The organism is Paenibacillus sp. H1-7 (genome assembly GCF_022354825.1).
In the GTDB taxonomy this organism is placed as follows: Bacteria; Bacillota; Bacilli; order Paenibacillales; family NBRC-103111; genus Paenibacillus_S.
The window spans coordinates 4,551,867-4,609,537 of the sequence record NZ_CP031168.1; the positions used below are offsets into that span (position 1 = coordinate 4,551,867).

Sequence of the window (57,671 nt, forward strand, 5' to 3'; positions counted from 1 at the left end):
GCCAATTCAATGCTTCATTGATAACCTTTAAATCACCATCAAACGCGTCTTCTTTCACGCCGTAGCCGTCCGCCCTCTGTGCTGCATCCTTTCGGATCGCAAGTGGCCTGCGGCTAAAATTCTTATCGCCGGGTTTTTTATGCTCCTTCCGGTGATGGATTTCTGTAAATCCGAGCCGTTTGGCCGACTCGTACACATGGATTTTACCGAAATGCGCGGTGTATACACCCTGGTCATGCAGCACCTTGCCGTAGGACGGGAAATCAGTACGCAGCCCGACATTGCAGTTGCTGTACACCTGCAGCTCGTGCACCCGCCGGCCCGACATGAAAGCAGAACGGCTCGGTGTGCAGAGCGGCGAAGGGCAATACGCATTCTCATACACGGTACCCTCGGCGGCCAGACGCTCCATACTCGGTGTGCGAAGGAAGCTGTGGCCGTACACGGCGGAGTAGAACGGATTGTGCTCGTCAGATATTAAAACGATACTGTTACTCATTCGGTGTTCCTCCTTTGATCAAACGTCTAATTTCGGGCTTCCAGCTCCGATACGCGGCGCTGGCCGCTCATCTTCTCCTCAGTAGTGAGGATCACCGCAGGCGCCTCACCTGCTTCGGCCATGCGTCGCAACAGGCGCTCCCGCAATATTTCGGTGGTCTGCCGGTGCGACTGGAAACCGATCAGGTTCGTCAGTTCGTATGGATCGGCCTGCAGATCGTATAGGAACTCCTCTGCATAAGTATCGGATGAAGCTTTATTGCGGTCATGCTGCTGTGAAGATACCGAATATTTCCACCGCTGTGTACGGATCGCGCGTCCGGTTTGTGCTTCGCTGATTTGCACGAACACATCGTCCGGCCAGTCGGCCGTCTCCCGGCGCAGCAACGGCAGGATGGAGCGTCCCTGCATCGATTCCGGAACCGGAATACCCGCGGCATCGAGCAGCGTCGGCGGCAAATCGATCAGGCTGACCAGCTCCCGGATTTGTCCTCTGCTCGTAAAGCCCGGTCCGGTCAAAGCAGTTGGAACTCGGATGGAGCTTTCATGGCAGGAACGCTTGTACTCGCCGTTACGCGTCTTGAAATGGTTGCCATGGTCAGAGGTAAACAAGATGATCGTATCGTCCGTCAGCGAAAGGCTCTTTACGGCGTCAAACACGCGTCCGAGCGCTTCATCGAGACGCTTCACCATTCCATAGTAACCGTCCAGATGCTGCGCGCTCGTTCCTCTGAGCGCCGCCAAATCCGGCGGCGTCCATCTGCCGGTATAGGTGTTCGCATATACGTCCGGGGAGGGATAGTCGTCCCGGTGGTTTTGATGGTGCGGCTCTAGATACGATACAAACAGGAAAAAGGGTTCATCCTGACGCTTATTGATATAACGAATCGCCGCATCTGTCAGCGCGTCCACCCGGTAGCCGGGCAGCTTCACCAGCTCGTTATCGTTATTGTACACAATGGTATCATACGCATCCGATGTCCTTTCGAGCGCATTCGATGCCAGCCAATATTCATATCCGCCCCGCTTCGATTCGGTCACCGGATTTTCACCCGCCAAATGCCATTTCCCGATATATCCGGTCGTGTATCCGGCTTCGCGGAAATAATGGGCAAGCGTCTTGGAGCTCTCTGGCAGCGGAATCGAATTACGGAAGCACCCTGTTGTCGTAGGATACAGTCCGGTTTGCAGCACTGATCGTGCAGGACCACACACCGGCTGGCAGGTGAATGAATGATACAAATGAGTGCCGCCCGCCGCCATACGGTCGAAATTCGGAGTGAGCCCCAGCGGATTGCCGTGCACTCCTGTCGTATCCCAGCGCTGCTGATCGGTAAAAAAGACAATGACGTTCGGTTGTGAATTTCGTTTGGCCATGACCCTTTCACTCTCCTCTAGTCCGTTTATGAACGCTTCTAACCATTATTGTACGAACCGTTCGGTGTCGATCATTACACCGTTTCTATTGAAAATTATGCGTTATGCGTCTTTTGCACATCGAAAACCGAGATTGCCTGTCGAGCTGTCCGGCGTGTTGGAACTACGCGCAGCGACGCGGTAACGATTGCAGTACGATTTGTGGCACAAATACGATCCGCCCCGCATCACACGGTTCGTGCCGTTCCTAGGTCCCTGCGGATTTTTCGTAACGCCGATGGCTGCCGGATTTGGGCTAAACCAGTCGGCACACCACTCCCATACATTACCTACTATATTATAGAGACCGTAACCGTTTGGCGGAAAAGATAGCGCCGGCGCCGTAGCGATATAGCCGTCACTCGCATTATTCTTATCGGGGAATTTTCCCTGCCAAATATTGCAAAGGTGCTTACCGTCCGGCTTCAGTAAATCGCCCCACGGATACCGCTTTTGCACCAATCCGCCCCGGGCCGCATACTCCCATTCCGCTTCCGTCGGCAGCCGTTTGCCGGCCCATTTGCAGTATGCAGCCGCATCGTTCCAGGAAGCATGGATCACCGGATGATCCAGCCTGTCGCGGATCGAGGAGCCTTCTCCCTCCGGCTGACGCCAGTTCGCCCCTTGGACGGCGAGCCACCAGGGCACGCCGGGGACATTCTTCGTATCCGTCTTGCGAACGGGATCCTCAACAAATAAATGAAACACGAAGGACCACCCGAACCGTTCCGCTTCGGTAATATATCCGGTATCCCCAACAAAATCCGCGAATTCCGAGTTGGTCACGGTCGTTCGGTCGATATAAAAAGGGGAAAGCTCCACTTCTCGAACCGGTCCTTCCCCATCGGCAGGAAAGCCTTCCGCATCGTCGGTCCCCATAAGGAACGTGCCGCCCGGCAGGAAAACCATTCCGCTGGCGGTCTCTATCCCAACCTCATTGTCGGACTCGACTTCCTTGCATCCGATTGCTCCTGAACCCGGCGCCCCGTCAGTGTACGGAGCCGTGTTCCCCCCGCTTACGCTTTCGGCTGTCACAGGGGCGAACGCCACCTCTTCACGGCTTTGCTGGCTTATGGAGCAGCAGGACGGTTTATTAACAGGATTCATTGCTGTCCCTCCTTTGCACCCGCGATCTCCCTCTGCGTCTCGAATACGGGATCATTGCCGCCCGGATCTTCCGGGTTCCACACCTCATGCCAATCCGGTCCGACCTGCTTGCCCCACTTTGCGATAAATGCTTGATCCTCATGACGCCGTAAAGAAGAAGCGATCAGCGCATCCGGATCCCAGTCTTGCAACGCAAGGCCTTTTAGTTTCTGAACGAGCCCAAGGTATTCATCGCTTTCCGCCAGGTTGGTCGTTTCATGGGGATCGGTACGGAGATCGAACAGCTGCACCGGCAGATAGTTATGGTAATAAATAAGCTTATTGTCTCCCTGCCGGACCATCCGAATCGCGGAATCCTGCGGCGTCAGCAGCTCACTGTATACCGGAGGCATGTGCTCCCATACGGTGCCTTCAATCCCCCGGCCATACAACAGTGGGGACAAATCGTTCCCGGCCAGAAAAGATGGCAACGGCGATTGTGTCGCTTGAAGGAACGTCGGCGCCAGATCGATCAAACTGACCGGCGTATCCACCTTGGCGCCCCGGACGATGCCGCCCGGTCCGCCATGACGCAGCGGATGCCATATCATCGGTATACGCAGCGCGCCGTTGTAGAAGCTTCGCTTCCAGAACATGCCCTTGTCCCCGGCCATTTCCCCGTGATCGGACACATATACGATCCACGTATCTCCCGGCAGTGCCTCTGCCGCCTTGACGATTCGCCCGACCAGTTCGTCAAGCCGGTATACAAGGCCGATATAGTTCGCCCTTGCTTCTGTGAGCTGCTCCGGTGTAATTTGCTCCGCCTTTAACCGACTAAACCAATTCTCATGCCACGGATGGCGAGGCAAGCTGTCCAGAGTGATCGGCGCATCGCCGTCCGCCATTGCCCGAACTGCCTGTTCGTAATTCACCTGCGGGCTGATGAACGGATGATGCGGACCGTACAGCCCAACGGTGATGAACAGCGGCTGACCTGTGCCGGAACCATCGCGGGACGCGGCAAACCGCTCAAACGACTGGGTCACCTGCTCGTCATATTGCTGCACCGGGCTGCTTCCCGGACCTGCCGTCTCGATTGAGCGCAGCCCTTGACCGGACGTCCCTTTCAAGGCACCATACTTTGTGGAAGGCCCGCCCAGATACGTCGGAGTAATATCGCCGACAAGTCTGTGCTTATACCCATGCCGCTGGTCCGGCCCGACAAAGTGCATCCGGCCGCACAGCACCGTCTCGTAACCGCCCAGCGCAAGTCCATGCACAAAGGTCGGTATGTCCGACGCCAGATGATCGCTGTTGCCGAACACGCCGGTCTGGTGCGGATAACGTCCCGTTAGCATGGACATGCGGGAAGGCACGCATAACGGCGAATTGCAATAGGCTTGTGTGAACTGAACGCCGCCTTCAGCCAGCCGGTCCAAATTCGGCGTGAGAACCACTCGGTTGCCCGCGCAGCCCATAAAATCTCCCCGGTGCTGGTCCGATACGATAAATACGATATTCGGCTTACCATTAGAATTCATTGAACTCATCGAATGTGCTCCTCTCCGTCCCTTGCAGTTATTTCAACGCTTTATAGTCATCGCCAGTGTAATCCTTCTTCGGATCCCAGTTCGGAAACTTGAAATCATCCGGGCTAACATTTCCTCCGGACGCCTTCACCTTGTTTACAGCCTCCTCAAGTCCTTTGTTCAGCTTATCGTTATATGCTTTTAACAAGCCAGCCGCATCCTTTTGCGTCCCGGACAGCACGGACTGCAAAATATCGTTGAATCCCGGCTTCACCTTTGGCTGGTCGAGCGTTCCCAGTTCGACGACGACCTTGGCGGTTTGCGCATTTTTTACCGCATAATCTGGCCTTACCCTCAATAAATCTTTATGAAGCTGCATAAACGTATTGAACTCGGGATACGGATACAGCGATTTATTGTTATTAATGCTCTCGATTGGCGTTAGTGCGACTCCGCTTTTCAGGTAGCGCTCGTAGAATATCGGGGCGGTAAACCCGTTTTCAAGGAAAATGCCGACTTCCTTCGGATGCTTTGTCTTCGACGAAATCATATATCCCGACGGATTAACCGGAACGTAGTAGTAGGTCGGCTTGCTGCCGTCCGGCGTCGGCACCTGGGCGAGACCAAATTTTGCATCCGGGGTATCCCGTTTGACGATCCACATCCGGGCACGGCCGTCAATCAAGAACGCCGCCTTCCCCTGCCCGAACATGATGCCCGCTTCCGCTCCTTTCAGCGTAAAGGATGAAGGCAGGATGCTACCGTCCTGCTTCAGCTTGAGCAGAAGATTGAACGAATCCAACGTCGCCTTGGAATCATAGGCATACTTGCCTGTCTTATAGTTGAAGCCGCCGGCTGCTTCCGGAGAAGCTCCAGCCGCCAAGGCGTTCACGAAGTTGACGACACCCGAGTTGCCCCCGGATTCCCCGCCACCAAACACGACACCAAACACATCGCCTTTTCCTTTAGCCGTGACCGTCCGCGCCATTTCTATCAGCTCATCCCATGTCTTCGGCGGCTTCTCCGGATCAAGGCCGGTTTGTTTCAACACGTCCTTGTTATAATATAGAATCGAGCCGAGCTGCGGACCCGTAAGCGGCCAGCTGTACGTCTTGCCGTCGATCACGTTGACGCCTTCCACAAAGCTCCCCTCGAAAAACCGGCTTTTCCAGCTATCCGATACGAGACCATCAAATGGAAGCACATGTCCGTTGGCGACAAACGTACGTATATCCGAGCTCGATGGCGTCTGGTAAATATCCGGCAAATCGTTTGAGGCAATCGCGGCCTGAATCGCCGTATTGTATTCCGCTGCAGGCATATATCTTGCTTCCACGCGGATTTGCCCTTTGTACTTTTCATTAAATTCGTTGACCATTTGCTGTCCGGGACTCTCCTCACCTTTTAGGAAGTCGCTTAAGCCCCAAACGGTAAGGACCGCTTCTTTGCCGTCACCGGCAGTTTGGCTACCTAGATCCGAAGTATCCGAGCAGCCTGCCGTTACCAGCAGTGCTGCGCCAATAGTTCCGGCCACTGCTGATTTCCAGTAGTTCTTTTTCATATTGCTCACTCCTTGTTTGTCCTTCGCTTTGATGTTAAGATTTCACGGCGCCAACGACGCCCTCGATAAAATATTTTTGCAGCAGCAGAAATACGATCAGAATCGGAATGAGAGAAATACTGGCCGCAGCCGCCATTCCTGTCCAATCCAGCGTATTCTCTCCTACGAATTGAAACATACCGACCCCGAGCGTACGCAACTTCGGTTTGCCGAGCGTAAATACGAGTGGCATCAAAAATGCGTTCCAAGTAAACATAAACTGCATGATTGCTGTCGTTGCAATGATCGGTTTGGAAAGCGGCAGCATAATCTGCGCGAAGGTTCGAATAAATCCGCTCCCGTCCACCTCCGCCGATTCCCCCAGTTCTTTAGGTAAACCGCGGAAATAGGCCACGAACAACAATATAAATAAGACGTGCGCACCCCCGGCCTCCGCCAAAATAACACCCCACAGCGTATTGTTGAGCCCAAGCTGATTGACCAGTGTATAAATTGGAATGATCGTATAGCCCTTCGGCATGAACATCGTTGCGGTGATCGCCGAAATAAAGAGCAGCCTGCCTTTGAAGTGAAATCTTCCCACTGCATAGCCCGCCATGGAGCATACGACGATGACAATGGCGACAACGGCGACCGTAACGATCACGGTATTCCAGAAGTAAACGGAAAAATGCGCCGTCTCCCAGGCCCGTTTGTAATTTGCGAATTGGAATTGCTCCGGCCACAGCGAAATGCCCGAGCTGATATATTCTTTGTTCGTTTTAAAGGCAGCCATGATCATCCAAATAAAAGGATATATCCAGACGACCCCAAGTCCAGTCAGCAGCAAATGAACGAGCAGCACGAACGGCGAGCGTTTTTTGATTTTTTTGGTCGACATAGCTCTCCCCTCCCCTAAACTTTCCCGCCTTTACGTCCCCCGGTCATCTTCACTAGCAGCCCCAGCACGAGCGAAATCGCCATGACGACGATGCCGTACAAGACGCCTGCAGCGGATGCGAAGCCGACCCTCGCCTCCCCTTTGCCGGAAAATGCATAGCGGTATATATACACGTCGACCATGTCCGTCTTGAACGCCGGTCCTCCGTCCGTCATTGCCTTGACAAGATCAAATACATGTAGTGCATTGACAGCGGACATCAGCAAAATGACGCTTCCGACCGGCAATAGCAACGGGACAGTAATGTACCGGAGCATCTGAAGCGGACCCGCACCGTCGATTTTCGCCGCTTCAAATATCTCCTTCGGAAGAGACTGGATACCGGCCAGCCAATAGACCATCTTCATCCCGAAGCTTTTCCATATGCCAACGATCACGACGACCAAAAACGCCGTATCGATCGAGCCGAGCCAATCGACGGGTTCGCTTAGTATCCCGCCCCGGATAAGCACCTCGTTTACGAGCCCTTTATAGGCGCCGAAAACGAAACGCATGACCAGGCCCACAACGGCCGTCGTCGTCACGACAGGCAAGAAATAGAGCATTCGGTAAAATGCCTTTCCTTTCAGCCAATCGGCATTCAACAGCAATGCCATCAGCAGCGCGAGAGGCACCTGTATCAAAACGACGTACACCATAAATGTCAAGCTGTTGCGGAACGCGTTCCAAAAAATCGGATCATAAAGTGTCTCTTTGAAGTTTGCTAAGCCTGCATAGTCCTGCAGCGGCCCGAATCCGCTCCAATGGAAAAATGCGTACACATAACTCATGATGATCGGATACAACGTAAAGAGTAAAAATAAAGCAAGCTGCGGTGCAATGAACAGTAGGCACCATAACTGTTTTCGTGTACGATAATCCACACGCTCCCGCTTCCCGCGCATTCCCTTTTTTCCGCTGCGTAAACCATAAGATGTCTCCTTCCCTACGAGCAAGTCAAAAAAAAAAGACGCAGCTCCTCTATGGGAAGCGCGTCTCCGGAGGTCCGGTCAACTGCACTTTTTTTAAAGTCGTTAATTCCAGTATGTTTAGTTGGAAATTAGTATAAACGGATGTTAGCACCACTGGAGAATGTTTGTCAACCTCTTTTTTATAAAATTTACCCAAAAGCAATCCCATTACATCGGACATCACGTTATTTACTACTGGTATTTAACTCAATCGTTCTCCGGTATCGAAATGAAAAAACAACGCCTCGGATACATTTGGAGTAACATATACTAAATCATCTTCAACATACTGAATCTCAGGGCTAGCTCGGATGGTAAGTAACTGTTCCTGACCGATGTCCAAATGCAGGTAGCGGTCTGCCCCCATCAGCTCGTTGTACTTATGAAAACCTGGAATTCCTGCGATTTCAGCTGCTTTCCCCAATTCCATATTCTCCGGCCGTATTCCTAGTGTTACGATACGGTTCACCATTTTGTTTTTGATCAGCATATTCGATGCAATTTCAGGAATATTTAGAGAAAAACGTGGGGTGTGAAATTCGAGCTTTCCGGGTATATTCTCCAGAACGCGGCCCTTAATGAAGTTCATTGGTAGCGACCCGATAAAGCTGGCTACAAAAGTATTGTTCGGTTTGGAGTAGATACTTTCTGGCGTATCAGCTTGTTGAATTACCCCCTCCTTCATGACCACAATACGATCCCCCATCGTCATGGCTTCAACTTGATCATGGGTAACATAAACAATCGTCGTTTTAAGTGACTTATGAAGCTTAATGATCTCAGTACGCATTTGCATGCGAAGCTTCGCATCAAGATTGGATAGAGGTTCATCCATCAGGAAAACTTGCGGATTACGGACGATAGCGCGTCCCAAAGCCACACGTTGTCTTTGTCCCCCGGAAAGCTGTCTCGGTTTTCGGTCCAAAAAAGGCTCTATTTCCAAAATGCGCGCAGCCCTCTTCACTGCAAGATCAATCTCATGTTTCGGCAACTTACGTAATCGAAGACCGAAAGCGATATTCTCGTAAACGTTCAAATTGGGATATAGCGCATAATTTTGGAATACCATGGCGATATCCCGGTCCTTTGGCGGTAAATCGTTGACTAGCGTATCCCCGATATAAATCTCACCCTCGGTCACGTCCTCAAGGCCTGCAATCATCCGTAGCATTGTAGATTTGCCGCATCCAGATGGGCCTACAAGCACGAGAAATTCCTTGTCTTTTATTTCAAGATGGAAATCCTTCACGACCGTATGCTTGTTCTTGGCATATCTCTTATACAGATGATTAATCTCTATTGTGGCCATCCCGTACCACCTCCTAACGTTCTCTAAGCTGCTGTTTGTTAATAATCCAGAGAAACTTGCTGGTTTCTCACGAAACACCAGCGTTCAAACCATTTTTTCATCTTGAAGTGATCTTTATTTGTTGATTGCCGCTTCGATTTGTTTGTTAGCCAGCTCCTCTGCTTCCCGCAGCGCAGAGTTAATGTCTGCTTCTCCTTTAATCACTTTGTTCATAGCCGTTGCGATCTGGTTTTTAGCAATATCGGAATATTTATCGCTAAATCGAGGTTTTGCGGGAATGATCTGAAAAATAGCGGCAACATGCTTTCCTTGCAGCGTTTGGAGTCCAGAGCCAAAGCTTTCTTTGTATTTCGGGTCTTTCAAGCCCGACTGCCTTCCTCGCCGGGTCTTCTCCAATTGGGTCGCATCCTCCGATACAACTTCGATCACTTTGAATGCCGCCTCTTTATGTTTGCTGGTGGACGTAATTGATAATGTATGGACGTCCGTTTCGCTGCCCGTTTGGGGAGCTTCCGGGAAAGTGGGATAGGAAACCATGTCCCAGTTCAGCGGGACACCCTGTTTATGCAAATCTTCCAGCTCACCGAGCCTTGCTCCGAGCTGCGGCATCATCGCCAGGTTGCGGTCTTTCATAAACGCCGTAATGTTGTTGCCTGGCTGGTTGCCCTGAATATCCCAAACAGCTTTATTCGCCGCGAACACCCGGAGCCAGCCTTCGGAAGTCAGCGTAGCTTTTCTCGTATTCGGATCGTAAGCCCCAATCGATAACTGTCCCGCCATTCGATCCACATCGGCGGGGTGAAGACCGTAATAAGGCTGGCCGTTTTCCGATCGGGTCACTTTTCGGGCAAGACTAGTCACCTCGTCCCAGGTCATGCCGTCCACGGGATAAGCTTCGCCGAACTTATCGAAAATATCTTTATTGTAGTACAGCACGGAGAAGTTGACGGAGAATGGAATTCCGTACAACTTGTTCGGATCTCCGCCGTTCGTTCGGATGGCATCGATCGTGTACGATTCGAACCTACTCAGATCGAATCGCGTCGAACGAACCAGTTCCGTCAAGTCTTCGACGGCTTTCAATTCCTTGATCTCCCGTAGCGTTCCGGGATTGGCGAACAATAAATCCGGCAGACTGCCGCCGGACAGAAGACTTACCGGCGATGCATCCTGCGTCGAACGGACCAATTCTACCGTAATGTACGGATATTTTTTTTGAACCGGTTCTGCGATCAAAGCTCGAAACTCTTCATCGCTTATGTTCGCACCCCTCTGGTACAACGTTAATTTGACCGGTTCAGGTACCTCCTTAACCGTTTCAACTGAACTGGTAGACTTATCCGTTCTTTCGCTGCATCCTGAAACGATTAAAGTAGTCAAGACGGTCGTGACGATCAAACCTTTAGTAACCATAAACCGATGCCCCCATTTTATATTAAATAATCCAAAATGAACCTTAAATCATATTAATCATATTAAATTAGTTGGTTTAATTCAGGATAAAGAATTTGACGGTAGAAGTACATATCATATCGTCTTGTATTTTTTATCATTTCGTTTAGTACATTTTTCTCTGGGAATGGCACTGTCTGAAGAGGACAGCGGCTTTCCGATATGCTCCCTGAAGAGCGGACGTCATGGCCGCGTGTCCTGAACGACTTTTTCCTTTCATGGGTAAAATTCGTCTGCCGGTTAATGGAGCCGGTTATAAGGCGTTCGAAGGTTGTATCTTTGACAGTCACTTCAGTTAACTCTCCTTGAACAGGAAATAATCTGAATGGAGTTCGAGTTCCATCAAATCAGCGTTGTACCCGTTTGCTCTTTGAGCTTCACCTCGTAGACCGGCTTTCGCAATCCGCTAAGAAATTGTTCAATTGCAGTCAGGTGTTCCTGAACGACAGAACATAAATGTTCTTCATAGGCCACGTTCTGCGTTTCATCCGGGTCGTTTTTCATGTCGTACAGTACGTAGCGATACTCGGGCTCTTCATGTGTATACTGTATGAGCTTCCAGTTCTCGGAACGCGCCATCACCTGCTGAGGCACACTATCTACGCTCTTCAATCCCTGTATGCTGAAGGTGAACTTCTTCGCTCTACGGGCTTCCTTTCCGTCCTCTCTACTGACAATGGAGTCGGATAAGTCTTCACCGGATAGGTGATCAGGCAGGTGTTCTAGCGCTCCCGCCAAGCCGGCAAGGGTCGGAAACAAATCTACATGGTTGATCAGCATGTCGTTGACTTCACCTTCCGGAACGATACCCGGCATCCGGATAATAAGGGGAACACGAGAAGAGGAATCGTACATCTGGTTTTTAAGCCACAGACCTTTTTCACCGGCCATATCACCGTGATCGGAGAAGTAAACAACTACCGTGTTCTCTTTAAGACCAAGCTCGTCAAGCGTATCCAACAGACGGTTCACATTGCTGTCCATCCAGCTGATGCTCCCGTAATATCGCGCCCGTGCCAGTCTGTGCATTTTCTCCGTATTTTGAAACCACCCGGCCTTCTCCGCCATTTTATAAACCACCGCGTTGCTCTCGAGCTCACCGGGAACGGTTTCCGGCAGGTCAATCTGTTCAGGATCATACATATAGTAGTATTTTTCTGGCGTGTTCCAATACCAATGCGGCTGAACGAACGATACGTGCAGGAAAAACTTATCTGACCGATGCGTCTTCAAGTATTGAATCGCTTCTTCCAACATAATGACATCGTTTTCTAACGATTCATCGTTGACGACTTTGCCTTGTAACCGCGAGGGCTGTTTTCCACCGTTACGAATGTCCGTTATCGAATCGAAAATAAGTTTGTCGTCCGGATCGAATATGGGCGGATTCAATGCTTTTCGCGTCTTGATTTCCTGTGGAATGTGCTCCGTACTATAGCGATAATCGTAGCCGTATTCGTAGGACTCATGGTTGGTGTGCATTTTCCCGATACATGCCGTCGTATAGCCATGCTGCTTAAAATGATGCGCCCAAGTCCGGTTTCGTTTATCAAACACGTGCGAGTTACTGAGCTGCCCATGCTCCAACGGATACTGTCCGGTGATAAAGCTTTGCCGGGTCGGGGCGCAGATCGGATACGCGCAGTAAGCCTTCGTAAACAGCGTTCCCTCGCTGGCGAGCCGGTCTAATCCCGGCGTTCGGATGATGGGGTGGTTCGCGCAGCCCATGATTTTGGCATTATGCTCATCTGATGTAATAACCAAAATGTTCCACCCTTTTTGTTTCGCTGTACTGGCCATTTCTGTGACTCCTCCCTTAGTACCGCATATAATATATGTTTTCCGCAACCCGCTCAATAATCGGAGTATTTACAATGGTGTTTTCTATCCTGTAATCCTCGCAATATTCCTTTTCCTCCAAAATACCCATATCGATAATAACAATGTCTGTTTTCCTTCGTAAAAGCTGATTCGTTTCATTAATCATATTAATCCCTTCTTCTGGCCCCATGACCCGGTTCTGGTTGCAGGCGAGCATTTCCGAATTTTCGTAACGAGCCAACTGAACTAAGTGTGGAAGTGCCCGCCCATAAACAACGGGTGACGCCTCCATCACACGTACGTGGTTCCCAGTTCTTCCAATGCGGCCTATGGATAAGCAGGAACGCTTATGATCATGTTAAGCCATGGTCAGACTCCTCTCCTGTTGAAACAAATAAACTATATCTACTTGAAGAGCTCCCGAACCGCAAGTTCCTTATCCTTGGCAAAAGCTTCCCATGCCCGCAAAAACTTTTCCACATATTCTGGCTCGTTGCATATCTCATTAAGTTGTATACCGTTTTCACCTTGAAGCGCCCATCGGCATTCGCGGATGTACTGCTCCCCTCTTTCACTCGGTCCTCGTTCGTCCATAGTATGGAATTGGATATTGCCGTACTTCGCACCAGTCCTGATTCCTTGGCCATCCACAGCGAGGAAATTATTTTCCCGGATCGCGTTTTCCGGCCCCCATCTCTCTTCATAACGAATCGCCTCGTTTTTCAGTCGAGCTATGACCCACTCCGGTTCCTTCCCGGTGCCAATAAGGTTGTGAAGCTCCTGCGGGTCGTTCTCCAAATCGTATAGCTGTTCGGTTCCTTTATTATAAAAATAAACATACTTATACTGTCGGTCCCGTACCATCACCCAGCGGTTCTTCCCTTCACCGAAACTACTAGTTTGTAGTTCTCGATTGCGTCGAGGGTGGAGGGCAAAGAGCGATTCGCCGGGAAGCTCATAAGGTGAGTCAGGATACGCCAAGCCGCACGCATCCAAACACGTGGGCATTATATCCAACAAATCGACAAACGCCTCCGAACTGGTCCCGGCTTTTACTTTTTCCGGATAGCGGACAATGAACGGGATGCGCACGGAGCCGTCATAGGGGAGCGATTTTTGAAAAAAACCTTTATCATACAACATATCTCCGTGATCTGATGCAAAAATAACGAGCGTGTTATCAAGAATTTGTTTCGCTTCCAGGTAATCGAGCAGTCGTCCAATATGAAAATCCACGTGCGTGACGGAAGCATAATAGGCTTCTCGGATTGCCCGAATATTTTCAGGGTTCTCATCATCCCCATACCAGACACTCCCAGGCTCCTCAAACGGATAGCTGCGCGTTACTGGAGAAGGCTGAGGAATCTCTCGGTCCCGGTAAAGTTCGCGATACTCGTTAGGCACGGCCCACGGCGGATGAGGATGGATCCATGAACAGAACAGAAAGAATGGTTCCTCTCCGTTTTGTTCCAACCAATCCATCGCTCTGTCCGCTACCCATCGGTTCGGATGATGCGCTTCTTCCATCTGCGGTTGCTGGGGAATATGGTACAAATTTGCTCTGATCCCATGAATGTTCTGAATTGTCCCTAGACCTTGTTCTGCCAAGTAAGAAGCGTACTGATCGTCTTGACGACGTTTTGGGATTTCTTCCATTAGAATCAACTCATTGTACCCATGATGCATCCGGCTCGGACGAAAGTGCATTTTGCCGATGGCTGCGGTTCTGTAATCATTTTCAGAAAAAATACGGGCGACGGTCGGCATACTGTAGTCTTTAATAGGACGGCTTTTGTCGTTCGTGAAATAGCCGTGCGCCCTTCCCGGGAGTCCGGTCAGCAGATCGTGCCGGGCCGGCATGCACACGGGATTGGAGCTGTGTGCATGCGTATACAGGCATCCCTGAGCAACCAGACGATCCAGATTCGGCGTCTCCATATGGCGGTTCCCTGCTGCCTGAATCGTATCGAATCGCTGCTGATCGGTGAATAGAATGAGCACATTTGTACGCTTCTCAGCTTGCTTTTCTACCGGATTGCTCATACTCGCACCTCCTCCCGGTTAGGTTCCCGACCATCATCCGGTCTGCCTGATCTTATCGAGTGAGCATAATCGGACAGCTTTACGGTATGTCCAGTCACCCGAGAGTGCTCTGCGGCAAAAGCGATCATATGGCTTTGGGCTGATACTGCTGCACCAGATTTGCTTATCAAATTACCGGTACGAATTTGGATCAAGAAATCGCGCATGATCAGAAAATCACCGCCTCCGTGTCCTCCTTCAACCTTTTCCGGAAAGATCGTTTCCTGTTTGCCGTTATAGTAGTTTAAGGTGATTTCGTTTTTCTTTCGATAACCACGGATTTCACCCAAAGTCCCCATGAGCTTGAACGACCTGGTTCCCTCGCTGGCAAAACCGGTCATCGTGAACGAGACGGTAACATCATTCTCGAACAGCAAATTCACCACCTGGTGATCCACGACGTCATTGTCGCAGTGAAATACGCATCGTCCGTACGGACCTTCCTGAATCGCCTTCAACCGAGCCTCTAAGGACGGCTGTAGACTGACCGCATTGTACCAGCCCCCCTGCTTCGTATGGTAATAATTCCTAATAGCCGAATACGGGCAGGTCGTTTCAACTGCGCAGCCATCCGTACACCGTTCCGTCGAACCGACGGGTGCGTTTTCTTTGCGAAAGTATGTCAGTTTACCGAAGGAAGATACGGAGATACAGCTGGAACCGATTAGCCACTGCAGTAGATCCAAGTCATGGCAGCTTTTTTGTAAAATCATCGGGCTCGATTCCCCGGCGTTCCTCCAATTCCCCCGGACAAAGCTGGTAACATAATGCTCATAATAGACGTGTTCCGCCCACTGTATCGAGATTAGCTCGCCAATGACTTTGGAATCGAGCAGCCGTTTCAATTCATGATAATACGGATTGTAACGCATCGTGTGGCATACGCTCAAAATGCGGCCGCTCTGTTCCGCTTTGTCCGCAAGACTCAGCGTCTCCAACGGGTCGTGTGACATCGGCTTCTCAAGCAAAATGTGATAACCGATGTCCAAGGCGAGCATTGCCGGCGCATAATGCTCCCGGTCCATCGTGCATATGAGCAGTGCTTCACACAGTTTAGGCTGTGCCAGCAGTTCCTTCCATGAGGCGAACTGTCGTTCAGGCGGAATGCCGTGCTGCTTGGCGAACAGCTCGCGTTTTTCCGTATCAGGCTCCGCAACCGCTATAAACTCAATCTCGTGCGGTCGCTGCAAAGCGTAGGTGCCGTAGGCGTTCCTTCCCCTTTTGCCGGCTCCTACTAAGGCCGCTTGAATTTTCCGATTCATAGGTCTCCTCCTGACTCTGTAAGTAGATGACTGCTGAATATGTAAACCGAATATTCTATCGATCGCTGTAGTCCTCAGATTCATTTCATTTTACACGGGGTTTGCGGTTGAACTCCGGGGACAAAAGCTGAACTATGCTTATTCAGAACGATTCCGCCCACACTGCTACTAATTCATGGACTTTAAGATCCATATAATCGACGCCCTTGCTTCGGCGTAAAGCATCCGAACTCAAGGGCCGTCGATCTGATTCAATTCCGATTTTTAATTTCCCACCAAGATTCCCTGACCGTTCAGCGAGACATACACTTTGCCATTTTCGCCTACACTGATATCTATAGGAAATCCGGTATTGCTGTGATAAAAGCTGTCGGCGATATCCTGGCCTCCATTCATAGAAACGCCGAAGCCGCCAGACCGCCGGCTATCCCAAGAGCCGCATATACCTTATTGGCTGTCACCGGAGAAAAGACCAAACTTGCCACCTGCAGTAGTTGCTCGTTCGTAATGCCGCCGTTAGACATAAGCCAATTGTCTCCTGCATCCGTCGAGCGGTTAATGACCGCTACATCCGCACCGGATAATATAACTCCGTTCGCAAAAGGATCCTCTGCAACGACTGACTTAAAGCCACCGGCGTCCAAACCCGCTCCTTTGAACGTTAGAACAGCATAAGCGGAATGGGCACGTACCCAAGACTCCAAGTGAATACGATAACAAAGGAAAGCAGCGTCATTCTCCATTTTCCCATGGTTATGCCCTTCAAATTTTCGAAGCTTATTTAAGCACCTGATATACGCGGCATCCAAAGCGGCTCCTTGCCGAGCTCAGCCCAAATATACCGCATCATCAACTCTTGCTTGACTTCTAAATGTTCGGGATCGTCCCATAGGTTGTGCACCTCGCCGGGGTCCTTCCACAAATCAAATAGCTCTCCGTAGGTACGATTAAAATATACCGTCAGTTTGTAACGCTCATTCACGTAGGTTCGCAAGTTCATTACAGTCGGCTCCTGATGGTTCTCGCAAATGACATGGTCTCTCAAGGCTGCTTGCTTTCCATTCCAGACAGACGACTGATCTATTCCCGTCATCCTCTGGGGAACGGATAGTCCGGCGATCGACAGAAAGGTCGGAGCCAAGTCTACCAGCGATTGCAGCGAATCCGACGTGGCGCCAGCCGGTACCCTGCCAGGATACCGGACGATGAAAGGGACCCGAAGCAAATCTTCATAGTGGAACGGTCCCTTCGATGTCAATCCGTGGTGTCCATACACATGCCCATGATCGGAGGTGAAGACGACCACCGTATTTTCGGCTAGCCCCAGCTCCTCCAACCGATCGAGGATACGGCCTATGTATTTGTCCATCAGGCTGATCATCCCGTAATATACGGCGATGTCCTTTCGTAGCTTCTCCGGGTCATGCACATGAGTACGGTGTCCGGCACTGAAAAATCCTGATTCCCGATAAGCCCCGAAATCAGGCTGTTTCTGTTGGGTTAAGGCAAAATGCGGCGGATTACGGTCATGCTCTCCTGGATACAATCCCGGAACGTTAACTGCCTGCGGGTCATACATCCTATCCCACGGCTCCGGAGCCAAATATTTTGGATGCGGATCGAAAAAGCTGGCCCAGAGGAAAAACGTCTCCCCCTCCGACTTATACTGCTCAAGCAATGCGTTCGTCCGTTCTGCAATCCAGGCATTATAGTGATATCGTTCCGGAATTGGCCATTGATGCCGGGCTTCAGCATCCATCGTCCCGGTCGGCGCTACGAAATAATCCCGCCAGTTCGCGCAACCCTGCTCCTCCAACCAGAGGACGTAATGCTGCCCTACGGCTGCTTCATTCGTATGCCCGCGCGACAGCTCAACCTGCTGAAAGCCGTAATAAACTTCACTAAACGACCGCCAAAACTCATAATCGTGTACCTTGGCTCGCGATTCCAGGGAAGGAAATTCCTCCGTCTGTCCCAGCGGTTGAAAATGCGCCTTGCCGACGAGTGCAGTCCTGTAGCCGGCGTCCAGAAGCTCCCCGCCTACCGTTAGGCTATCCTCCGGCAGCTTCGTCCCTAGTGTCCAGGCTCCGTGCTGGCTTGGATATTGTCCGGTGATAATCGAGCTGCGTGTTGGCGTACACGTCGGGTTCGGGCAGTATGCGCGCGTGAAGGTCATTCCTTCCCGCACGAGCCGATCTAGGTTCGGTGTCCGCAGCTCCGGGTTGAAAGCGCCGATCGTACTGTAATGCTGTTGATCACTCGTAATCAGCAAAAAATTCGGTCTACTCAATTCGTGGTACTCCTTCCTTTGAACCTATTGTCAGCCCTTAACCGATCAAGCAGCACCTGTGATCGACCGACGTTAGTGTCGTCCTGAATCAGCATTTGACGTAAAAATACTTGCAGCGGCCAGAGACTGCTCGTTTAGAATCGTATTGAACTTTTGGTTCAAATACTGGATCGTAGGATGGTTGTTATTCGGCCATCCGCCGCCATTTGGAAAAAAGAAGCCTGGAACAAGGTTGAATGTTCCGAGGCCTCCAGACGGCTGGTCAGCTATACAAGATTCAATATTGCATTATTCCAATAAAATTTACCGGAATTAATATGCTTATCTTATATGACTTTCCATACCAATGTGAATATCATGTTGTCGGTTTCTTTTGTCATTTAGTCGACTCAACGCCGATCCGCTATATAGCGGGTTGGCGACTTACCGTAATACTTACAGAAAGCTCGGGAGAAGGCAAATAAATCGGGATACCCAAGCGATAATGAAATTTCCGTAACACTCAGCTTGTGATCGAAAAGAAGCTCCAGTGCCCGATTCATCCGCAGCTTGGTCAAGTAATGCTGCGGGCTAAGTCCAAGCAGACGGATGCATTCATTGTAAACATGCGAGCGATGCACCCCGGCTACTTCCACAACATCAGCGACTGTAATCCCTTCCATATAGTGTGTATCCATATACTGTACCGCTCGTTTAAGCCAGTCAACGCTCCCGAAAGTGCTCAAAGAGCTGGAAGGCTGTTCAGAAAGATGCGCAAATAATTGATAGAGCAGCGAGACCAGCTCCAATTCGCCGGCGTTTTTCTTCTTCTCGCGCAGCAAATTATGAATGCGCACGATCACCGGCTCGTGCTCGTAGGATTGGATAGATCTTAGGTAGGGCAGCTCCGGAGTAAGCCCTAGCCGCTTAAGGACAGACTGAGCCTGCCCTCCATCAAAAGCGAGCCAATACATGCGAAGATCGGAATCGGATGCTGAAGCATTCACATGATAACTGTATCGCTGGTGTGGAAATAAGCAGAACAAATCGCCTTTGGACAACGTTACTGTATCATTGCCATACAGGAAGGTGGCGGACCCGCTGATGATAAAGTGAAGTGAATAACACTCAATCATTCTGGGGCCAACCTGATAATCCGCCTTCGCTTTGTTTCGACCGGCGCGAATTATCCATAATCCGCCTGTTTTTTCGAAATCACTTGGCGTATGAAATAAATACTCGGCAAATTCATGACTGTATTCCTTCATCGGCTCTTCTCCCACTATGTCGATGAATGGTAATGTAGAAACAAGACGCCGTCCCCATCAATGACGGCTGACAACACCCTATCAGTCAGAAGAAGTCAGGCGTGTTCCAAATATTGTCGAGAGTGTAATCCCTCCCCTGCTTCAGGGACAGCTTATCTAGAGTAAACCGAACTGACTTTTTTTCCTGATGACGGTTAAAAATGCCGATCCAGCCATCGTCCGGGCTTATTCTATGAGATACCGCCCACACCTCGACTCCGTCTTCTGCGTAAACTCTGGCTCCCATAACGCCGTTTTGATTGCACGCTAGCATGCCACGGTTAGTAATCAACTCGTAAGAAAATTCATCGGAGCTTAACAGATCGCCGCCCATAAATAACGGAGACGCAGCAAGAGCACGGATCGTAATGAACGTATATTTCTGATGGATGCTCAGTCCGTCCATTCGTTCGAATCCTTTGCCGCTAAGTTCCTTCTCGGGTGAGGTCTCCGCTTGTTCTCCGGGTCTTCTCGGCTTCCAAAGTTGCAGATGACCGAACGGGATCATATCCAAGTCAAGCCAGAAGCCTTCCTTCCGATAATCGTTATAAGCATGCCAGGCGTTGAACGCTTTATCCAGGTCGGACCGGTTATCCCAAATGTCCTTTGTCGTTCGCAGCATATTCGCCTGCTGATACACGTTCATATGGACGGGGCTCGTTTGCCCTCCTGGCGACAGGCTGAGCACGATATCTCTGCCGGATGATGCAATCGCGTTAACTAATGCCTTAATCTCCTGCGGATGCCCTGTTATATCATCGGCTTTGATGAAATCAACACCCCAAGCGGCCAGCATATGAATGAGCGAATCATAGAACGATTGCGCTCCAGGTTTGCTCATATCGACACCGTAGTTATAATGGCACCACGAGCACGTATCGTCTATATTGGCAATATCCGCTGCATGTACGTTGGTTCCGTATATCGCTACATTCCGTTCAACCGCTTTTCTTGGAATGCCGCGCATAAGATGGATGCCGAACTTGAGACCAAGCTCATGCACTCGATCGATCAGCGGCTGCAAGCCGTTAGGGAAATACACCTTCGACGGCTGGTATCTGCCATATTCGTCGATATGAACATCGTCCGCATGGCGAACCTTAGGGTAATACGATCCCGTCTCCAGCTCGTATTCAGCAAACCAGCCGTTATCCACGACAAAATATTCATAGCCCGAAGGCTTCAGCCTTTTTGCCATCGCTTCGGCATTCGCCAGCAGTACCGTCTCCGATGCCGCACATCCGTAGCTATCGAAGCTGTTCCAGCCGAGGGGTGGCTTGAGAGTCAAACGAAGCGGCGATGTGATGTCATTTGCGGCTTGATCATCCGCTAGCATGAAAGAAGACATCCTTTCCAACCTCCTTACGCATTCGCTACACGGGGCATGAACAGCGGTTCTTTTCCGAGCTCAGCCCATACATATTTCAATAACAGCTTTGATTTCAAATCAGCATACTCCCGTTTGTCCCACAAATTATATCGCTCTTCTGGATCCTGATGGAGGTCGAACATTTCCCCGTATTCTTGGTTGAAATAAACCGTTAGCTTGTAACGTTCGTCTACATAAGTCTTCAGATGAATGGTAGTTGGTTCATGATGGTTCTCACATAAAATATGAGTGCGTAAGGCATCCTGCCGTCCATTCCAAACTTCGCTTTGATCCTTACCGGACATCGTGTATGGGATCGCCAGCCCCGCGTACCGGAGCAGGGTCGGCGCAAAGTCGACGAGCGATTGCATCGAAGCATTCATATGTCCCGCCGGAACGTGCCCAGGGTAGCGTACCAGCATAGGCACACGGATCAAATCCTCGTAATGGAACGGCCCTTTAGCAATTAAGCCATGATGACCGTAAAAATGACCGTGATCGGAAGTAAACACTACCAGCGTATTGTCTGTGAGGCCGAGCTCATCCAGCTTATCGAGAATACGGCCGATATATTTATCCATCAAGCTGGTCATACCATAGTACGTGGCGATGTTTCTGCGCAATCCGGCCTCACTGTGCTTATGCGAGTGCAATCCGTGGTTGGCGAAGCCCGATTCTTTATAAACGGAGAAATCAGGCTTTTCCTGCTGCGCTAGTTGAAAATGCGGTGGGTTGACGTCATGCTCCCCGACAAGAACTCTTGGAATGGTCAGCTTTTCCGGATCGTACATCGTGTCCCACGGTTCCGGCACCAGATACGGCGGATGCGGATCGAAGAAGCTCGCCCATAGCAGAAACGGAGTATCTTCCTGCTTATACCGTTCCAGCTGCACATTGGTCCGTTCGGCGATCCATGCGTCATAATGATACTCTTCCGGAATCGTCCATTTATGCCGCACGGATTTATCCATCGTCCCGGTTGGTGCCTGAAAGTAGTCCCGCCAATGGGTACACCCTTTTTCCTCCAGCCATATGGCATAATGTTGACCGATGTGCGCCTCGTTCGTATGATTGCGAGCCAATTCCACGTGCCGGAAGCCATAATAGGTCTGATCAAACTTCTTCCAGAAGTCGAGATCCTGCAGAACAGGATAAGCTTCTAGAGACGGATATTCAGGCGTGGAGACGAGCGGTTGGAAGTGCGCCTTCCCTATCAAGGCGGTTTCATAGCCCGCATCGAGAAATTCTTCTCCAACGGTTCGCGCTTTCTCCGAAAGCTTGGTTCCCAGCGTCCATGCTCCGTGTTGGCTCGGATACTGACCAGTAATGATTGAGCTGCGTGTCGGCGTGCAGGTCGGATTCGGGCAATAAGCCCTGTTAAAAGTAGTGCCTTCACGGACGAGGCGGTCCAGGTTTGGCGTGGATATTTCATTGTTAAATGCTCCTATTGTATTCCAATGCTGCTGATCGCTCGTGATCAGCAAAATATTTGGCCTATTGCTCATTCAAGCGGCACTTCCTTTCTGCTAAAAAGTTTATTTTAATTGAGTCTAGTGATGTGTCGAGCCAAACTGTGTTCCGGTCAAATTAGTGCTATGCCTTTTTCCCGATTGCTGATGCCGGTCCCCAATCTCCTGTTGCTACGGTCGGATATTGGTTGAAGATAATATCATCGGCACGCGCCGCCTCTTCCCACAATTTCAAATACAATGACCGCTTCACCTCAAGCTTATCCGCCTCCTCGGTTAAATTATGAAGCTCATAGGGGTCTTCAACCAAATCGTATAGTTCGTCAACATCAGTAGGATGATACACCAGCTTGTAACGGGACGTTCTAACCATTCGCTGTGTATAGTACACCTCCACTCCGTTGCACTGGCTGAATACCGCATCCCGCCATAATTCTGGTCGCACCGCTTTGAACCAAGGCGTCAAGCTCTGCCCCATTACGCCTTGAAGCTGGTCAGCACCGGCAAGCACCGCGAAAGTAGGGGCAAAATCCATGATGCTCACAAGATCACTGACCACTCTTCCCGGCTCACATATTCCCTTCGGCCAACGGACGACGCATGGCAGCCGGTATGTTTCCTCGTAAGGACTAATCCCCTTTAGATAAAGACCGTGTGCTCCGCCGCTTTCCCCGTGATCAGACAAAAAGACGACCAGTGTATTATCCGCTTGGCCGTTCGCTTCTAATGCGTCTAGCACCTCTCCAAGCATATGATCGACCATTGTGCAGTAACCCCAGTAGTGTGCAGTCGCTTCTTTGATTTCCCTTTCTGATAATTGATCCCATACTTTCCTCATCCTGCGATATACCCCTGGTTTATTAACCAAAGAATCATAGTAATTAGGCGGCAAAGGAATCTCTTTCGGATCATACAAAGTTGCGTATCGTTCCGGAATGATAAACGGATCATGGGGTCCTGTCACCCCCACATACATGCACCATGGTTTCGAATCATCCTTGATTTCGTGGAGTTTGTTCACTGCATGCTGCACCACTTGGTAATCACGCGTCTCCTCATACGTTTTACCAGACGTTCCGTATAGCTTGTAATGTCCCCAGCCAGGTCGGAGCACCAATCCTTGAGTTCTTGTTTCGACCGGCACTTCATCCTTATCTCTGCCTCGCCACTGGTCGATGGTCAGTCCCATCTGAACGTCCTTCGAGGCTACCACGAATAATTCCTCCCAGCCTCGATCGGATGGGTTTTCTTCTGCAGACACATGCCATTTGCCGGAAAAATAAAGGTCGTATCCTGCAGTTCTCATTTTCTCTCCAAATGTTTCTACTCCTGGCAGCAGTCCGCGTCGAAGTGCCGCTCTGTTGCTGACGTTGTTAAATATTCCATGCTGGGAAGGATATTTGCCAGTCATAAAGGATGCTCTTGATGGGCAGCAATGGGTCATGGTTGTATAAGTATGAGAAAATGTAACCCCGTCAGAAGCAAGCCGGTTCACATGGGGCATTTGACAAGGATGGCTCGGCGAAATCACTTGCGCCTGTAGTTGGTCAGTCATAAAAATAAGAATATTGGGTCTTTCGTTAAGCACCATGATCATCTCCTATGCGTGAAATCTCAAATTGGACAAAAAAAGAGACCTCCCCTATGATATTTCATGGGGGGTCTCCGGCTGTCCGGTTGGCCGTTTAAATGTTATGGATATATATTTGTCAAAGACAATTATTCCTACTAATATTATTGGATTAATCTGAGTATACTCTATTATTCTTCATATTAGAATAATCATTTTGTTGAGTCGACTTATCATATTGTCTAGTGCTTGATTAAATACGCGTTTTGGAAACCTGATGCAAGCAGCAATATTACGCCATCATCGCTATTAGCATTTGGCATTCATTATCAGATTTGTTGCAAAAGGACCTTGAAGTAAACCGCGCCTAATATTATTGGATACGCTATTATAGATTTTGTTGGACTATGAGTAAGCAGCTTTCCTGTGAAAATGTTCCCAATAATACTTGCTCCTCCAAAGAGAAGTAACGTTAACTTATCGTATTAGGTGAAACATTCGTTACTGCTTTTAAAAAATCAGTAAGATAGCTTAATCTAGTTTGCTTCTTATGGAGGGTTTTAGACTGACATTAAGCTAGCGTACCGGTTAGCGCAATGTGTCTAGTGAAAATATCACCTTTACTCGTTTCATATTTCCCCTGATTTGAGGTTAAGTTCAACAATCATGTCTTCAATCTCTCCTTCTAGATCCTTCTTATATTCATCCTTACTGTTTTTTTTGAGTAGTATTTCTTCAGGACTGAAGAAATGATATGGGAACATTTCAGTGTGATATGGTCCAGCATCAGGAATTAACTGATCATAACTATTCCTAATAGACAGTAAGTTTTCCAGGTATACTGGTGAATCAGTTTCTTCAAGATATTGAGCGTATCTGTCCAATATGTAATGTGCTCTTACCTCAGTATTTTGGTTATATGCTTCTTGTCCCCATGCTTTAAGTTTATCAATTTCAGATTGTTCTTTGAAAATATGTGCTATGAGTTTCTGATTTAGGATCGCAAGGCAGGTCCCTATTCTTACCATGCCGTTCCACGCTGGTCTTGTATAGCCCATTCTTCTGAATTTAATTTCTTCGCTATTGAGCATGAATGCTTCGTAAAGACTAATATTACCATCCCTTAAACAATCGGATAGAAAATACGATATCTTATTAGCGATTATCAATGGATTAGTCTCACGCTCAATATGATTCTTCAAAATTTCAGCTTCATTCTTCATGGATTGCCTCCTCTATTTCATCTCTAAAAATGATAGTTATATTTTATGTAGAAATACCACCAATTGGAAGCATCCTACCAGTTATTTCAATCTCAGAACTGGAGCAGGTCGCCGCGGCACCTGCTCCAGTTCTGATGATTGTACTATCGTACCCTTTAACATAATGACTTATCTATTAAGGGTTGTTCGATACCCATGGTTCCATGTCCACATCGGATTTATAAATGCAATAATTCCATACAATAATTCGGTAGCAGCTGCTCCTCAACTGAAGTCGTGGGCAGTCGCAGTATTTATTTGTTACTCCATCCGTCTCTCGTAAATAATGCTCTTTATCCGATCCTCGCTCAGGCTGTATATTTCAGCAAGTTGAGATATTTTAACCCCCTCCGTATACTTCTGAAAAATATCATTATTCCGAGTAGTTAACTCCTCGCGTATTCCTGTCGAACAGCCCCATTCTTTTCTCGTCGTTTGAGGGATGTAGACGTACTTTCCATTCACATATTTTTGAATCTCTTTAACTAGTTCCTCCGGCAATACGTTTTGGGCGTTAACATATTTTTCCATGATCAAATCCGCCTAAATCGTTAATTTTAATCGCAAAGTGTTGGCCATATAATCGTCAAAACCTTCTCTGACCATCAATACAAAATTATCGAATTTTTTCAGTGTTATCATGGAATTGACATGAATGATATTGAATTGGCGCATAGACAAAAGTGCAGCTTGAATGAGCCGTTTTTTATCAGCTTTACTTACGTTAGCTCTGAAGTGTATACCGAATGCGACAGCGCTGAGATCATTATTGGACGGATTGAGCGCTTTTACTTTGTAGTAGGCAAATCCGGCTATCTGACCGTAAGAATTGAACATTGAGAGTAGGACGGCCTCCGATGATAGATTTGAATATTGTTTGCTGAACTGCTCTGCCTGCAGCTCTTCGCCATCCTCAATAAGCATGGTAACGATATCGTCCTTTTTGGCATTTGTAAGAGGAACAATTCCGTCCGTGTTGAGATTTTCAGGTTCTTTCCAGTCCGGCAAGTGGAAATGCGTAGAAATTTGCGAATATTCGTCCGATATAAAGCCATGCTGTTCCAATAAAGTGATTTCCTGATTTCTGACTTGGCCAAATGGCATTGTTGCAAAATAATATAGCTTGTTGCCTTTCTTTAGTTGAATCGCATTGCAGCAAGATTGAATCATTTGTTTCAGCGCTACCGTTTGATTTTCCGCTACACCGTACTCTAGATAGCCGTTTGGACTCGATGTACCCAGTGTAAGCCCCATAAAGCCGACTATCCGGTCATTTTTCTCCGCAACGAACCCCAAATTCAAATTGGTATATGAATCTTTAAGCTCTTCTGCACAAATCACACTTAACCGAGGATCGTAGTAAAATCTCTTTTTGGTAGACAGGATAAGTTCTCTTATTTGTGAAAAATCATCGTCTGGAGTTACTTTCCTCACCTTTATATCGTCTGACATTCATCAATCACCTCCATATGATTTAACTATATTATTCCAGCAAACACCAACAAAGGAAATATTGAAATCAGGGTAGAAAAAAAGACAAGCGAGGTTGTTCCGGCTAATGAAGGATGCTTCGCCCACTAATTTGTCGTTTAAACTTCTAAATGCTAAGGACGAAAGATAATCTGCCCACTAACACATAACGCGGTTGCCGAACTATGCCGGCAACCGCGTTAGTATACTGAGTTAATGGATCCAGGGAGCAATTGCCGCGGCTAACAGCTCCCTGGCTGATTAAACTATCGTGCCCGTTAGCTTAATCAATTTTAGCTTCTTTAAGTACTTTAACAGCAGTATTCGTGCAAGCTTGAAGTTCCTATTACTGAATCCGTTGTTTTGTCGGGAATGTTATAAGGTTCTTGTCACAAAATGGGAATGATATCAAGTTCTTGTCATCCGACAACCACCAGAACGGACACTTATGATGGCGGGCTCCTGGATGGAATTGACCCTATCGTACCCGTTAGTTGAACCACTTCAATCTTTCTCTCTTTCATATTTAATTCGCTCTGCAATCACACGGTTTTAAAATATAACCAGTTGCTCTTCCCTACCCAATTAACTTCTGGAGTAAATAAAGTATTAGACCGACTAAGGCTTTAAGCTAAACCGGCGGACGGGCAGTATCTTTTTATAGTACACAAATTTATGGAATATTATTACAATTATGTTATTGCGATCTAATTGGGGGTTAAAAATGATGAATCCAATGAAGCGATTAGTAATATGCTGGATAATTTGTATCGTTCCCCTTTTATTGGGGCAGGTTTATCCTACGGCTTTTCTGCTACTGCCCACTCTATCCGTTGCATTGATGGCGTACAGTGTAAATATGATATTCGAAAACTCCCATAGGAGGAACTCAGTGCTGGGTACAATCCTAAGTTTCTCAAGTTTAATTGCAAGCGTCATCTTGTTTTCGGCTGTTTTTACATTGATGAACATATTTGAAGATTACAACAAACCCATCTATGTCTGGTTGGTGTTTGTAGTGCCATTTATTCTTCTAATCCTCCTCTCCGTGTTACAAATTGAGGCGAGATCCAGAGTTACAAAAAGAAATAGGAATTTCAGGAGGGATCGATAGCCCTAAATGGTTAAATGGTCTATTATGGATAATTCTCTCTAGAACTTCAAACTCTCGTTATTTCTCAATAATAAGAGGCAGTCTACGACTTTATATTCCAAGTCAATAGACTGCCTTTAGTTATTGCTGAGAATAGCCTAACACTTATTTATTAAAAAAGCTGACGGTTCTATGTGTATATAAATAACGTAAAATCAACGAGTCCAGTCTAAAGCTTTATTTTCCTCGCGCATTAACACTGATATATCTTCTATTCTGGCATTAAACTATCCTGCCCATTAGCTTAACGCCGCTACTGATTAATGCATGCTGCCGCTTGTAATTGTTGTTTATTGAAGAAAAAAAGTATTAGAATGATTTCAATATAAAACAAGCAGCAGTCTTGAATGAAAATAATGTCCTAGACTGCCGCTTGTTTATTGAACTAACAGATACTATAGTTTTCTTGCCTTGATTACAAAAGTTACAGGAAGCATCATTGCTTTTTTTGCAAAATCACTGTTACTCGATTTTATAATTTCATCATCTGATTGCTCAATCATTTGCTCAATGACAAATCCCGTTTTTGCCAACGCATTCACATAGGTTGATAGTTTACGGTCCGATAATGTTAGCGTACTTCCGTCAAGAGATACCGAATACCATGATTCATCGAAATAACATTTTTTAAAAACAAGCCTATCATTTTCTGCAGCAACACATTTGTGTATCGGGTGGGACCAGCTGAAAATAAATACCCCGTCTTTTTTTAGGTAAGAAGCAATTCGGCGAAAAGTACTCTCAAGGTCAGTGGTCCAGCCTATAGCATAAATCGAATAAACAAAGTCAAAATAATCCTCTGGTATGCCACATTCTTCTTCCATGGGAGAACAGATTAATGTCGCTGAAAGACTGCACGCCGTCAAATGCTGCTTTGTCTTTTTGATTTGGTTTTCCGATAGATCCATCCCCCATAGTTCAGATGCTTCGCGTTCCCCAAAATATTGCAAGGATTGACCGCTTCCACAGCCTATTTCTAGCATCCTTTTTCCCGAGACATCGCCAAAAAGCTGGCATTTTTCTTCTGAGACAAATGCTCCATAAAAAGGAAGTGATGTTGCTCTTAAAACATCATTTCCTTTTGTATCCCAAAATAAGCTGTTTGTTTCATGAACAACACTCTGGTCCATATCGACCGAGATGGCGTCAAACTCACCACCGCCTATAATATTTGTTCTATAAACAGAATTCTTGACTATGCCGTCGCCCTCCCCAAATAAAACTAACTGAATGTAACCAATAATCCAATTTGAACAATATTATGGGATATATATGCAGAAACATCATATCGCACGTACGTTCTTATGTAAATGCAATCTATTACGAATTATTAGATTAAGCAAATCTACCCTTTAGCGTAACGCGGCTACCGATTCATGTCGGCAGCCCGCGTCTTAGTTGTTTTTTAGCTATCTTACCAGTTAGCTTACTAATCAGCAAGGCCGCTCATTCTAGCAATCGCTAGATAATGTTCTTATAAGCCATGTTTTGCCTAAAACCTAAGTTGCCGCCCAATAATTTCCTTCGTTTTAGGGTCGATAAATATAATGATTGGCCCAAGTCTTCCGTCATCCTTGGTTTGTTTTAAAAGTCACGGATATAAATTCATCCCTTTTATTTTTGAATGGTTCTTCTATCCATACAATATTTTGTCTATCTTCCGGTCTGTACATTAATACCTCTGCTAGATCAACCGAAGTAAGCACCGTTTGCTTTTGCGTTTCCGATATGCTGTTCCATGCTATTCTTCTCATTTCCATGATATCAAAGTTAAAGCTTTTCTCACTTCCTGATTCATTACACCCTATAACTAATATCAAGGACAATATCATTGCTGATACGAATTTAAAACTAACAGTAATCACCACCAAATAGTAGGGATAATATCAGGTATATATATCATTACTTGGAAGACGAAAATAGAAAACGGAAAGCAGGCTTTCATATGAATTCATTTCATAATTGAATTGATGGTAGAGCTAAACTATGGCGTGTACGCAGTTAACAGCGAATAATGCTTGCTTTCACCGTCACTTTAATATGTTATGTCACGATGTGTGTTAGATGAAGGCTGTGATCATTAGCACGCATATTCGATTTAAAATTCGGTGCCGATACAATGATATGTTGGCAGCCGTGTAAGCTGTTTATTCAGCTATCGTACCCGTTAGGCTTTATCACGAAATGTCTCTCCGATTCCTCTTCTAACCCGGCCTAGTGCCGAATGGCCTGAAGCGTGAATACGGTGTTATGTGATGCCTCGGCCATCTTCGAATTTCCCGCCATCAAATGTCTTTACTAATTTCTTCGGTGCCACGATACTCCATGCTTTATAGATCAACATCTGAGCTTCTAACTTTTCTACCAGTTCTATGTTCATATGCATGTAATTCAAGCTCGAAAATGATTCTGGAACTCTATATATTTTAGGATCCATTTGTGTATATATATTTCTGTCTTCATGTGAAGTTTTTATTGTTAGAGTTACCCCATCTTCTTGTAGTACAGCAAAAATCTTATTATTAATCCGAAAAGAAGGCTTCCCCCAATGCTCAATTTCAATTGACTCAGGTAGAGAAAAGATAAATTTGCGAATCTCAGGGACCGTAATCAAAATGATTCCCTCCGAACTTCTTGGTTTTATTCATTCTTGCTGAGGTTTCACATAGAATATTACTTACGAACTGCTTAAATATGTCATTTCCAAATGTATTCGCGAAATGATTGAACTATCCTGCCCGTTAGCGTAGCTTCCCCAACAACGTGTAGGATCTATTTTTTGGTTCCTCATGCATCACGATAAGGTTCCCGAACGGGTCGTGGAACTTCAGAAACTGCCGTCCATCATAGACCTTACGATCCCCCCTATCAATTTAGTGCCCGATGCTCCACTTTCCCGGACGGAGTGTCAATATCGTCATCAACACCCAACACTGGATACTCCTCCACATCCACCGTAAAGTTGGAAGTCGTCTTATCTTCCGTCTTCCATGGAAACAGGTTAACGTTGTTCCTGAACAAATACACCGAAATTCCCTTCCAGGACGGCAGCAGAAACGTCGGAGTACCATCGGGCTGCTAGTTCCAAATCTTACCGGAACTTGAATATGGCTGATTGCGGGTTGTTTGATCTCACGTCTCCTTCCAAAATCAAAAAGTTCCATATACTTACACTTTCTACATCAAGTCAAGCCATTCTGCCTTTAGCTTAATGAAAATGGAGCAGCTACCATCGGCAAACTGCCCCATTTATGGGTTGAACTAACGTTCACATTTAGCGAAATGAGCAATATAACTCAATTTATTAAAACTTACGTTTATGATAGGGGATACCATCGCCATCTTCACAGTAGGATTTGAGACTATAAAGGAAAATAGCCCAGTTGTAGTTACAGGAGCGATAAAATGGCGTTACTTCTTTCCAATTCGAATGACGCAAAGTAATAAAAGACTTCCCTTTCTTCTCTTCAATATCAAAGGAAATAATCGTACCAATCCATTCTGGATCTGAATCTACACATTGCCAAACAACTTTTTTATTAGTAATCAATTCCTCTATTCTCATCTTAGTTATGTCATTGCTGCCGAATCGAAATTCATTAATAAAGCCAATCTGATTATTAATAATAAGTTCATTCGTCCATATTTCCGACAGTCCCTCAGCGGTGGTTAAAGTTTCATACACCTTCGACGCTGGGACATGTACGGTTTGTAAGTGCTCGATATTTGCCATGCTTAACTCCTTTCTAACTGCAATAATTTATGTTTGATGTTTACGATAACATATGATGAATATAGTAGTTTCTTCTGGATTGCTATGTTGCAGTTATTGCTTTTATTTGTATCCTGCCCGTTACTTCAATGAGAAAAAAAGTGGAGCTACTATGCGGCAGCTCCACATTATCAGTACCCGTTAGCTATCCATGCCCCTGCCGGAGCACCACCAAATGATGAAAATATTTTATACTATTCTTACGGCTGGTGAGGAAGGTCGATCAACTATGTGTCGCGAATCCTACCGTTAGTCTGACCCCAATGACCTTGGTGCACATTCCATTTCCATAGCACTAAATAATGTCCCCGTTAGCTTAACGCGGCTTCCAATCTATGTCTTATAGCCATCATATCCAGTTACTTCAATTGTCATAAGATAATTTCTGACTTAGAGTTATCCGAAATTTGGCATCGTTTACTATCTCCTCAGCGAGCTCCTCTGGACGCTTGCAGTTGGCGTCCAGCAGGAATGGTTTATTAGTCGGTGATGTCATTAACTTGTTCCGAAGGAAGAGCGAACGTTGGATGTATTGAGCATCTCCTCGCTGGTTGAGGCGAGCGGCGAGTGTCTCCGGTTCAGCATGCAGGACAACGTAGTGGATAGTCGCGTCAAGATCCGTCAGTTGGTCATAGAGCCATTGCAGCTCATCTTCAACGACGAAATCGATAATCACATTAAGTTCGTGCCGTAGCAAATTTCGGGTTACTGCAGTTATATTAAGCCAAGCCAGTCGGAGTCGTTCTTCCCAGGGCGGTTCGTTTTCCCCGCGGTATACATGGAGAAGGAGATCACCCTCAATCAATGCGCACTGGTTCATCCCATCCGCCAGTGACTTGGAGACGGTCGATTTCCCTACTCCAAGTGGGCCAGAGATAACATAGATATTCATTTGATTCCTCCTTAACAAGCTTTATGTCTCATAATTACTTAGACAGGGTTTTTCAATTGACATATAAATTAGGATGAATACTGAGTAAGTATCGCTTTTGGCCATCACTACATTTGTCTAGATAAAGCACTTTTCCTCCCCATGGGTCCTCCTCCCATATCATGGATTTACAGGAGACCTTATAGGCTTTCTCGGCAGTCATTCGGTCCCGAGAAGGATCAAATTGCATCCAGATGCTGTCACTATCTCTCCGATAGTCCAGGTCGATATAGATGGGGCCAGAATCTATAGAATAACGAATTATACGCATGGTATCGGGCACCTGATTACTCACATGTTTCTGAAATGCTTCCAGCTTGCGAAAGTTTTCTTTTTTACCTATCGTGCTGAAAACCGCATTGTTGTCTTTAAGTGTTATAGATCGATCCTGTTCATCCCAGATCACGCTAAAATCCAGTGCCTCCAAAAGGTCACGAAGCGGAGCATAAACCGTACCGCTATCCCGAAAGGTTATCGTGTCCATATAGATCGGACCATGGTTCAACAAGAGGATGTTACTTCCTGTAAAGATGCTTGCCTCTTTATTCATTTTGGTTAAACGAATTTGCTCTCGGTCTTCCTGAGGACTTAACCGCTCAATTCTCATTTCTATTAACAAGCTATCCTGAAGAGGTATGAGCGCCCTACTTCTCGAATCGATATGGACAGCACCTATTATTTCATCATAATAGCGTAATTTGACGTCTTTAACCGCCCTCGAGGAGACCTGCTCATACATTTTTAGTGGATTGCCCAAGCTTTCGTCCAACGGCTTTTTCTCATCTAAGGCTCCAGTACCTGAACATAACGAAGTCGTCCCATCGGAACTTTTAAATACAAGATAGGTGTTGCCAAACTGAAAAGAGATGCCACACATCGAACTAATAGTATTGGAAATAACGCGCGTAACCGATGGGACGTCCCCTTTATAAACACTCGAAACCTCGAACTCAACTGCAGCTTGATTCAACTGATTATTGTGCCAAATGCCCACCACCTTACCTGTGAAAATCTGATCCGCACGCGCAATCTTCTGTTCTAAAGTTAGCGGCATACAACTGCAGGCATAACAAGTCGCTCCTGACATGAACAGTATGACTATGAGTCCAAGGATCAGAGTCAATACAATTCGTTTAGTGTTCAAATTATTATTCACCCCCACCATATATACTTCCATATCATGGGAAAAGTTTCGTTGAACAATGTAACCATTCACCAGAATTTCCAAAATAACTGCATTGGTAACGACGCATTTACACATGGAATTGTTGAGTGAACTGCCTGCTAAAGTAAAAAGGTTGCCGATTTGCATCGACAACCTACTTCAATGGATTTGTTTTATACTATTAATTCTATCCTCTTTCTTCATTTCTTGCCTCGATACTAGAAGGTCAAATGGAAGAGAACGAAATGGGTGCCTTCGAATCAAATGCCAACGAAAAGGAAGGTATCAGTTCATCTAATTTCTTTTGTATTTGTTGCTCATTTACGTTCCCTAGTTCAGCTAACAATTGCTTCTCCTCTAGAGATCCATCCCCTGTAAATAGCATGTTCAGCATATGTGGATTGATGATTTCACGAGGCGAAAGGACTAATGCGTTCATCATAAAATATCGTATGAATAGAGAAGGATTTTGTCCTCGTTTGCCATTTTCACGGCCTGTTTGACATACAAATCGAAATATTTTTGCGCAAATGACATACCTTTTAATGGCTCAGCTCCCACATGTGTACTCCGTTCCAACGTAAATCTGCAACCGAACTCAACCACCATGCCGGTTCAATCGCCTCTTGCATGCGTTGCAGTACTTTGTGTTCAAAGTTTGGTTGTGAGGTATGTCGTTGTTCGCTCAAACAAATGTCTAATATTTCAGCTTCAATCGCAGCTACGGTCATCCCTTGTCCATGGATCGGGTCAAAGTTACAAAACGCATCGCCTTGGATGTTTTGTGTCACAAGGACCATATTATGCTCACTTTGTTATGGACAAGTTAATCTGATATTAACGTAGCGTCAAATTTATTTGAAAATTGACAATTTTCATAATGTTTAGCATATAAGAAAAATGTGATTAAATCTCGGTTTATTGAACGAAAAGAGCCAACTGCAATTTCCAGTTGGCTCAGGATTTGGACCTAACATTGGCAATCTCTCCTTCACCGTTATTCTTATTCCTTGATCCGTCGAATCCCTTGAGCGATCTGTTCCCTCTCCCACTCCCTCAACGAATAGAGCACAGGTGCCACAGGAATGTCGAACTTCAGATGAGAATGAGGGATTTCTGTCAACAAGGTTCCAATGGGTTGCTGACTATTTTTACGACGTATAACATTCCAGAAAATCCTGGACCTCTTTTCCTCGGTTCGAGTTTCGGAATAGCAAACATTTCCCGATGACGAAATCGTCCTCCTTGAGGGGCTCCACTGCTTCGAATCCAGACTCCTCAAGGCTATCAAATAGCGTTGGCATCAACTGGTCCAGATAAAGCCCATAGGCAGCATCCTCGATTTCACGAAAAGCGATCGTTAACTGATCATGCATCGAATCGTATAATGATTTCCATACCAACTCAATATACTGATTGCCTGCCACGCCAATGTCCTCAATGGTCATGTCGTAACGGAATCCTGGTTTTGCTGTCATACTTATTCCTCCTTGAGTTTGGATTAACTTCATCATACAACATGCAAGCCAATTGGAAGCTTTCGGGATAGTTCTTGAAGGGAATTTATAAATTGTCCAGAATAACCTTACAATGGTTTTAATGTTTACGCATAATTCACTAAGGTGGGATAGCATGTACTATGGGCCAAAAAAACTGGCAGATAAATATAAGTTGAGCGCTAACACCTTACGGAACTACGAAGCGAACGGGCTAATTCCTCCTGCGGCTCGCTCCTCAAATGGATACCGCATATATACGCAGCGGCACGATGAGTATCTAGCATGTATTCAAGCCATGACCCCCGCATTTGGGATGGAAGTGACGAGCGAGGTACTGCATTGTATTAGGCGAAATGAGTTGGATGACGCCTTGTGGATCGTCCGAGATCGCGAGGTTATGCTGCATCGGGATAAAGTGAGTATAGATCAACTGATAGGGGAGTTGAAGTCCTACGCTGAAGGCAGTCAAGACTTTAACCAACGCTTCAGCATCCACGAGGTTTCCAGACGGACGGGAGCTCCTAAATCGGCAATTCGTTATTGGGAGAAAATCGGCCTGATAACAACTGATCGAGACCCTGATAACGAATACCGTCTTTATAATGAAGCGCATCTCTTTAGAATAAGGATGATTCAGATTCTGCAAAGCTCTGTTTATTCCGAGGAGACCGTGAACCTAAAACAATCAATTGCAAGTTTAGAATTACAGAACATCGAGCATACGATGAAGCTTGCTGAAAGTATCAAAACTTACCTGCACAAATCGATCTGACTGCAGATGCAAGGTCTCTACTATCTATATCGCATGATTCAACCATTAGGCCCTTCGGATACACCAGAGGCCCATCTTTGATTGCTCCTCCAGTGCTGCCATGTTTAATATGGAACAGGGATCAGGACCGCATCGGTCTTCTGTCCCCTGTCCTGAACTATCCATTCGGATGGATCTTCCTATGAAAACACTCGGAAAATATCTTAAGTATTTCGTCACAATATTTAACCGACTCCATAATCTTATCACTGATTGGCTTCATAAGTTCTATATTTGAGATGACTTCGGGCTTAATCTTAAATCCGTTCTGCATTCCACCATTCTGGTAATCGTTATTTCCATTCTGATCGCGATAGGCTAGCACTTCAAAAACATCAAATTGTTTTGCATAAAGCGGCTCAAGCTTATTAATAAAGATCATATCAGGGTTTAATTCTAATGCTTTGTTTAAAAATCCCCTTGAACAACCGTTTGTCCCTGAAATACAAAGATAGGTTCCGTGAACGTTCCAAACATTGATTTTTTCGGAGGGAACGTAGTCAAATATTCCGGTCTGAAAACTGTCAGCCCAGTCCAAAAAGGCCTGTTTGCCAAAAGAATACTCGGATGTTGCGGGCATTGTCATTAACGAGGGTATATTTAAAATCGCTTGTCTATAAGCATCGGCCAATGCTGGCTGTTCTTTTTTATTCCCAACGAAAATCAACTCACAAAATTCATTCGAATAGCTTTTAGGTTCAGCACAATCACATATAAGAAAGTATAGATCGTTGTCATCATAACCGCAGATATTGCAAAACTCCCACGTGTCTTTTCCGCCTCGCGCAATAACCGGTATGTTTTTGTCGATGTACTTTTTTATTCGCGGGATGTAGGTAAGGCGGTTTTCGTTTGTTATGCCGCTAATATATTCAAAATCATAACCGCAGGCATCAAAAGCTTTTTTGGCGATATCATAGCTAAATAGATTGTACGTATAATACCAAGCAGTGGTATAGATATTTTTACTATACAGCTGAGCAAAACTGTCACCCGTAACCCCAGAGAAAAACCAATAATTATATTCTTTACTTTCACCAAGGCAATCCATCAAATATTCCATACAGCCGTGGAACCAGTAATTTTGACCATGCTTACCCTCACAAAGCACTTTTGTGTTCGGTAACACTTTTTTCATTATTTCAATCCTCTCGTGATATTAAATTGATTAATCTTCGCTGCTACCGATATTAAAAACATTGAATATTCTAAATAATTCTACTAAATACTGTATTATCCTTCTCGTTACTTTAATGAACGAAAAGGAGCTGCAGCGCGGCAAGCTCCCCACTGCCGGTTACCGGTAGTCTTTTAAAACACTGAAATCGCATACGTCCGTCCACCAAGTTGTTCCAATACGGTAGATTTACAAGAAGCGGGAATCGTGGCTACTTTTTAATATTCTAAGGAGCTTTTAACCATTTATTGATTTCAAATTTAATATCCTCGATTTATGGACTAAACGGACAATATTGCTAAATAGAAAGCCAAGTAATTGTGATTAGGTTCTCCGTAACCCTTCTAACAGTGAAAAAGAAGGTTACCTGTTGATGCTCCTTACGAGTCAATAGGGTAACCTTCTTTCGCTATCATAGACTTGATATTAATAAGGATCTGCTGCGTGGCTTTTTTTCACCGCGTCTTTTACCGCTTGATTCGCATCTAACGAACCTTGGCCATATTTTGAAATACCCGCATCACGGCCTGGAACTTTGTATTCCGTTTTCATTTGTTCGGCTTCTTTCATTTTATTTTCGATGCCTTCTTTCACACGGCGACCGTAGTCTTCATCCGCTTGCGTGAAGTGTTCGATCATGGCATCTTGAATACGTTTTTCACATACCGCAAGCGCTTTGGACAGATTTTTGATCAATTCCTCGCGTTCCCAATCTTCAAGTTTACGGTATGTCTCGCCCGCTTGACCGTAGTTGTTCGGACGATCGATAGGTGCACTCATCACCGCCGCATTATAAGAAGGTCTGTGCGGGGGACGATCTTCTTTACTTGCTTCCTCAAAGCCGCCGATCATGGACGGTTCATAGTTAATATGCGGATTTTCTCCAGATTCCCTCGGGTCACGGAAATCCATTTGTCCCCTATGCTGGTTCGAACGAACTGGCACTTTCGGCGCATTCACAGGCAATTTTAAATAGTTGGCCCCAACACGATAGCGCTGCGTATCAGAGTAAGAGAAGGTTCGGCCCTGTAACATTTTATCGTCGGAGAAGTCCATTCCATCAACAAGAACTCCTGTACCGAAAGCGGCCTGCTCAATTTCCGCATGGAAATCCACCGGATTGCGATCAAGAACCATTCGACCCACCGGCAGCCATGGAAACTTATCTTCCGGCCAAAGTTTCGTATCATCAAGCGGATCAAAATCGAGTTCCGGATGGTAATCGTCCTCCATGATTTGCACATAAAGTTCCCATTCCGGAAGATCTCCTCGCTCAATGGCCTCATATAAATCTTGTGTCGCATGACCAACGTTTGTCGCCTGTATGGTGTCAGCCTCTTCTTGGATTAAATTGCGGATTCCTTGCTTCGGTTCCCAGTGATACTTTACCAACACCGCATCGCCTTTGTCATTTACCCACTTATAGGTGTTTACGCCAGACCCCTGCATATGGCGGTATGTTGCGGGAATCCCCCAGGGGGAGAACAAGAATGTAATCATGTGAGTAGCCTCAGGTGTACGGGAAACGAAGTCAAACATCCTCTGTGGATTGGATACGTTCGAGGCTGGATCCGCCTTAAATGCATGGATCATATCTGGGAATTTCATCGCATCGCGAATGAAGAAAATTTTCAGATTGTTTCCTACCAGATCCCAGTTACCGTCCTCCGTATACATTTTTACAGCAAAGCCGCGCGGATCTCTTGCAGTCTCCGGCGAATCCTTCGCCCCTGCTACCGTAGAGAACCTGACCATTAACGGCGTTCGCTTTCCGGCCCCGGAGAAGACTTTCGCCCGTGTATATTTCTCTACTGGCTCGTTCCCGACCTTCCCATATGTTTCAAAATATCCAAATGCCCCCGTCCCACGAGCATGGACCACCCGCTCCGGTATTTCTTCCCGATCGAAATGAGAAATTTTTTCAACAAAATGATAATTCTCCAGTGTGGCTGGACCCCGATTACCGACAGTCCTGATATTCTGATTATCCGTTACAGGATGGCCCTGACGAGTCGTCAATGTTTCGCGATGCACGTCTTTCTGAGTCTTCTCAGTCATAAAATTACCTCCTCCAGATTTTTCTTATTTAGACTACCCTGGTTTGGAAATTTTATGCTGAATGATATAACTACGATCGCGGCGTAATCCAGAACTCCGACACATGCTTGAATTCAGGATATGATAACGAGCCGAAACGTTGAAACTAATCAAACGTCTCATTGCGGAGGGAAGTATTTCCCCAGGTCATTACAACCGTAACAGTATGCTTCCTTTCAAAATGCCATGTACTTCTCCACCCTATATGAAACTAAGCTGCCTATTAAGCTTAACGCGGCTGCTGATCCATGCTGGCAGCCGCGTTTTTTTAATTAAGCTATCGCACCCGTTAGCGGAACACCTTGTACGGCTATTTCTCTAACTCGTAGCGGGCCGCGATAATGCCCGACTTGAGCGTTCGGCTGGACAGCAGCTTGAGCCTGATTTTCTCGCCGCCGCCGTCGAATACCGATTTTCCGCCGCCTAGGACGACCGGACAAATTGTAAGCAGGAATTCGTCGATCAGGCCGAGCTTAAGCAGCGTCTTCGCCGCTCCCGGGCTGCCGAAGATAACGAGATTTTTGCCGGGCTGCTCCTTGAGTACCTTGATTTCCTCTGCGATATTGTCCTTGATCAGCATTGTATTGTTCCATTCCACCTTGTCCATCGTGCCGGAAATGACGATCTTTTTAACATCCTGCAGCCATTTGGCATGCTCCATACTGTGCCTCGACGCATTCGGATTGTCCAGCACCGTAGGCCAGTAGCTCTCCATCATGCGATACGTCGTGCGTCCGTAAATGGGAGCTCCGACTTCGGCTACGATCTCCTCGGCGTATTTCTCTAATTCCTCGTTGTACGGAATCCAATCGAGTCCTCCGTTCGAATCCGACGCATACCCGTCCAGCGACACATGCATGAACAATACGAGTTTTCTCATGTCCGTTTCTCCTCCGATTTCGAATTTATTTTGTTCAATTTTTTTGGCCGTTGGCTCACGTTTCATCCTGCTGTTACGCGTTCATTATAAATCATTACGTTACGTAAGGTTCAATTGGAAATCTGAATTTTTTTGAAGACAGCAATGTTGCGCAAAATGCCCGTTTGTTTAATCATTTGTATCTAAATGGAATTACTAGTTAACGGGAAACTCGAAAAATTTAATCAGATGATCAAGTAAAGATTGAGGTTGATTAGTAATATACGAAGCATGATCTCCAGTCACTACTACTGGTTTGGTTCGAAGCAACTTTGCCATTTCATGGGCGTACTCTGGGCGAATAATATCATTGTCTCCAATGATGAGCAGGACGGGCAGAGTAATTTGCTGAAGCTGCGCCGGTTCCAGAAAATCCTCTTTATTCAACTTATTAGCCATCTGTGCGCCTTTGGCAATAAGCTTGGGCCAGTTTTCAGGATGCGGGGCTACACGCTCGTATTCTTGCTTCATCTGAGATGGAAAAGCTTCGGCTGAAGCATGTTTAAGGCCTTCAACAATATAGGGAAAATAGCCATCCATACTATAAACAGTTGACGCTAGCGCCAGTTTACGGATAAGTTGAGGATTCGATTTTGCTAGTTGCAATGCGACTGTTCCGCCGCCACTGTATCCGAATACATCCACACCAGTGATTCCTAATTGTCTCAATAATTCAGCGGTATCTTGGCCCATTTGCGCAAAACTTAAAGGACGGTCAATGTCATCAGTGTGGCCATGTCCTTGCTGTTCAATCAAAACTACCTGACGATGATGAGTTAACTCTGGCAATATTGGATAGAACATGCTGGCAGTCGCAAACTGGCCATGGAGCAAAAGTAGTGGTTTACCGCTCCCGTGGATTTCAAAGTACATATTGAGTCCATTTACCTTCTTATAACCGCTTTTTCCATCGCTCATGTTCAAGCCTCCTCTGTGTCCTGAAGCGTCTCTGTATTATTCAAATTCAAGATTTCCCTTTGGGATTGTCATTATTACCTCAATAATATGAAACTAAATCTTTCTAAGTTTCTTTTAGATTGCTATCTTTAATGTTTGGCAAGCTGCCGATCAATGCCGACAGCCGCGTCTTAGAGCAGCAAGCCATCGGCTAACTGCTCCTTTTTGCACTTTACTTTTCAAAGTCTATCTTCCCTCTGGGTGTAGGGTGTACAGGGCAAGTTGTTTTATCGACACATGAGACAACTAAACTTAATATCCTACATTAGCCCATTATTTAAAGGAGAGCTTTGATGGAAAGAAAATTAATGTTTGACTTTATTATTGTGGGTACAGGACCCGCAGGAGCGGTAATCGCGAAAACCCTAACCGACGATAAAAAAACATCTGTCCTTGTTTTAGAAGCGGGCGGAAACAACGATAAAGACAAACCAATTAGCGACTCGACGATGGCTTCCGAGCTGGAAGAACAGTTCTTCCCTCAGTATTTTTGGCAAGGAGAAGGTGTCCCGCAAGCGGGGCTGGACGATCGAACGTTTGAATGGACAACAGGACGTCTCTTAGGCGGCGGTTCATCGATTAACGGAGAACAGTACGTGCGCCCAACAGGCAAGGTATTTAAAGAATGGGAAAGGCTCCTCGGGCCTCTCTGGTCTCCTGATCGAGCAGTTCTGCGATTCAAAAGACTTGAAAAATATAATGGGAAAACAAATAATGCCTCTGCACGCGGGTATCGTGGGCGCATTGACATTCGTCAGGCTCCTCTAAATCCGACATCCATGGCAAAAAAATTAGTTACAGCAATCGAGAGAGCTACCGGCTTCCCTGAAATTCTCGATTATAATAACCCGAAAACCACTATTGGCCCCTTTACTCGATGGCAATTATATCAGAAACCAAATGGCAGAAGAGAAAGTTCCTCCACTGCATTTTTGTCTTCGGATGTCTTAGCGTTGAATGGTCGGGGAGTAAATGGTCGTAAATTAAGATTATTAACTAATTCGACCGCTTTACGGGTACTATTTTCTAATAAGCGCGCCCGCGGAGTGGAATGTCTAAGAAATGGTAAGCGCATAACCGCACACGCAAGGAAAAAGGTCATTATTGCAGCAGGTATTAACAGCGCTCAGCTCTTAATGCTATCCGGGATAGGATCTGCAAAAATACTTAAGGAAGCTGGTATTCGCTGCATCTTTCATAATCCAAACGTGGGGAAAAGCTTAAGAAACCACACACTTAATTTTGCAGTATTTCAATCGAATCCGAGCGACAGACCTTTACCTTCAAATGATCCAAATGCCCTTTATGCTGGCGGCGCTTTCCTGCCTGACCCTTTAGAAATAGATAGAAAGCGTCGAGCGGTTCAAATTTTGGGTATTGGTTCTGAGGGTGATACGTTAACGTTAGGCTTGATTTATCTGCGTCCAAAGAGTCGCGGTTCCGTTAGAATCCAAAACAAAGACCCGCTTAAAATTGTGCTCGCAGATGAAGGATTTCTCGATAATCCAATTGATATGGAAGCCGTAAAAAACATTTATAAGATCTATGTAAAGAATATAGCTGCTGAGCTATTCTCCATTGATCCAACATACCGCCTCATTTCACCAACTCCTGAAACGATAGATGATGATACCGAACTTGAGCAATTTATCAAAGAAAATTTCGAACACAATCATCACCAACAAAGCTCGCTTCGTATGGCTCCTTTAAAAAATGGAGGGGTTGTTGATCGGCGGGGAAACGTTCACGGTGTAAAAGATTTAATTGTTGCAGATGCTTCAATCATCCCATTTACAGTGGATGGAAATACTTCAGCGGCAGCCTATCTAATCGGATATACGATCGCTAAACAAGTCATATGGATAGATAAAAGGAAACAACGAAGGAAGCTTCGAGAGGGATGTGAAAATAACGAAGAATAAGTATGTTCAGTATTCATAAAGGCACTCTACGCTCAGAGTGCTTTTTTCCGTGTTTTTTCTGGTCTATGGAATTCGTACATTTTTTTAAACAATAGTGATTGGTCCAATTCTCTCTACTACTTTGATCATACGTTATGGTGAACATGACTAAAGGAGGATTTATATGGCACAACAAGTGAAAGTAAGTCCGCAATTTAGAAAACTTTGTATGCAATTTGGCAAAATCTTAGGAGGCGAATCGGAAATTGAAGAAGGTCCGGTTTGTTTTGTGACGCGAATGACGAATTTAAAAGAAACGATCTTAGGAAGAAGAACGCAATCCCCTCTAGTTCAAATGCAAATGTTCTCATTTGAATCGCTAGATAGTTCGGGTCGTGCTCTTTGCTTGGGTGAGACTGCCGTTCATCAAGATCAGGTTAATCGTTTAATAACGAACCTCCGTAAACGCGGGATAAAAGTGACAGCAATTCATAATCACTGGTTAAAAGAAAATCCTCGATTAATGTATATGCACTGGGAAGCAATCATGAATCCAGTCGTCTTTGCGAGAAGAACCAAAGAGTCCATTGCATTCTTGGGTTAATTGCTTTTGAGTTTTGTTCGTATCTTATTATGAAAGGATGATTTCATATGACGGAGCAAGTAAAGGTAAGTCCTGCCTTTAGAAGACTATGTGATCAATTTTCAACCATACTAGGTGGAACCGAGCATGAAATTACAAAAGGTCCGGTTTGTTTTGTTACTAGAAATAGAAGAGTAAACGCAGCTATTTTAGGAAGACGTACAACATCTCCTTTAGTCCGTTATCAGCTGTTTTCGTTTGAATCATTGGACAAGTCGGGGCGCGCACTCTGTTTAGGGGAAACGGCTCTTTTCCAAAACCAAGTAAACCGCTTGCTCTCAAATCTTCGCAATAACGGGATTAAAGTAACAGCGGTTCATAATCACTGGCTGTTCGAAAATCCGCGTCTTATGTATATTCATTGGGAGTCGATTGATAATCCTATTGAATTTGCAAAGAAAGTAAAACGTTCTATCGCTTTTCTGGGTTAGCTAATTATAAAAACCATCGAAATGTTATTTCGATGGTTTTTTAGCTTTTAGGAAGGAAGTCTTATCGCTGTTTGAATGTTCAACTGATCAAGCTTCACCTGCGCTTATGGATTCCAGGGATGATAAAGCCGCACAACACGACTGCCAAATTCCGAAAGGCTATGAGCATGACACCATTAGCCTACAAAAGCCACGGAATGAAATCCGGATTCTCCTGCGGAATCTTAGCTTCGACGCGCTCACGCCATTGCCTGAGTTTGTCCTGCATAAGCTGTGTCCGTTCTGAAAGCTGTGATGACAAATCGTGCGTCTCGGAGATATCGTTTCTCAAATCATACAGTTCAAGCCGTCCATCTTCAAAGAACTCGATGAGTTTGTAATAGCCCATACGAATGGACGAACCCGGGGTTCCTCCCTGATTGCCGTAATGCGGGTAATGCCAGTATATCGCTTCACGTTCTAACGAGCCTTCTCCCTGCAGCAAAGGAACCAGGCTGCAGCCGTCCACATGCTGCTCGGGAAGCGGTGCTAATCCGGCAATGTCCAGAAGCGTCGGGTACAGATCAGGACTTGTCACCGGAATGTCGCAAACCGTCCCGGGCTTGTTGACACCGGGCCACTTGACGATGAACGGTTCCCGGACACCGCCTTCATACATCCATCCCTTCCCCTCATGCAGCGGACGGTTGCTGGTCGGCGACCCTTCCGCGGTAGATAGGCCGCCGTTATCCGAGGTGAAGATAATCACTGTATTCTCGTCCTGCCCTGTTTCCTTTAACGCTTCGAGCAGCCTCCCGACGTTTGCGTCAAGATTGTGCACCATTGCCGCATAGACCGGGTCGGACTGGACGATTCGCCTCTGCACATGCAAATGCTTTTTATGCTCGCACGGGAACAGTTCCCCTTGCACGACCGACTCAGTTTCGTCCAGTCCCTGTTCTCTCGCTTTCGCTGCAAATCTCCGGCTCAGATCCGGATGCGCCTGGATTGGCGTATGTACCGCATAATGCCATAAGTTCAGGAAGAACGGCGAACCGTCGTTCTGCCGAATGAGCCGGATGGCTTCGTCCGTCAACCGGTCTGTCAAATATTCGCCTTCCGGCCCTTCCTCCAGCGTTTCGATCCCGTATGGGCTGAAGTATCCATTCTTTGGTGCGCCCCAATCGCAGCCCGCGATGTTTACGTCAAATCCGTGTTTGTCGGGATAATACTCACGTCCGCCTAGATGCCACTTGCCCACATGCCATGTACGGTAGCCGCCCTCATTGAGTGCTGTGGCGATCGATTTTTCTTCCAAGGACAGATGGTTGACGTAAGGCGAATCGATCAGCTTGCCCTGCGCCTTTCCTCCGATCCAGTTTGTTACGCCAAGCGTTGCAGGATATTTGCCCGTCATAATACTTGCCCGTGTCGGGGAGCATACCGGGCAGGCGGCGTACGCCTCCGTGAATCGCACTCCTTCGGCGGCCAGCGCGTCCAGATGCGGCGTTTCGTAAAATGTGCTGCCGTAACATCCAAGATCGGTCCAGCCCATATCGTCAATCAAGATAAAAATGATGTTCGGTTTTCTTGCAGAATTCGTCAATGTTAAGCGCTCCCCTCAATAGCAAAAGGAACCCGGCATACCGCCAGCTCCCTGCTCATATTACTTGCTTCTATTAATAAGGACGATCTCCGACAATAGCAACCCGCTCCGCAATGCGGGGGCTTGGATAGTAGTCCGATGCGGCATAATGCTGCGTGGCTCGATTGTCCCAGAATGCGATAGAGTTCGCTTCCCAGCGGAAACGCACCTGGTATTCGGGAATTTGCGCTTGCAGGAATAAATACTGCAGCAGCTCTTCGCTTTCCTCGACGTCCAATCCAACAATGCGCACCGTAAAGTTCGGATTCACGTACAGCGTCTTCCGCCCGGTTTCCGGATGAGTACGTACAACCGGATGCTCGGCTGCCGGAAACTCGATTTGTTTCACAGCAAGTTGATCCTCCGGCAATCTCACGCCGAAGACATGTGTAAAATCATGGATCGCCGTCAGGCTGTCGATGCGCTGTTTCACTTCATCAGGCAAGTTGTCGTAAGCGGCTCCCATGTCTGCCCACAGCGTATCTCCTCCCGCCTCCGGCACTTCAATGAGCCGAAGCACTGCGCCAAGCGCAGGGTTGAGCCGCCAGCTCACGTCCGAGTGCCAGCTGTTTTCCCTGCCGACGGCATTCTCGTTTTTGGCGAATCGGACGACTGCTTCCGAATCCCCTGCCGGCAGGAACGGGTGAGTTTCCAGCTCGCCCCACAGCTGGGCGAAGGCCCGCTGCTGCTCGCTTGTAATATGCTGATTTCGGAAGAAGATCACTTTCCATTCGAGCAAAGCGCGGTTCAATTCCTTTTGCAGCTCCGGCGTTACCGGACTTCTTAGGTCCACTCCTTCGATTTCCGCGCCGATGATCGGACCGAGCGGCTTAACGGTGAACAGCGTGTACGGCTGCGGCTCTACCCCTTCCGGCAGACGGCGAACGATGCGCGGGCCGCTCTTCAGGCCTCGATCAGGCAGTTGCAAGGGGCGATCCTGACTAGCTACTACTTCACTCATATGAAATTCTCCTCTCAAATAGACGATTATATTATGCCTTTCGGCAGTAAACACACAGTCACACTCTGTTATCTTGTATCCGGTCTATTTGCCGCCGTTTTTCTTGTATTCTTCTGTGACGGCCTTCAAAATCTTGTCTCCGCCGGCTTGACGCCATTTTTGTCCCAATTCGGCAATGCCTTTGTCGACGTCGAGCTTGCCGTTTAACAAATTAACGAAATATTGGTTGAAAACCTCGTTGGCCGCTTTGCCGAACTCGATTTCGGCGTCGGTCTTTTTGTTAACCAGATTCGGCATAATGTATTTGGAAGCTACTTGTACCGAATCGAGCGCTCGTTCGATTCTAGGCTCCGTTTGCGGCAAATAGCTCTCGTCGATCGGCCAGGTGACGTTGCCCCAGGCGATCGGATGCGCCCAGCCGTTCGGGGCAAAGCCGTCTTTTTCACGTTCCGGCTCGTTGTAGTTGAGTTTATCGCCTTGCTTCGTATAGTGGACGCCCTCGATACCTAGCTGAAGCAGTTCGCGCCCTTCCTTGGACAGTAAGAAGTCGATAAATTGCGCCGCCTTTTGCGGGTTTTTCGCACTCTTCGTTACCGAGGTAAACAAGGCGTTTTTCGACTTCGTCGCCATCCCCTGCTTCCCTTCCGGTCCGGTTGGCGGTGCCGTGTAGCCGAGTTTTCCCGATGGAATGACCTGCTGCAGGCTGCCCTCGATTCGGCTCACATGACGGAACAACGGTCCGTCCATAAAGCCCGCCTTGCTTTGGAAAAACTTCTGCTCCTTAGTCGGCCGATCGTATACGATAAATTCCGGGTCGATCAGCTTCTCGTCATACCATTTTCTCAAATCGGCCAAGCCTTTCTTGAAAGCAGGGTGCTCAAACTTAGGAATGATATTTCCATTGTCATCCTTGGCATAGTCTCCATACGGCAAGCCATAAGCGTAGAACACAAAATCGAAAGCCGTTAGCGCGTCTCCTGCGTTAGGCTTATTCGTAATAAAGCCATAAGTGTCCGCCTTGCCGTTCCCGTCCGGGTCCTTCTCCACGACCGCTTTGAGTGCGGTATGCAGCTCTTCAAGCGTTTGTGGCGGCTTTAGTCCGAGCTTATCGAGCCAATCCTGCCTAAACTGCAGCGTGTAATTAGACTTCTCTACGCCACTGATGAACGGGTATCCGTAAAACTTGCCGTCGATGGCCGTCCATTTCAAGTCACCCTCCAGCTTTCCTTTTAACGTCGGCGTATCCTTCAAGTAATCGTTGATCGGCACAATAATGCCTTCCTTGATCCACTGCGATACCGATTCGGACGGATATTGCGTCGTGACGACATCGGGCAAGTCACCGCTCGCGATCGCTACATTGATTTTGTCATATGAAAATTCCGGAACGATTTTCACGGTAAGCTTAATGTTGAGCCGTTTGTTAATTTCCGCTATTATGCGGTCGTTCGGCTGCAGGGGTTTTGCGCCCTGGTCCCCCGTCGTCAAGTACGTCAGCTCGTAAGGCTCGTTCGCGCTGCCCGCCTCGGAGCTCGCCGGCTTATTCGAGCAGCCTGCCGCCAGCAGCAAAGAAGCTGCGCTTGCGCCTGCAATCCATTTGTTCCACGTTCCTTTGTTAGTCCCCATAGTACGTTTCCTCCACCATCACTTTTCATTTTTTTATTGATGTTGATCTGGCTGGTTATTCCTTGATCCCGCCGATCATGACCCCGTTAACGAAATATTTTTGAAAAAAAGGATACACGAGCATAACCGGGATCGTCGCCACCATCACCGTCGCCATCTTAATGGATGGCCCCAGCAAGAACAGGCTGTCTCCGCCGCCGGAATAAGACGATTCGTTCTCAAACAGCATGCTTCGCAGGAACAGCTGCAGCGGCCATAAATTTTTGTCGCTTATAAAGAACACGGCGTTAAAAAATTCGTTCCAGCGCGACACAGCGTAGAACAGCGTAATCGTCGAAATGGCCGGCATGGAAAGCGGAATGACAATTTTGAACAATACGCCCAAGTCATTGCAGCCGTCGATTCGTGCAGCGTCGATCAAGCCGTCGGGCAGCGAAGAAAAAAAGTTTCTCATGATGATCAAATTATAGGTATTGATAGCGCTCGGAATAATTAACGCCCAGACGGTGTTCATCATTCCCAGGTTTTTGACGATAAGGTAGGTCGGAATAATACCTCCGCTGAACATCATTGTAAATACAATGAGAAACATGATGACGCGGTAGCCCTTGAGCTCCTTTCTCGACAGCGCATAGGCGGCCGTGACCGTAAGCAGCATATTGACGGCTGTGCCTACAATCGTTACGAATAGCGTCACGCCGTAGGAGTTCCATAGTTCTTTCATGGAAAACAAGTATTCATACGATCCGAAGGTGAGGTTCTTCGGAATCAGATGGATGCTCGCGTTCAAATATTCATCCAGCGGGATTATCGAAACGATGAGCGTATCCCAGAATGGATAAAGCGTAATGAGTGCCAGCAATGCTAGCAGCACGTAATTGAAGGAGTCAAACAGTTTGCCTGCGGTTCCTGTACGGTGCATATCGCTTCCTCTTTCTTCATTAATATACGCCCTGCTCTCCCATCATCCTTGCTAACCGGTTCGCCAGGATGAGCAGTACGAAATTGATCAACGACTTGAATAATCCGACCGCCGCCGCAATGCTGAACCGTCCTTCGGTCAAACCGATGCGATATACGTACGTATCGATAATATCCGAGACGCTGTAGACGCCGGGGTGATACAGCACGAAAATTTGCTCGAAGCCGGCTTCCATAATGCCGCCGAGGCGCAAGATCAGCAGCAGGATAATCGTACCCCGCATCAGCGGAAGCGTCACGTGCAGCAGCCGCTGCCACCGGTTCGCTCCATCGATCAATGCCGCTTCATACAGCTGGGGATTTATTCCCGCCAATGCCGCCATGTAAATGATCGTGTTCCAACCGAATTCCTTCCAAATCATCGAGAATACGAGCGTGCTGCGAAAATAAGATTCATCACTCATAAAGCCGACAGGCTCCCCGCCGAATGCTTTGATGATGTTATTAATGACCCCATTGTCAGTTGACAACAGATTGAGCAGCAAGCCTCCGAGAATGACCCATGAAATAAAATGCGGCAGATATATGGCCGTCTGAACCGTCTGCTTGAACAGCCTGGATCGGACCTCATTCAGAAGCAAAGCGACGATAATCGGCGCAGGAAATCCGAAGGTAAGCCGATACAGGCTAATGATGACGGTGTTCTCGATCACCTGCCAAAACTTATCCTGAGAGAACAAGTAGGCGAAATGCTTGAAGCCCGCCCAGTCGCTGCCGAGAATGCCCTTCGTAATGCTGAAGTCTTTGAACGCGACGATCGCGCCGTACATTGGAATGTAGTGAAATATCAAGTAATACACCAGCGCCGGAACCAACATTAAATATAAATAACGATGGAACCATATGTAACGCCAAAGCTTCTTCTTGCTGCCTATCTCTTGGCTCGGGGTGCGCTTTGCGGTTTCGACCCGATAATTACTGTTGACCATGGACACGCCGTCCATCCCTCCCTTGTAAGTAAAAAGCTTATGCTTTCGCCAGTATGAGGAACAAAAAAAGACACAACATTGGATAGATAATGTCGTGTCTCTGGTTGACCAGTAGACTGTCGGGCATATGAAGTTTGTTAAATACACTTTAATCCTATTTGTTTACTATGAATTCGATAAATGGATCATAGCACCCATACCTCGTTTTTGTCAATGCTATTTTTCAAATTATTGAAGCCCCGCTGAATTACAAAAAAGACCGAAACTCTTAACTTTTCCGCCACTCGACTCCGGCCGCCGGTAAATGGTCAGCTCAAATAACTGCCCTTATGCGTAAAACGGCCGCCGATTCATACCGGCAGCCGCGTTTTAAATAAATATTTGGTTACAGGATTCCGAGACAACTGCTCTATTACTACTCAATCAACTTTATCGTTTAAGGCACTATTCCTTAATCCGTGATAATTGAATAATCCCCTACAACCCCCTACCACTGGGCTGGTATCATGGTGCTCATAATTGAAAAGACTGGAGCTTGCCGGCATAAGGCGCTTGTTCGAATCTGCAAGGCGACTCGATTACTCGAGGGTCTTGCTGGTGGAACAACTCAGCCATCAATGCTGTTTTCAAATTGTGTTTCACTTCTGCATATTGCGGCTCTTCGGCCACGTTGTGCATATAGTAAGAATCGTTCTTCAAGTCATACAGTTCTTCGATTGGTCTCTTATCAAACGCAAGTTTGAAGAGTGAATTAACCTGATTCTCATTACGATGGTGAATCATCCAAGCTTTGGTTGGGCTTGCGTCCATATCAGCATAGGCTATCCGGGTGTTATTTGTTAGCTCTTCATACGTGGGGGCGACGGCATCGTGCTGATCTAAGCCCTTCGGGTCGCCCATAGGCCACCGATCCGGCTCAAAATTTATTATATAAAGGTAATCTTGTGTTCGAATAGCCCGTTGAGGATAGGGCAGGTCTCCCTCCCGAGCATTGTTAACATGTCTTTCTCGCCCTGTGATAACAAAAGTACGTTTACTGTCAACCTGACCGTTCCGCTCACTAAGCAAAATCTTCATTAAGCTTCGTCCGCTCATGGATTTCGGCACCTCAGCTCCTGCCGCCTCCATAAACGTAGGGGCGAGATCCATTAGATTCACAAAGTCCTCGATCACTCGGCCTGCTTGAATATGACCCGGCCAGCGCATAGTCAGTGCGACTTCACATCCAATATTGTACAGGTTACACTTAGCTCTCGGCATCCCTGGAATCCCGTGATCGCCACTCACGACAACAAGTGTGTCATCCAGCTCCCCTATTTCCTCCAAACGCTGAAGAATGACGCCGAGTCCGGCATCAAACGCCTGACACTCGCCGAGGTAGTCGCAGAAGTCCTCCCGCACTTCGGGAACATCCGGCAAAAAAACGGGCATGCGTCCCTGCAAATCATCCGGATTCAGTCCCCATAACGCCTTGCCTGACCCCTGTTCCCAAGTTCGATGAGTATTGGTGGGGCCCCACCAATAACAAAACGGCTTACCCACCGGACGTGAGTCGATAAAGGAATCAAAATTTTTACGAACCTCGTCCAGCAGCTCTCTCTTTGCAGCATCCACGCCGATTTCTATGGCTCGCGCTGTCGCTCGATGGGAAAACTGATTGAAACGATTACCGTACGAAGAGTAAGCCGTACGCAGGCCACCATATGGTGCATTATTTGTTTTGCCTGGTGCCCATACTTTATAGGTGTGCCCGATGTGATAGCCGGCCTTTTCGAGTTCAAGTGGGTATGAGGGTATTTGCTCATCCCACACTGCTCCAATCAATATCGCTCCCAATCCTGTCTGCCAAAAATACTGGCCTGATAGTATCGAACTGCGGCATGGAGTGCAGCTCGGTGCGGGGACTGAAGCATTCTTAAAAAGCGCGCCTTCTCTAGCAATCCGATCAATATGCGGCGTATGAATTAATCGATTGATAGATTCCGGTCCTTCGTGCTCCGCATAAATGCTAGCATAGCGGCCCCAATCATCCGCAAAAGCAAATACAATATTCAAACGAAATCACCGTCCTACTGTAGAATGAAAATCGACCGACTGCATTGTAAAAAAGAAAAAAGCATGGAACTGTTCCAGCTCCACGCTTCCGGTTGACCGGCCAGCCTTTTATATCATAACCTTTTTATGGAATAATGTGATTTTTTTTAAAAATATCACTTAATACCTCATATGTCAACTCCAACTCCTCGGTATTTTCACCCACACTGCTAGGGCGTATTTATATGGCGCCGCCATCCTGCAGGAAGGCTTCCTCGGCTGCGGTTTCTCCGAAACGACAGTTTATCCTGTGGAGAAACTACCTTGAAATTAATCCAACCATGGCCCACAATGTATGTTTCATCGAATCAAAATCAAATAATTCGTAATAAATCCAGTTCACATATTGCTTCAAAGTTCTGTCATTCTGTTGTCTTACTGCCTCGTATTCCCACCATAGCCTCGTTGATTTAACAGGGAATTCTTTGATTCGCGTCAAATGCGGAAAGTAGTGATAGACAATCGCTATTGTCCTGGTGATTCTTTTCAGAGTTTTATGGGAAGCGGCATTGTTTAAAAAAATCGAATAGTCCAATTCATCCTGCAGAACATGAATCATTTGAATCATATCGATAAAGTACTTTAAAGAATCCAAATTATGTCTCCAGCCATGAAGACAAATCAAATAAAACGTATGATATGATGATAATTCCTTGATATGCTTATATGGTTCTAAGGGACGTGCCTCTTCCCAGAATTCATTGATATTTAAATTGGCTGTTCTTTCTTTCAGCAAATCCCAATGGAGCTCAATAGTCAAAGGAATCGGACTGTTAGGCAGAGGTTTACTGTAGCTTATATGAAAATGTGAAGGGATCCTCTCCTGCTCCAATATAAATCCGAGTGATTTTATCCAATTGACTGCCCTTTCAAGATCGGAAGGATGAATTAGCAAATCAATATCCGAGGTTGCTCTTGCCCCCACATGTCCAAAGTATCGTTCGGCCAATAAGACTCCTTTAAGCGGAATGACCTCGATCCCTTGTTCCTCAAAGAGACTCAGGATTTGATGCATTTGGCGCTCAATAAAGAGATTTAAATACAGGGCTTCTGTATAGCTCTGTTCCAACCAAGTTCGAAAGAATAGTGGCGTTTGGTCCAACTGCCCCCGCTTTTTTAACAAATAATAAACTTGTGAACTTATTCCGAAGAAGGCAATATCCTCTTTGGCTTGCTCATAGAAGGCTGAATCGGTCGGCAAGGGTAGCATCGATCGCGGGTCATATAATGCTTGAAGCATGGGAATAATCAAAAGATTGTCGCCCCTTCCTCCGTTAAAAGCGGCATACGATGCAGCTGGCGATACAGTCCATCCTGAGCCATGAGCTCCTTATGGGAGCCGGTTTGGACAATGCTCCCCTTCTCCAAGACGATAATGTTATCGGCATGCTGAACTGTGGTTAATCGATGGGCGATCACAAGTGTAGTACGGCCTTTCATTAATTGCTCCAAGGCTGACTTCACACGCTGTTCGGTTTCCGTATCCAAAGCGGATGTCGCCTCATCCAACAGCAGAACAGGAGCATCTTTCAGTATGGCACGGGCAATGGTTAATCTTTGCTTTTGTCCTCCGGATAAACGGACTCCTCTTTCCCCAATTTGTGTATCGTAGCCGTCCGGGAGGGATACCACGTAATCATGAATATGGGCATGTACGGCCGCTTGCTTCATTTCCGCGTCCGTTACACCCGGTCGGGCATAGGACAGGTTTTCTCTTATCGTCCCATCGAATAGAAAGGGATCTTGAGAGACATGAGCGAAGATGCTTCTGAGCTCTGAAGAACTAAGCGATTCCGCCTGGCGATCATCGATCCATATGCTACCTGATTGAGGCTTATAAAACCCTTGAAGCAGGTGAAACAACGTTGTTTTCCCTGCGCCGCTTCGGCCTACGATAGCTGTTACTTTCCCTGCCGGGATCTGCAAATCGAAACGATCGAACAAACGGTGCTGTTCTTCGTAGCCGAATGAAAGATTCTGTAATCGGATGAACTTCATTAACCGTATGGGCGGCAAGTATTCCGGCAGCTCGGTACACTCGACAGGCTGTTCAAAAATCGTAGAAATTCGCTCCATCGCCGATACGGATCTTTGGAAACCGGCCCATAGCCCGGCAAAGCCAGTAAGCGGGTAGACCAAATGGTTGACAAGGTTTAAGTAGGTCAATAATGAACCGACCGACATCGTGCTGTTAGAAATGAAATAGGCACCTAAGCAGAGACTGCTCAGAAAAACAATGGAGCTGACCGCGTACCCTCCCGATTGAAACCATCCCCGCAATTTGGCATTCTGTAATTCCAGCCCATAAAGTTGATTGTTCTGATCGCCATATTTCTTATAAAATAATCGTTCCATAATGAACGAGCGAACGACAATATGACTCTGGAACGTTTCGTTAAGCAGGCTGCTCATATTCCCGAGTAATTGCTGAATGAGTCTACCGTTGCGGCGGAGAAGAAAACCGAACACTACCCCTGAGGATAGAGCTATAGGGGCTACGAAAATACTAAATAAAGCAATAGTACTGTTCAACTGATACAAATAAATAAATACGGCCAAATAGATGATCGGAAGCTTGACCAACTCGATCAGGCTGCTTCCGATCACACCGTCTAGACTATGAATATCATTAGTGAAACGTGAAATCAGATCTCCCGAACGGTATTTTGTCATGCTGGGTGTGGCTAGCAGCAGAATGTGCTTATATAGTCGAACCTCCAAGTCTCTTTTGACCCCGTTCGTGGCTACCGTTTCTGCAAAAGTATTCAGAAAGGTTATCCCTACACTAACCGTTATTAGCACTGTTCCCAGAGCAACAAGCCATTTCAACTGATCAAAATCGGTACGTATGGCCGCATCCGTTAGAGCGCCAAAATACCAGGCGAAGACAAGGGTTGAGGTAACATCCAAACAAAAGATGACAAAGAGCACCGAATAGGCTTTCCAACGACGAAGAAGGTACGGCCATAAAAACCGGTACATCCTGATGACGCTGTCCATCGAAAAATAAGGCTTCACTAAACCGATGATGCGAAGTCTGATCTGTTCCATGTAAGGGACACTCCAGTATAAGTGTACGTTTTAAAAGTTCAGTTTCTCCTTATGTCTATGACTGCAGGCGTCCTTTCCGAATCAGATGCACCCTTAATAATTGGGACGACCACGGAAAGAAAAGGATGAGGAAGCTCCACAGGTTTGCGGCTAAGCGGGCTGTATAAATCGTTCTCTTTGCTTTCCGAACAAACTCCAACCTTCCTATGATCTGTTCCCGAACGATCGGCTCATCAAAGCTAATATTCGTATCGCCTTTGAACATGTACAGTGTACGATTACCCTCAGTTAACGTTTTATAATATCGGTGGGCAACGAAGGGACCGGATGGGGCGAGAAATAAAACAACATCACCCCTCTTAAGCATGGAAGTCTCACAAGAAACGAACCGGCAAATATCCCCTTGCCCAATCAACGGGAACATACTGGTTCCTTCCGCCGGGATGTCAATAAACCCTTTCTCGATGATCACCTTGGTGATCAGACGGAGGCTTCCTTCGTCAGCTTGCATTTTCAATCAGTCCACATTGATACAAGTCGGATAAGAACGCTTCCAGATCTTGTTCGATCGTTTCGTCAACCTGCTTATACCGATCTCGAACGGCGTGCATTAGAGTTTCTATGCTTTGGGCTTCTGTAAAGAGTGACCAACAAAAACCGCCCGTTTCATTTAATTTCGTTACGGTATAGTTATCCGCATCCAAAATGATCCATTCTCCATCCAATTGGATAGCCTCATAATCGTTTTTTCTAACATATTTCGTCATCATGAAATCAACTCCCAAAACGTATCGTTTTTTTGAAACCGGAGTTCATAAATCGGTATTGCTTCCGCTAAAATCGCCAGCAGGTTCATAATGGTCCTTGTTTCTTCAGGATCTTGTGTCCAATAAAACACCTTATCCATTAAATGAAGGAGTCCGCTTGACTTTCCCATGCTTGTTCTGGAATTGGTTTGCGACTGCTTCAATAGTTGGATACTTGCTAGCTGGCAATATGCCCCTGCATGAGTAACATCGAGTTCGCTTCGAAAAGGAGAATTATATACCACGATTTCATTAGGCGATATTTTCACCAGGGTGGCTTCATCCGAAAGAAGCTCCCGCGGGGAGGATAATTTGGCGGCGGTGGATTTGCCTGCTCCTGAATGACCGGCAAATATATGTGCTTTACCTTGTTCAACTACGCAAGAGGAGTGAATGATCAGTCCCCATTGACGGCAAACTAGGAAGGAACTGAATAAATTCATCAATGCATGCTTTAAAGCCAATTCATTATGTACTGAAACTTTGGCATGATGATAATCCAAATCCGTCTCTATCAAATAATCAGCTCTATGAAAGGAAATATTACTCGTAGTTTTAACTACCTCTACGTTATAATCAACAAAAGGAACCCCATACCCTTCAATAAGATGAATAAAAAGATCGGGATTAGCCTTAGCCAGAACATTGTCTGGAAAGTTCCTTTGAATCCAGGTCATCAACGAATCTGATTGACAAACTATTTGAATATTATATTCGCCAATTGTTGTTAGGATGGGCTCCATTCGTTCACCCCTCGGGGTTTAATTGATTGAAATTAAAGGTCAATGGCGCTTCTCTTCCATTGACCTCTTTGAAACATTTGCTTCCCCTATCCCTTACCGTTTCCCTTACCGTTCCCGCCACCATTTCCGTTATGTGGCCCACTGTATGGAGGGTTGGGATAATTGATACCACCATTCCCTGTACCAGGGTGATCGAGGTTACCGCGGCCTTTATTCCAGCTTTGAGCTGTTTCAAAACGAATAGGCTGGTGATTCAGGACTTTAGGACTTTCATACTCTTTCATTTCGTATGATTCTTTTGTCATAGGAATCCCTCCATCAAGTAGTAAAGTTGGACCACATGTTCATTATAACGAACAAAGTAGTACATTGTAAAGATCCGATAATTATTATTGCAAGGTTCCAATCATCCCATTGTTTTGATGTTTTTGTATTCCAACCAACACATAGAAACCGCGAAGAAGACATATTGCTCCATCGTCTTTAACAAATGATTTTCGACCAGAAAATATTCATTCGGGCGATAGTCCTTGAATTTCATTTTTTGTTCTTCGATTCGTCCCCCTTTAATACTGACCCTAGAAATTAAAATAGCGATAGCCACGAACGAGAAAATAAAGTCCTAGACTGTCGCTGACTTATTGAACTATCGTTCCCCGAGCCGGCTTTACTGGTGAGGCGGTTGAGGGGCAAAGGTAAATTAAACATCCGCTGTGGATATTTGTAATAAAAAACTTCACCGAGATAACCGCATAACGGGTCGATCAGGGTTTGT

At 46.6% G+C, this 57,671-nt stretch carries 50 protein-coding genes and 2 pseudogenes (2 of these 52 cut by a window edge); 4 read left to right on the forward strand and 48 right to left on the reverse strand.

Annotated features, from left to right (window positions below):
- The 30 genes and pseudogenes from DVH26_RS20200 to DVH26_RS20345 form a co-directional block, all read right to left on the reverse strand.
- Positions 1 to 499, reverse strand: partial view of a sulfatase family protein gene (locus DVH26_RS20200; protein ID WP_239624615.1) — the 5' portion only. 878 nt of this gene lie to the left of the window's left edge; 499 of the gene's 1,377 nt are visible here — the first part of the coding sequence; its start codon is at positions 497 to 499; its stop codon lies off the left edge, out of view.
- Positions 500 to 525: 26 nt separating this feature from the next.
- Positions 526 to 1,875 carry a sulfatase family protein gene (locus DVH26_RS20205; RefSeq protein ID WP_239624616.1) on the reverse strand — a complete coding sequence of 450 codons (1,350 nt, stop codon included), beginning with the start codon at positions 1,873 to 1,875 and terminating at the stop codon, positions 526 to 528.
- A gap of 102 nt (positions 1,876 to 1,977) precedes the next feature.
- Positions 1,978 to 3,021, reverse strand: coding sequence for a formylglycine-generating enzyme family protein (locus DVH26_RS20210; RefSeq protein WP_239624617.1), 1,044 nt, complete (start codon positions 3,019 to 3,021; stop codon positions 1,978 to 1,980).
- Positions 3,018 to 4,553, reverse strand: coding sequence for a sulfatase-like hydrolase/transferase (locus DVH26_RS20215; RefSeq protein ID WP_239624620.1), 1,536 nt, complete (start codon positions 4,551 to 4,553; stop codon positions 3,018 to 3,020). Before DVH26_RS20215 ends, DVH26_RS20210 begins: the two co-directional genes overlap by 4 nt.
- Positions 4,554 to 4,581: 28 nt before the next feature.
- Complete coding sequence (locus DVH26_RS20220; protein ID WP_239624623.1) at positions 4,582 to 6,093, reverse strand: ABC transporter substrate-binding protein; 1,512 nt, start codon at positions 6,091 to 6,093, stop codon at positions 4,582 to 4,584.
- Between the two features lie 34 nt (positions 6,094 to 6,127).
- The gene (locus tag DVH26_RS20225; RefSeq protein ID WP_239624625.1) at positions 6,128 to 6,973 is read right to left on the reverse strand and encodes a carbohydrate ABC transporter permease; all 846 of its coding nucleotides are present in this window, start codon (positions 6,971 to 6,973) and stop codon (positions 6,128 to 6,130) included.
- A 14-nt stretch (positions 6,974 to 6,987) separates the two neighbouring features.
- Positions 6,988 to 7,896 carry a carbohydrate ABC transporter permease gene (locus tag DVH26_RS20230; protein ID WP_239624627.1) on the reverse strand — a complete coding sequence of 303 codons (909 nt, stop codon included), beginning with the start codon at positions 7,894 to 7,896 and terminating at the stop codon, positions 6,988 to 6,990.
- A 289-nt stretch (positions 7,897 to 8,185) separates the two neighbouring features.
- A complete protein-coding gene (locus DVH26_RS20235; RefSeq protein WP_239624630.1) occupies positions 8,186 to 9,292 on the reverse strand; it encodes an ABC transporter ATP-binding protein in 1,107 nt (368 codons plus the stop codon).
- Between the two features lie 114 nt (positions 9,293 to 9,406).
- Entirely contained in the window at positions 9,407 to 10,705 is a 1,299-nt protein-coding gene (locus tag DVH26_RS20240) for an ABC transporter substrate-binding protein (protein WP_239624633.1), read from the reverse strand.
- A gap of 381 nt (positions 10,706 to 11,086) precedes the next feature.
- Positions 11,087 to 12,544: a sulfatase-like hydrolase/transferase gene (locus tag DVH26_RS20245; RefSeq protein WP_239624635.1), complete on the reverse strand. Its 1,458-nt coding sequence runs from the start codon at positions 12,542 to 12,544 to the stop codon at positions 11,087 to 11,089.
- 16 nt (positions 12,545 to 12,560) lie between these two features.
- On the reverse strand, positions 12,561 to 12,860 hold the full coding sequence (locus tag DVH26_RS20250) for a hypothetical protein (RefSeq protein ID WP_239624637.1): 300 nt from the start codon (positions 12,858 to 12,860) through the stop codon (positions 12,561 to 12,563).
- A gap of 110 nt (positions 12,861 to 12,970) precedes the next feature.
- Entirely contained in the window at positions 12,971 to 14,608 is a 1,638-nt protein-coding gene (locus DVH26_RS20255; RefSeq protein WP_239624639.1) for a sulfatase family protein, read from the reverse strand.
- Complete coding sequence (locus DVH26_RS20260) at positions 14,605 to 15,909, reverse strand: Gfo/Idh/MocA family protein (RefSeq protein WP_239624642.1); 1,305 nt, start codon at positions 15,907 to 15,909, stop codon at positions 14,605 to 14,607. Before DVH26_RS20260 ends, DVH26_RS20255 begins: the two co-directional genes overlap by 4 nt.
- 392 nt (positions 15,910 to 16,301) lie before the next feature.
- Complete coding sequence (locus DVH26_RS20265; RefSeq protein WP_239624645.1) at positions 16,302 to 16,553, reverse strand: hypothetical protein; 252 nt, start codon at positions 16,551 to 16,553, stop codon at positions 16,302 to 16,304.
- Between the two features lie 137 nt (positions 16,554 to 16,690).
- Positions 16,691 to 18,199, reverse strand: a complete 1,509-nt coding sequence (locus tag DVH26_RS20270) for a sulfatase family protein (RefSeq protein WP_239624648.1) — start codon at positions 18,197 to 18,199, stop codon at positions 16,691 to 16,693.
- 389 nt (positions 18,200 to 18,588) lie between these two features.
- The gene (locus DVH26_RS20275) at positions 18,589 to 19,446 is read right to left on the reverse strand and encodes an AraC family transcriptional regulator (RefSeq protein WP_239624650.1); all 858 of its coding nucleotides are present in this window, start codon (positions 19,444 to 19,446) and stop codon (positions 18,589 to 18,591) included.
- 85 nt (positions 19,447 to 19,531) lie between these two features.
- Entirely contained in the window at positions 19,532 to 20,833 is a 1,302-nt protein-coding gene (locus DVH26_RS20280) for a glycoside hydrolase family 27 protein (RefSeq protein WP_239624653.1), read from the reverse strand.
- Between the two features lie 14 nt (positions 20,834 to 20,847).
- The gene (locus DVH26_RS20285; RefSeq protein WP_239624656.1) at positions 20,848 to 22,359 is read right to left on the reverse strand and encodes a sulfatase family protein; all 1,512 of its coding nucleotides are present in this window, start codon (positions 22,357 to 22,359) and stop codon (positions 20,848 to 20,850) included.
- Positions 22,360 to 22,447: 88 nt separating this feature from the next.
- A complete protein-coding gene (locus DVH26_RS20290; RefSeq protein ID WP_345774004.1) occupies positions 22,448 to 23,920 on the reverse strand; it encodes a sulfatase family protein in 1,473 nt (490 codons plus the stop codon).
- Positions 23,921 to 24,522: 602 nt separating this feature from the next.
- Complete coding sequence (locus DVH26_RS20295; protein WP_239624658.1) at positions 24,523 to 25,116, reverse strand: hypothetical protein; 594 nt, start codon at positions 25,114 to 25,116, stop codon at positions 24,523 to 24,525.
- Positions 25,117 to 25,416: 300 nt separating this feature from the next.
- Entirely contained in the window at positions 25,417 to 25,686 is a 270-nt protein-coding gene (locus DVH26_RS20300; RefSeq protein WP_239624660.1) for a CD3324 family protein, read from the reverse strand.
- Between the two features lie 12 nt (positions 25,687 to 25,698).
- The gene (locus tag DVH26_RS20305) at positions 25,699 to 26,607 is read right to left on the reverse strand and encodes a hypothetical protein (protein ID WP_239624663.1); all 909 of its coding nucleotides are present in this window, start codon (positions 26,605 to 26,607) and stop codon (positions 25,699 to 25,701) included.
- A 1,566-nt stretch (positions 26,608 to 28,173) separates the two neighbouring features.
- Positions 28,174 to 28,977: a class I SAM-dependent methyltransferase gene (locus DVH26_RS20310; protein WP_239635439.1), complete on the reverse strand. Its 804-nt coding sequence runs from the start codon at positions 28,975 to 28,977 to the stop codon at positions 28,174 to 28,176.
- A gap of 1,049 nt (positions 28,978 to 30,026) precedes the next feature.
- On the reverse strand, positions 30,027 to 30,392 hold the full coding sequence (locus DVH26_RS20315; protein WP_239624665.1) for an MmcQ/YjbR family DNA-binding protein: 366 nt from the start codon (positions 30,390 to 30,392) through the stop codon (positions 30,027 to 30,029).
- A 254-nt stretch (positions 30,393 to 30,646) separates the two neighbouring features.
- A complete protein-coding gene (locus tag DVH26_RS20320; RefSeq protein ID WP_239624668.1) occupies positions 30,647 to 30,805 on the reverse strand; it encodes a hypothetical protein in 159 nt (52 codons plus the stop codon).
- Positions 30,806 to 31,082: 277 nt separating this feature from the next.
- Entirely contained in the window at positions 31,083 to 31,511 is a 429-nt protein-coding gene (locus DVH26_RS20325; protein WP_239624671.1) for an SRPBCC family protein, read from the reverse strand.
- Between the two features lie 403 nt (positions 31,512 to 31,914).
- Positions 31,915 to 32,442, reverse strand: a complete 528-nt coding sequence (locus DVH26_RS20330; RefSeq protein WP_239624674.1) for a P-loop nucleotide/nucleoside kinase family protein — start codon at positions 32,440 to 32,442, stop codon at positions 31,915 to 31,917.
- 52 nt (positions 32,443 to 32,494) lie between these two features.
- Positions 32,495 to 33,793, reverse strand: a complete 1,299-nt coding sequence (locus DVH26_RS20335) for a stalk domain-containing protein (protein WP_239624676.1) — start codon at positions 33,791 to 33,793, stop codon at positions 32,495 to 32,497.
- 79 nt (positions 33,794 to 33,872) lie between these two features.
- Positions 33,873 to 34,425, reverse strand: a pseudogene (locus DVH26_RS20340) (FAD dependent oxidoreductase); the annotation flags it as partial.
- 224 nt (positions 34,426 to 34,649) lie between these two features.
- Positions 34,650 to 35,280 (reverse strand): annotated as a pseudogene (locus tag DVH26_RS20345) (DUF6022 family protein).
- Here DVH26_RS20345 and DVH26_RS20350 point away from each other — a divergent pair.
- The gene (locus DVH26_RS20350; RefSeq protein WP_239624679.1) at positions 35,279 to 35,917 is read left to right on the forward strand and encodes a MerR family transcriptional regulator; all 639 of its coding nucleotides are present in this window, start codon (positions 35,279 to 35,281) and stop codon (positions 35,915 to 35,917) included. The pseudogene DVH26_RS20345 and the gene DVH26_RS20350 sit on opposite strands and share 2 nt — an antisense overlap.
- 157 nt (positions 35,918 to 36,074) lie before the next feature.
- Here DVH26_RS20350 and DVH26_RS20355 read toward each other — a convergent pair whose 3' ends face one another.
- The 4 genes from DVH26_RS20355 to DVH26_RS20370 all read right to left on the reverse strand — a co-directional run bounded on the left by DVH26_RS20355 (position 36,075) and on the right by DVH26_RS20370 (position 41,067).
- Entirely contained in the window at positions 36,075 to 37,094 is a 1,020-nt protein-coding gene (locus DVH26_RS20355; RefSeq protein WP_239624681.1) for a C39 family peptidase, read from the reverse strand.
- Between the two features lie 465 nt (positions 37,095 to 37,559).
- Positions 37,560 to 39,191: a catalase gene (locus tag DVH26_RS20360; RefSeq protein WP_239624684.1), complete on the reverse strand. Its 1,632-nt coding sequence runs from the start codon at positions 39,189 to 39,191 to the stop codon at positions 37,560 to 37,562.
- A 349-nt stretch (positions 39,192 to 39,540) separates the two neighbouring features.
- Positions 39,541 to 40,110: a dihydrofolate reductase family protein gene (locus DVH26_RS20365; protein ID WP_239624687.1), complete on the reverse strand. Its 570-nt coding sequence runs from the start codon at positions 40,108 to 40,110 to the stop codon at positions 39,541 to 39,543.
- Between the two features lie 195 nt (positions 40,111 to 40,305).
- Positions 40,306 to 41,067 (reverse strand): alpha/beta fold hydrolase, encoded by a 762-nt coding sequence (locus tag DVH26_RS20370; protein ID WP_239624690.1) that lies wholly within the window; start codon positions 41,065 to 41,067, stop codon positions 40,306 to 40,308.
- A 332-nt stretch (positions 41,068 to 41,399) separates the two neighbouring features.
- On the opposite strand from DVH26_RS20370, the gene DVH26_RS20375 reads away from it, so the two are divergent.
- The 3 genes from DVH26_RS20375 to DVH26_RS20385 all read left to right on the forward strand — a co-directional run bounded on the left by DVH26_RS20375 (position 41,400) and on the right by DVH26_RS20385 (position 44,081).
- Positions 41,400 to 43,028, forward strand: a complete 1,629-nt coding sequence (locus DVH26_RS20375) for a GMC family oxidoreductase (RefSeq protein ID WP_239624693.1) — start codon at positions 41,400 to 41,402, stop codon at positions 43,026 to 43,028.
- 163 nt (positions 43,029 to 43,191) lie between these two features.
- Complete coding sequence (locus DVH26_RS20380) at positions 43,192 to 43,611, forward strand: DUF1259 domain-containing protein (protein ID WP_239624696.1); 420 nt, start codon at positions 43,192 to 43,194, stop codon at positions 43,609 to 43,611.
- Between the two features lie 47 nt (positions 43,612 to 43,658).
- Positions 43,659 to 44,081 (forward strand): DUF1259 domain-containing protein, encoded by a 423-nt coding sequence (locus DVH26_RS20385; RefSeq protein WP_239624698.1) that lies wholly within the window; start codon positions 43,659 to 43,661, stop codon positions 44,079 to 44,081.
- A 181-nt stretch (positions 44,082 to 44,262) separates the two neighbouring features.
- Here the strand turns inward: DVH26_RS20385 and DVH26_RS20390 are convergent, their stop codons facing one another.
- From DVH26_RS20390 to DVH26_RS20450, 14 genes are all read right to left on the reverse strand, one after another.
- Entirely contained in the window at positions 44,263 to 45,666 is a 1,404-nt protein-coding gene (locus DVH26_RS20390; protein ID WP_239624701.1) for a sulfatase, read from the reverse strand.
- Between the two features lie 73 nt (positions 45,667 to 45,739).
- Positions 45,740 to 46,666 carry a TauD/TfdA dioxygenase family protein gene (locus tag DVH26_RS20395; protein WP_239624704.1) on the reverse strand — a complete coding sequence of 309 codons (927 nt, stop codon included), beginning with the start codon at positions 46,664 to 46,666 and terminating at the stop codon, positions 45,740 to 45,742.
- 84 nt (positions 46,667 to 46,750) lie between these two features.
- The gene (locus DVH26_RS20400; protein WP_239624706.1) at positions 46,751 to 48,292 is read right to left on the reverse strand and encodes an extracellular solute-binding protein; all 1,542 of its coding nucleotides are present in this window, start codon (positions 48,290 to 48,292) and stop codon (positions 46,751 to 46,753) included.
- A gap of 55 nt (positions 48,293 to 48,347) precedes the next feature.
- Positions 48,348 to 49,214: a carbohydrate ABC transporter permease gene (locus DVH26_RS20405; RefSeq protein ID WP_239624709.1), complete on the reverse strand. Its 867-nt coding sequence runs from the start codon at positions 49,212 to 49,214 to the stop codon at positions 48,348 to 48,350.
- Positions 49,215 to 49,233: 19 nt separating this feature from the next.
- Complete coding sequence (locus DVH26_RS20410) at positions 49,234 to 50,202, reverse strand: ABC transporter permease (RefSeq protein WP_345774072.1); 969 nt, start codon at positions 50,200 to 50,202, stop codon at positions 49,234 to 49,236.
- 513 nt (positions 50,203 to 50,715) lie between these two features.
- A complete protein-coding gene (locus tag DVH26_RS20415; protein WP_239624715.1) occupies positions 50,716 to 52,257 on the reverse strand; it encodes a sulfatase family protein in 1,542 nt (513 codons plus the stop codon).
- Positions 52,258 to 52,555: 298 nt separating this feature from the next.
- Positions 52,556 to 53,548, reverse strand: a complete 993-nt coding sequence (locus DVH26_RS20420; protein ID WP_239624718.1) for a nucleotidyltransferase domain-containing protein — start codon at positions 53,546 to 53,548, stop codon at positions 52,556 to 52,558.
- Complete coding sequence (locus DVH26_RS20425; RefSeq protein ID WP_239624720.1) at positions 53,545 to 55,347, reverse strand: ABC transporter ATP-binding protein; 1,803 nt, start codon at positions 55,345 to 55,347, stop codon at positions 53,545 to 53,547. The genes DVH26_RS20420 and DVH26_RS20425 overlap by 4 nt, the downstream gene beginning before the upstream one ends.
- 55 nt (positions 55,348 to 55,402) lie before the next feature.
- Positions 55,403 to 55,858: a S24/S26 family peptidase gene (locus DVH26_RS20430; protein WP_239624722.1), complete on the reverse strand. Its 456-nt coding sequence runs from the start codon at positions 55,856 to 55,858 to the stop codon at positions 55,403 to 55,405.
- Positions 55,848 to 56,117, reverse strand: coding sequence for a PqqD family protein (locus DVH26_RS20435; RefSeq protein ID WP_239624725.1), 270 nt, complete (start codon positions 56,115 to 56,117; stop codon positions 55,848 to 55,850). The genes DVH26_RS20430 and DVH26_RS20435 overlap by 11 nt, the downstream gene beginning before the upstream one ends.
- Complete coding sequence (locus tag DVH26_RS20440; RefSeq protein ID WP_239624728.1) at positions 56,114 to 56,896, reverse strand: hypothetical protein; 783 nt, start codon at positions 56,894 to 56,896, stop codon at positions 56,114 to 56,116. Before DVH26_RS20440 ends, DVH26_RS20435 begins: the two co-directional genes overlap by 4 nt.
- Positions 56,897 to 56,982: 86 nt before the next feature.
- Positions 56,983 to 57,201 (reverse strand): hypothetical protein, encoded by a 219-nt coding sequence (locus DVH26_RS20445; protein WP_239624731.1) that lies wholly within the window; start codon positions 57,199 to 57,201, stop codon positions 56,983 to 56,985.
- Positions 57,202 to 57,302: 101 nt separating this feature from the next.
- Entirely contained in the window at positions 57,303 to 57,437 is a 135-nt protein-coding gene (locus tag DVH26_RS37350) for a DUF4358 domain-containing protein (protein ID WP_481857613.1), read from the reverse strand.
- 223 nt (positions 57,438 to 57,660) lie between these two features.
- Positions 57,661 to 57,671 carry the final stretch of a hypothetical protein gene (locus tag DVH26_RS20450; RefSeq protein WP_239624734.1) on the reverse strand. It continues 208 nt past the right edge of the window, so only the last 11 of its 219 coding nucleotides appear in the window; the start codon falls outside the window, past its right edge — the gene reads right to left on this strand; the stop codon is at positions 57,661 to 57,663.

What these genes read in the sequence shown, in the direction of transcription:
- DVH26_RS37350 (WP_481857613.1), bottom strand. Translation starts at nt 57,437, where the DNA reads ATGAAATTCAAGGACTATCGCCCGAATGAATATTTTCTGGTCGAAAAT.
- DVH26_RS20305 (WP_239624663.1), bottom strand. Translation starts at nt 26,607, where the DNA reads ATGTCAGACGATATAAAGGTGAGGAAAGTAACTCCAGACGATGATTTT.
- DVH26_RS20435 (WP_239624725.1), bottom strand. Translation starts at nt 56,117, where the DNA reads ATGATGACGAAATATGTTAGAAAAAACGATTATGAGGCTATCCAATTG.
- DVH26_RS20400 (WP_239624706.1), bottom strand. Translation starts at nt 48,292, where the DNA reads ATGGGGACTAACAAAGGAACGTGGAACAAATGGATTGCAGGCGCAAGC.
- DVH26_RS20350 (WP_239624679.1), top strand. Translation starts at nt 35,279, where the DNA reads ATGTACTATGGGCCAAAAAAACTGGCAGATAAATATAAGTTGAGCGCT.
- DVH26_RS20235 (WP_239624630.1), bottom strand. Translation starts at nt 9,292, where the DNA reads ATGGCCACAATAGAGATTAATCATCTGTATAAGAGATATGCCAAGAAC.
- DVH26_RS20425 (WP_239624720.1), bottom strand. Translation starts at nt 55,347, where the DNA reads ATGGAACAGATCAGACTTCGCATCATCGGTTTAGTGAAGCCTTATTTT.
- DVH26_RS20205 (WP_239624616.1), bottom strand. Translation starts at nt 1,875, where the DNA reads ATGGCCAAACGAAATTCACAACCGAACGTCATTGTCTTTTTTACCGAT.
- DVH26_RS20255 (WP_239624639.1), bottom strand. Translation starts at nt 14,608, where the DNA reads ATGAGCAATCCGGTAGAAAAGCAAGCTGAGAAGCGTACAAATGTGCTC.
- DVH26_RS20280 (WP_239624653.1), bottom strand. Translation starts at nt 20,833, where the DNA reads ATGTCTTCTTTCATGCTAGCGGATGATCAAGCCGCAAATGACATCACA.
- DVH26_RS20295 (WP_239624658.1), bottom strand. Translation starts at nt 25,116, where the DNA reads ATGAAGAATGAAGCTGAAATTTTGAAGAATCATATTGAGCGTGAGACT.
- DVH26_RS20375 (WP_239624693.1), top strand. Translation starts at nt 41,400, where the DNA reads ATGGAAAGAAAATTAATGTTTGACTTTATTATTGTGGGTACAGGACCC.
- DVH26_RS20210 (WP_239624617.1), bottom strand. Translation starts at nt 3,021, where the DNA reads ATGAATCCTGTTAATAAACCGTCCTGCTGCTCCATAAGCCAGCAAAGC.
- DVH26_RS20380 (WP_239624696.1), top strand. Translation starts at nt 43,192, where the DNA reads ATGGCACAACAAGTGAAAGTAAGTCCGCAATTTAGAAAACTTTGTATG.
- DVH26_RS20260 (WP_239624642.1), bottom strand. Translation starts at nt 15,909, where the DNA reads ATGAATCGGAAAATTCAAGCGGCCTTAGTAGGAGCCGGCAAAAGGGGA.
- DVH26_RS20440 (WP_239624728.1), bottom strand. Translation starts at nt 56,896, where the DNA reads ATGGAGCCCATCCTAACAACAATTGGCGAATATAATATTCAAATAGTT.
- DVH26_RS20285 (WP_239624656.1), bottom strand. Translation starts at nt 22,359, where the DNA reads ATGAGCAATAGGCCAAATATTTTGCTGATCACGAGCGATCAGCAGCAT.
- DVH26_RS20215 (WP_239624620.1), bottom strand. Translation starts at nt 4,553, where the DNA reads ATGAGTTCAATGAATTCTAATGGTAAGCCGAATATCGTATTTATCGTA.
- DVH26_RS20405 (WP_239624709.1), bottom strand. Translation starts at nt 49,214, where the DNA reads ATGCACCGTACAGGAACCGCAGGCAAACTGTTTGACTCCTTCAATTAC.
- DVH26_RS20445 (WP_239624731.1), bottom strand. Translation starts at nt 57,201, where the DNA reads ATGACAAAAGAATCATACGAAATGAAAGAGTATGAAAGTCCTAAAGTC.
- DVH26_RS20225 (WP_239624625.1), bottom strand. Translation starts at nt 6,973, where the DNA reads ATGTCGACCAAAAAAATCAAAAAACGCTCGCCGTTCGTGCTGCTCGTT.
- DVH26_RS20220 (WP_239624623.1), bottom strand. Translation starts at nt 6,093, where the DNA reads ATGAAAAAGAACTACTGGAAATCAGCAGTGGCCGGAACTATTGGCGCA.
- DVH26_RS20385 (WP_239624698.1), top strand. Translation starts at nt 43,659, where the DNA reads ATGACGGAGCAAGTAAAGGTAAGTCCTGCCTTTAGAAGACTATGTGAT.
- DVH26_RS20290 (WP_345774004.1), bottom strand. Translation starts at nt 23,920, where the DNA reads ATGATCATGGTGCTTAACGAAAGACCCAATATTCTTATTTTTATGACT.
- DVH26_RS20355 (WP_239624681.1), bottom strand. Translation starts at nt 37,094, where the DNA reads ATGAAAAAAGTGTTACCGAACACAAAAGTGCTTTGTGAGGGTAAGCAT.
- DVH26_RS20330 (WP_239624674.1), bottom strand. Translation starts at nt 32,442, where the DNA reads ATGAATATCTATGTTATCTCTGGCCCACTTGGAGTAGGGAAATCGACC.
- DVH26_RS20430 (WP_239624722.1), bottom strand. Translation starts at nt 55,858, where the DNA reads ATGCAAGCTGACGAAGGAAGCCTCCGTCTGATCACCAAGGTGATCATC.
- DVH26_RS20300 (WP_239624660.1), bottom strand. Translation starts at nt 25,686, where the DNA reads ATGGAAAAATATGTTAACGCCCAAAACGTATTGCCGGAGGAACTAGTT.
- DVH26_RS20365 (WP_239624687.1), bottom strand. Translation starts at nt 40,110, where the DNA reads ATGAGAAAACTCGTATTGTTCATGCATGTGTCGCTGGACGGGTATGCG.
- DVH26_RS20410 (WP_345774072.1), bottom strand. Translation starts at nt 50,202, where the DNA reads ATGGTCAACAGTAATTATCGGGTCGAAACCGCAAAGCGCACCCCGAGC.
- DVH26_RS20370 (WP_239624690.1), bottom strand. Translation starts at nt 41,067, where the DNA reads ATGAGCGATGGAAAAAGCGGTTATAAGAAGGTAAATGGACTCAATATG.
- DVH26_RS20360 (WP_239624684.1), bottom strand. Translation starts at nt 39,191, where the DNA reads ATGACTGAGAAGACTCAGAAAGACGTGCATCGCGAAACATTGACGACT.
- DVH26_RS20335 (WP_239624676.1), bottom strand. Translation starts at nt 33,793, where the DNA reads ATGCAAATCGGCAACCTTTTTACTTTAGCAGGCAGTTCACTCAACAAT.
- DVH26_RS20395 (WP_239624704.1), bottom strand. Translation starts at nt 46,666, where the DNA reads ATGAGTGAAGTAGTAGCTAGTCAGGATCGCCCCTTGCAACTGCCTGAT.
- DVH26_RS20245 (WP_239624635.1), bottom strand. Translation starts at nt 12,544, where the DNA reads ATGGCCAGTACAGCGAAACAAAAAGGGTGGAACATTTTGGTTATTACA.
- DVH26_RS20275 (WP_239624650.1), bottom strand. Translation starts at nt 19,446, where the DNA reads ATGAAGGAATACAGTCATGAATTTGCCGAGTATTTATTTCATACGCCA.
- DVH26_RS20240 (WP_239624633.1), bottom strand. Translation starts at nt 10,705, where the DNA reads ATGGTTACTAAAGGTTTGATCGTCACGACCGTCTTGACTACTTTAATC.
- DVH26_RS20325 (WP_239624671.1), bottom strand. Translation starts at nt 31,511, where the DNA reads ATGGCAAATATCGAGCACTTACAAACCGTACATGTCCCAGCGTCGAAG.